Consider the following 55653-nt stretch of genomic DNA (forward strand, 5'->3'; position numbering starts at 1 on the left):
CCTTCGCCGTCACCAAGCTCGGCGGCAAGGAAGTGGTCGCCCGACTGCGCGCCGATGCCGGCATCGCACCCGGCCAGCACACACGCCTCGCCTTCAATCTCGACAAGGCTGTGTTCTTCGACCCGGACAGCCAGGCCCGCATCGCGTGATTGGCAAGGTGTTGACATGAGCGGTTCACCAGACATCGTCATCATCGGCTCGGGCGTCGGCGGCGCCACCGTCGCTGCCGGCCTGGCTGTATCTGGTGCGCAGATATTGGTCCTCGAAGCCGGCGAGCATATCGCCGATCTTCCAGTCAATCGCGACCAGCGCGCCATCTTCCAGCGTGGGCATTTCCGGCCGAAGGAAACCTGGTACGAGGCGGACGGCAGGGGCTTCAACCCCGGCAACTATTACAATGTCGGCGGCAATTCGAAATTCTACGGCGCCGTCTTGTCGCGCTATCGCAAGGAAGATTTCGGGGTCATCGAACATCGGGAAGGCGTTTCGCCCGCCTGGCCCTTTCCCTATGAAGAGCTGGAGCCATGGTATTCGCAGGCGGAGCTGATGTATCAGGTCCGCGGCACTCTTGGCGAAGATCCGACCGAACCGCATCACTCGGTTGCCTACGGATTCCCGCCCGTGCCCGACGAGGCGCCGATCGCCGAAGTCAGGGCACGCCTCAAGGCGAAAGGCCTGCACCCGTTTTCGCTGCCGCTCGGTCTGGATCTCCAAGCCTGGCTCTCCAAGGCACGTACGCCCTGGGATGCACATCCGCATTCACGAGACGGCAAGATGGATGCCGAGACCGCAGCCCTCGCGGTGGCGCTGAAACACGAGAACGTGCGGCTTGAGACCAATGCGCGGGTGATACGGCTCGACACAGGGGCGGGGAACCGGATCGACCGGGTCACCTATGTCAAGGACGGACAGACGCTGACCGTCTCGCCCAGGATCGTCATCCTTTCCGCCGGTGCGGTGCAGTCATCCGTGCTTTTGCTGCGTTCGAAAAACGACCGCTTCCCGAGGGGGCTCGCCAATTCTTCCGATCAGGTGGGCCGCAACTTCATGAACCACAACGCCTCGGCTGTGATAGCAGTCTCGCCGCGCTTCAGGAACACCGCCGTCTACCAGAAGACCTTCGCCTTCAACGACTTCTATCTCTCGGACGGGGAGGGCGGACCGCCGCTCGGCAATGTGCAGTTGCTGGGGCGTATTTCCGAAAAGGTCCTTAAGGGCTCTTTGCCGCAGGCGCCGGAATGGCTTCTGCGTTTCATGACGGACCATGCCATCGACTTCTATGCGATGAGCGAGGACGTTCCGAATCCCGAAAGCCGCGTGATGGTCGATGGCGATCGGATCGTCCTCAAATGGCAGAGGACCAACTGGGACGCGCATCTTGCGCTGGTCGCCAAGCTGAAGGCGATCCTGCGGTCGATCGGTTTTCCGATCGTGTTGTCCAGACCCTTCGACAAACGCACGCCGTCCCATCAGTGCGGAACGATCCGCATCGGAAACGACCCGGCAACGGCGCCACTGGATCCATACTGCCGGTCCTACGATCACGGCAATCTTTTCGTCGTCGACGCCGGTTTTCTGCCCACATCGGCTGCGGTCAATCCGGCGCTCACCGTCGCCAGCCAAGCGCTCAGAGTTGCCCATCACATCGCGTCGACAGACTTGCAGACACAGGCAGATCCGTTGGCGCGCGCCGGCTTCAAATAGGACAGTAAAATGGGATTCGACTATATCATCACCGGTGCCGGCCCTGCGGGCTGTGTTCTTGCGAGCCGCCTCAGCGAAGATCCCGATGTCAAGGTACTGCTTCTGGAGGCGGGCGGAGGTGACTGGAATCCTCTTTTCCACATGCCCGCCGGCTTTGCCAAGATGACCAAGGGCGTCGCCAGCTGGGGATGGGAAACCGTTCCCCAGAGGCACATGAAGGGCAGGGTGCTCCGCTATACCCAGGCAAAGATCATCGGCGGCGGCTCGTCGATCAATGCGCAGCTCTACACCCGCGGCAACGCGGCCGATTATGATCTCTGGGCCAGTGAAGATGGCTGCGCGGGCTGGGACTACCGTTCGATCCTGCCCTATTTCAAACGTGCGGAGGACAATCAGCGTTTCGCCGACGATTACCACGCCTATGGCGGTCCGCTGGGTGTCTCGATGCCGGCTGCACCCTTGCCGATCTGCGACGCCTATATCCGCGCGGGACAGGAGCTTGGAATACCCTACAATCACGACTTCAACGGCCGCCAGCAGGCCGGCGTCGGATTTTACCAGCTCACCCAGCGCAATCGCCGCCGGTCGTCGGCGTCGTTTGCCTATCTCTCGCCGATCAGGAACCGGAAGAATCTGACGATCCGCACGGGCGCGCGTGTCGTCCGTATCCTGCTGGAGGCAGGCCGCGCGGTCGGCGTTGAGATCGCCACCGGACACGGCCTGGAGGTCGTGCGCGCTGAACGCGAAGTCCTGGTCTCGTCAGGCGCGATCGGATCGCCGAAGCTCCTGTTGCAGTCCGGCATAGGGCCGGCCGATCATTTGACTGCGGTGGGCGTCAAGCCCCTCCATGATCTGCCTGGCGTTGGCGGCAATCTTCAGGACCATCTCGATCTGTTCGTTATCGCCGAATGCACCGGCGATCACACCTATGACGGCGTCGCGAAGCTGCACCGTACGCTTTGGGCGGGGATACAATATGTCCTGTTCCGCACCGGTCCGGTCGCCTCGTCGCTCTTCGAGACCGGCGGCTTCTGGTATGCCGATCCTAACGCACGGTCTCCCGATATTCAGTTCCACCTCGGCCTGGGTTCCGGCATCGAAGCAGGCGTGGAGCGGCTCAAAAATGCCGGGGTCACGCTCAACTCGGCCTATCTGCATCCGCGCTCGCGAGGGACGGTGCGTCTCTCATCCGCCGATCCCGCTGTGGCTCCTTTGATCGATCCCAATTACTGGTCTGATCCCCATGACAGGAAGATGTCACTGGAGGGGCTCAAGATCGCCCGCGAAATCATGCAGCAGGCGGCGCTGAAACCCTATGTCATGGCCGAAAGGCTGCCGGGACCGAAGGTCATGACCGACGAGCAGCTTTTCGACTATGGCTGCGCCAGTGCCAAGACCGACCATCATCCGGTGGGCACCTGCAAGATGGGAACAGGGCCTGACGCTGTTGTCGGGCTCGATCTCAAGGTGCACGGCCTCGAAGGCCTGAGGGTCTGCGATTCCTCCGTCATGCCGCGCGTGCCGTCCTGCAACACCAACGCGCCGACGATCATGGTCGGCGAAAAGGGATCGGACCTCATCCGGGGCCTGCCTGCGCTGCCGTCGGCGATCTTTGCCTATGAACGCAATGATACCAGGCCGCGGGCCCGCGCCGAAATACGCTAAGGAGTAACGACAATGTCTGTAGTGAAAGTTGCAGTGCTTGGCGCCTCTGGCTGGATGGGGAAGGTCCACACGATGGCCTATCAGACCTTTCCGCATTTCTTCGGCGTGTCGGATGGAACGGCGCGGATCGTTGCGCTTGTCGACAGCAACCCTGACGTAGCGCAGGATATTGGCAACAGGGCGCCGGGGGCCAGGATCTACCAGGATTGGAAGCTGGCGGTTGCCGATCCCGAAGTCGATCTCGTCGATATCTGCCTGCCCGACCATCTGCACTATCCGGTGGCCAAGGCGGCCCTGCTGGCCGGCAAACATGTCTATTGCGAGAAGCCGCTGGCGAATACCGCTAACGAAGCGCTGGAGCTGGCCGAGATCGCCAGAGAAAAGGGTGTCATTACCCGTGTCGGACACGCCTTTCCCCGAAACCCCGTTCATGATCTGGCGAAAGAGATCATCGAATCCGGTGAAATCGGCGAGGTCAAGCTGTTTCGCGGCTGCCAGCACGTCGACATGTATGGGGATCCCACAGCACCGTTCATGTGGCGCGCCGATGGCAAGCTCGCGCCGACCGGGATCGTCGGCGATACCGGTTCGCACATCTTCAGCTTTATGGATTTCCTTGTCGGCCGCGTCAGCTCTCTGATCGCCGACAATCTCATCGTCACCCCGCGCCGGCCGATCGTCGAGGGGCTTGCCTATGGGGAGCAGGTGAAACTGTCGGGCAACGAGGCCTGGGCCGATATCACCAATCCCGACGCGACGAACCTGCTGTGCCGGTTCGAAAACGGCGCCGCCGGCATCGTCGACTTCAGCCGCGTCGCCACCGGCCGCAAATTCATGCAGACCTACGAAGTCTACGGAACGAAAGGCAGCATCGCCTATACCTATGACGAGATAAACCGGTTGCGTTTTTACTCTAACGACGACAGCACCGGACGCCGGGGCTTTCGCGAGATCGACGTCGGGCCTGAGAACCCCACCTTCAGGGCCCTCCTTCCGCTGCCGAATTTCGGCATAGGCTACAATGAAAGCAAGATCATCGAGGTGGCCGAAGTCATAAGATCGATCGTCGCAAACAAGCCGATGTGGCCGACATTCGGTACCGGCCACCACATCTGCCAGATCGTCGACGCCTGCATGGAGTCCTCCCGGCAGAGACGCTGGGTGGATATCCCGCTCAATTGATTGTGACGCGCCGATGACCATAGATGTTCCGCAGGAAATTCTTGACGCACTGACCGATGTCGATATGCCGCGGCTTCCGCCGGAGCCGCCTGCTTCCGGTCGAGCCCGCCTGGCTGGCATCGACGTACCGATCTACCGAGCCGGCTGCGTCGTCGTCGGATCTGGCGCTGCGGGTTTGCGTGCGGCGGTGGAAATGAAGCGGCGCGGCGTCGATGTCGTCATTATCAGCCAAAGCGCATGGGGCGGAACCTCGGCCTGCTCTGGCTCCGACAAGCAAACCCTCCACACCGCGAACACGGCCGACCAGGGCGACAATTACCGGGCGATGGCCCGCGCCATCGGCAGCGGCGGCGCGATGGACGAGGACACGGCCTATGTCGAAGCGGTCGGCTCGTCACGGATGATGGCATCGCTGCAGTTCTTGGGGCTGCCGCTGCCCCAGGATCCGCTCGGCGGAACGCTGAGATATCAGACCGACCATGACGAGGTCGGCCGCGCCACCAGCTGCGGCCCGCGCACCTCGCGCTTGATGGTCAAGGTGCTGGCGGAGGAGGCGATCCGACTGGGCGTGCCGGTCTACAACCAGACCACCGCGGTCAAAATCCTCATCGAAGGCGAGGGGGCTGAGCGTAACGTCGTCGGCACGCTCGTTATGCGCGCCGGCGACCGTAGGCAGGAAAACCCGCTCGGCATCGCTTTGTTCGTGAGTGACGTGATCGTGCTCGCAGCCGGCGGCCCAGGCGAACTTTATCGTGACAGCGTTTATCCCAACGGCTGCTTCGGCTCCCTCGGACTGGCGCTGGAAGCGGGCGTGGAACTCGTCAACCTGACCGAAAGCCAGTTCGGCATTGGAACGCGCAGGGAGGGATTCCCGTGGAATCTGTCCGGAACATATGTCCAGGCGATTCCGCACATTTATTCGGTCGACGGCGAAGGCGCCGAACACCATTTCCTGGCGGGATATTATCGAAGTACCCAGGAGCTGGCGTCAAACATCTTCCGTAAGGGCTATCAATGGCCGTTCCACGCGACCCGCCTGCTTGATTTCGGCTCGAGCCTGGTCGATCTCGCCATTTACCGTGAGACCGCAGCGGGTCGGCGCGTCTTTATGGATTTCAATCGTAATCCTCTGCCCGTTCCCGGCGACCTGCCATTCAGCCTGGAACGGCTGGACGAGGACGTCCGTCTCTATCTCGGCAAGGCTGGCGCCGATCAGGAAATGCCGATCGATCGGTTGAAGCACATGAACCCGCTCGCGATCGAGCTCTATCGCCGCTACAAGATCGATATTGCCGCAGAGCCGCTGGAGTTCGCGGTCAACAACCAGCACATGAACGGCGGGATCATGGTCGATAGCTGGGGCCGCACCAATCTTAGGGGCTGCTACGCGGTCGGGGAAGCGGCAGGGACACATGGGGTAACACGGCCCGGTGGAGCGGCGCTGAATGCCGGACAGGTCTTCGGCACCAGGGTGGCCGAACACATCGGCGCCGGCGGCGGGGCGAAGCGGGCTGCCGCAGGACCGGTACCGGAAGCCGCGGAGGCGGGCATCGCCGATCTCCTCTCCGCGCTGCGGACTGAAAGCCCGCTCACCGTCAAAGCGGTCCGCTCGGCGGTGCAGGCGCGCATGAGCGAGAAGGCGGGCATCATCTGCGATCAAAGGAGCGTCCGCCAGGCCTTGGTCGAAGCGCGGGCGCTGAACGCCAAAGTCCGCGCCAACGGCCTCGCCTACGACCGCGCGGCCGAAGCGGTCCGAGGTGTGCAATGGCGGCACATGGCGCTCGCCTCGGAAGCGGTGCTGAGCGCGCTCGACTTCTTCATTGGCAGGGGCGGCGGCAGTCGGGGTGCACGCGCGATCTGCGATGCGGAGGGCGAATTCCTTCCGCAGGCGAGCGCCGGTCCACTGGAGGACTATCGTTTCCGCAAGGAAAGCGAAGCGCATCGCCAGGAGCAGATCGTCGTTAGGCTCGACGGCGATGAGATCAGGCTTTCAACCCGTCCGAACCGCAATTTGGACGAAGGCGCCAGATCCTTTTTCGAACGCGACTGGCCCGCCTGGTTGACGGGCCGCATCTATGATCTGGACGGCGGCGAATGAGGCGATGTTGTAATCGGTTTCGGCGACAATTGATCGTCGGCCCGGATTTCATCGGTATTGAGATAGTTCTTGCTCTCGCCCATAACGATCACTTCCGGTTGGAGAATTGCGGGGCAGGAATGCCGACCCTTCAGGGTCGGAGCCGGGGACGCCGTCGCCCGCCTCGCGGCAGATGCCCATGCTGACGGGAGGCTTGCGCTGGTCGTCGATATTGGCTTCGGGCAACTCGCCGTCCCGAGTATCCTCGTTCAACGATTTCGGCGGAAGCTTGACGGAATCGGCAATGGGCTTCGTGCGCATCGGACAATCTCCTTTGCAGGCAAACTCCGGCAGGCATCGCAGGTTCCCCGATATTCTGCGATCGATGGCATTGCCGCTCACCCGGCTTCAGCTGCGGCAATATCGAGCTCGATCATGACGGGTGCGTGGTCGCTCGTATGCTCCCACCCCCGCGGCTTGCGCCGGACGGTCGCAGATCGAAGCCACGGCGCCACCGTCGGGCTGAGCAGAAAGTGGTCGATCCGAAGCCCCGCGTCACGCTCAAAACTGTTCCGCCAGTATTTCCAGAAGGTGTAGATGCGCTCGTCCGGATGCAGATGCCTGATGGCATCCGTCCAACCCTGGGAGACGAGCCGGGCATAGGCTTTGCGGACTTCGGGCCTGAAAAGCGCATCGTCTCGCCAGCGCTCCGGCTTGTAGACGTCGATCTCCGTCGGCATGACGTTGAAATCGCCGGCAAGGATGGAAGGCACCTCGATTTCGAGCAGTTCGGCGGCATAGGCGTGCAGGCGACGGAACCAGCGAAGCTTGTATTCGAACTTGGCGCTCGGAAAGGGGTTGCCGTTCGGCAGATACAGGCATCCGATCAGCATGCCCTCGATGACGGCTTCGATATACCGGCTGTGGGTGTCATCAGGATCGCCCGGAAGACCGCGCCGTGTCAGGATCGGTGTCGTGTCCTTTGCCAGGATCGCGACACCGTTCCAGGATCGCTGCCCGTGCCAGACCGCGCCGTAGCCGGCCCGTTCGAGCTCTTTTCGCGGAAACCTGGCGTCGTCGGTTTTCAGTTCCTGAAGGCAGGCGACATCGGGACTATCCTCCTTCAGCCAGCGCAGCAGGTTGGTCAGTCGCCCGTTGATCCCGTTGACATTGTAGGTTGCGATTTTCATGAGAGCTCATGCGAAGCGGTGCTGGCAAGATCGGGAAGCTGGCGCAATCTAACAGGTTCACTTGTCGCGCGTCACCGGTCTACTTCAAACGCATGTCAGCGCTGCAAAGCCGCAGCATGATTTTGCGCGGCATGCTTCAGAAGCGCTCCTGAGTTTCCTCCTCCGGTAGTCCGCGCCCGCAGTTGGCCCAGTCAAGCCGGCTCTCCACGCCGTAATGACCTGCCGGGCGAATCCTGTCGGGGCGATCGAGCGAGCCGACCGTCACGCGGATCAGTTCGTCGCCGTCATACTGAAGGAAGAGCGGCGTTCCGCATTTGCCGCAAAAGCCGCGTGTCGCAATGGGTGAGGATCGGTATACGGCAGGGGAAGCTTTTATCCAGACGAGATCTTCAACCTTGGCCTGGACAAGAACCGCGAAAGGACCTCCGGTCGCTTTCTTGCACATGTCGCAATGGCAGTATCCCGAATGCGGCGGATCGCCGGCGAATTCGTAACGGCAGGATCCGCACAGGCAGCCGCCGGTCCATTGGCTCGCCATCGTGGTCCTCTCAGCGCGTCGCGCCGAAGACGAAGGCGATGCCGGCGACGATCGCTGCAGCCGTCAGGGGCTGCCGGCGGATCCGATCCTCGATGTCCTGGACGAAACTCCTAGCTTCCGCCTTTGCCAGACGGGCTGTTCCGGACGCCAGCTCCGAGGCGGACTCCGCCATCCGACCGGCTTCTTTCTGAAGCGCGCGCAGTTCCTCGCGGTCGGCATCGAATCTGTCCGAGGCGCGGGCAATTTGTCCGGTGGAGCGTAGGGCTTGATCGACCAGCGGATAGTCTTGGTCAAGCGCGGTCGGATCAGGCTCCCGCTTCACCCGCTCAGCCGCCTCGACATCGCTGCGACCGGCGGGGATGGAGGTATGAGTGGCGGAAACAGGATCAGACGCGGGAAACGTGTCTTCGATCGCTTTGTCCAGTTCGCCCTTTCGGGACTGTTTTCGCTGCTCTGCCTGCTCTTTTCGCAGGGACTGGACGGCGGGTGAATCATTCGGGTTCGGCATCGCGGTGTCCTCTGTTGCACTTTGATAATCAAAGCGATGACGAGGAAAGAAGTTCCAGAAAAATGCGTCTGCGCCTCATCCAGCAACACCACGGCGACAATGTCGACAATATACGCGCCGAGTCAGTATTTGTGATGACATCGCTTGGGGGCGCATCCACTGCATGCCGGACCAAAGTCCTGCCTTTTCTTAGTACCTAGGTCCGGTTGCATTTAGGCTTCGGAAAAGCGAAAATCCTCAAGGCCTTCCATAAGCGTAGGAACGGCGAAAAACGGATGAACAAGGGAATGGCGTTGACTATCTCGAAACGGGATTTTCTGAGATTGGGCGGCAGCGCGGCTGTCGCCTTGGTGGTTGCCGCATCGCCTGTGACAATCAATCTCGATGGCTCGCTTCGCGTTCTGGCGGTGAAACACGCAGAGGCAAAAGACGGCAATAACGGGAACGGCAACGGTGGCGGAAGCGGCAACGGCGGAGGGAATGGCAACGGCGGAGGCAGTGGCAACGGGGGAGGCAGTGGCAACGGGGGAGGCAGTGGCAATGGGGGCGGAAACGGCGGTTCCGGCAGCAGCGCAGGTGGAAGCTCCAACAGCAACGCCCGATCCTCTTCCTCATCAGCCTCGTCGCCGACAGGATCGAAGGCCAGAGCGACCGAAGGCACCGATGGGTCGATCAACGTTCGCCACGCGAACGGCATCACCGAAAGCCTTCGCAGTGGCCGCTATATCATGAAGGACTCGAAGGGCAGGACGATCATAAGCAGGCAGGCGACGGCTGGCGACGCAAACCGGCTGAGCAATTTCCTTCGCTGAGGCAGAATGCGGAAAACGGCGCCGTAGGGATCGCAGATCGACCAGGCGCTATCGCCGTTCGCGCCATTGCAGGGCCGCTTCGGTCCTGTTCGAAGCGCCGAGCTTGCTCAGGATCTGTGTCATATGGTGCTTCACGGTCTTTTCCTGCAGGTTGAGGCGCAGGCCGATATGCTTGTTTGACAGACCCTGGGCGACGAGATCCATCACCTCGCGCTCCCTTGGCGTCAGACTGTTCTTGTCGGAGTTTCCGTTTTGCAGCGAATTTTCCATCGCCTTCGCCGACATCGTCGGCGAGACATATCGCGATCCGCTGAGGACGGTTTTAATCGCTTCGGCGAGACCGCGGGAGCCGACACCTTTGAGAACGTAGCCCATCGCGCCCTGCTGCAGGGCTCCGAGCAGCGTGTCCACCTCCTCCGACACCGTCAACATCAGCACTTTCGTCGACGGGCTCAGCGCCAGGACATCGCCGATCGCAGCCAATCCGCCGCCGGGCATCGAAACATCGAGAAGCATCACATCGGGGCGGTTGTTCGAGGCGATCATGGCGGCGTCTTCGCTGCTGGCGCCTTCGCCAATGACCACGAAGTCGCTCATCTCCGACAAGCTGCGCGTTACGCCCTCGCGAAAAAGCGGGTGGTCGTCCACGACCCCGACGGTGATTGGTGTCATCTCTAGTCTCCTGCTTCCATAGGCTCGAAGGTCATGGTCACGGTCGTTCCCCCTTCGCCCGTCTCGATATCGAAAGATCCCCCCAGGCTGTCGATGCGTTCGCGCAGCCCCACCAGGCCGAGGCTTGTCGGCCTCACCTCCGTCGGGTCGAAACCATCGCCACGATCACTGACCGCCACACAAACATGACCATTGTGCGACACGGCTTTCACGGTCTGCTGAACGCCACCGCCATGGCGATAGGCGTTGTTCAAGGCTTCCTGAACGAAGCGATAGATACAGATCTTTACGGCAGCGGCGAGTTCGGGTCCATCCTCGTCGATGATCGTTTCGACAACGGTTTCCGTCTTGTGCCGATGCGCTTCGACGACCCGCAGCACGATCTCGGTGATCGACGACTTTTCGATCTGCGGGAGCACCAGGCCACTGCAGATATTGCGGATTTCCGTCATGGCTTCGGCGAGGCTCGAGCGTATCCAGGCAAGTTCTTTTTCCCGTGCTTCGGGTTCGGTGGATGCGTTGATCAATAAGTCGCTGTCCAGCCGCAGCGAAGCATAGGCAATGTGCTGTGCCGGACCGTCGTGAAGATCGGCGCCGATGCTGCGCAGATATGTTTCGTTCAGCGCCGCCACGCGCTGCGAGGCGCGCTGCAGCCGCCGCTGCAGCCCGCGATTTTCCGCCAGCAGCGCAGACAATTCCTTGACCCGTTCCTTGAGATCCCTGCGCTGTGCTTCTATCGTGCGGCTTCCCCGAAACACCAGGGCGGAGAGAACGAGGAAAAAGATCCCTGTGAGAGCGGCGACGGCCCCCCAACTCTGCAGCCTCGCGTGCGCCAGACTGTCGCCGAGGCCTTCTGCCGTCTCGTAGAATTCGAGCACAGCGACCGCCTGGCCGGACCACGGCTGGAGAACCGGATTGTAGATTTCCATCAGCGGCTTGCCGATCGCGCGCTCGGTACCGCTTTCCGGGTCATCGGCAATCTCGTAGCGCGCAACGAGCGAGCCGGCGAATGCCTTCTGCAGCTTGGCGTTCAGGGGAAACTTCTGGCCCACCAGTTCCTTGTTGTTCGAGTAGAGGATGGTGCCGTCGTTTCGCCACAGCCTGAAAGAGACAAGGCGCCTGCCAAGCGCCCCCTGGCCGAGCGTTTCGTCGAGAGCCTGAGCGCTGCCTTCGTCCAGCAGAGATTCCGTTTGCATGTCGGGAAGCAGCGGCGCCACCACACTGTCGACGTAAAGCGCCGTCGCCGCGCCGGAATTATGAATGACGGCTTCCTCGATCAGATGGGTAACAAGAATGCCCACCAGAAACATGGCGGCGACCGAGACCAAACCACCCGCGATGAAAAATTGCGAGGCGAGTGAGCGGGCATTCCAGCGGCGAAGCCAATTCATTTTGATACCGGCATGAGACTTTGCCGACTAACCTACCGCGTCTTTAGAGTTTTTCCAGACGGGATCAGGGCAGATTCCTGGTATCGAAGACCTCTGCGCCTCTGATGCTCTCGGTCAATTGGAGGCTATCGCCTGACATGGCTGCGCCGAAGACATAGAGAAGGCCGGCCAGAACGATGACGAGGGCGATGACGGAGATGTTCCAAGCGTCATTGGCATGGGATCTGTTCCTCTGGGGCATGTGCGGATCTCCTTACGTATCGTTCAAACGACGCGGTCAGGCGGTCGTTCCTCTACGGGGACTTCGGTCGAAGGGGCCTGGGACCAAGGTCCGTCCCCGTGGACAACAGCGGGTTCAGCCATATTTCAGTTCTGATGGAGTTGGGTTTGGAGGCTTATGGTGACAACTTCTGCGAACATCGAAGGCGGCGCAGACGCCGCATTTGTCGCGTCACCCACACCGTTCGGGGCAGGCGTCGCCGACCTTTACCAGGCCCTTCTCGTACCGATTCTTTTCGAGCCCTACGCGTCGGAGATGGCAATCGTCGCCGAACGGTCGAAGCCGGTCAGCGTGCTCGAAGTCGCGGCGGGGACTGGCGCTTTGACCCGCGCTCTGCGGGCGAAGCTCGATCCGACGGCCGAGATCGTTGCCACCGATTTCAGCCAGGCGATGATCGATGTCGGCGCACCATCTCTGACGATGTCGCGAACGCATTGGATGCACGCGGATGCGCAGGATCTGCCGTTCGCCCATTTGATGTTCGATCTCGTCGCGTGCCAGTTCGGTGTGATGTTCTTTCCTGACAAGCCGAAGGCTTATCGCGAGGCGAAGAGAGTGTTGCGGAGCGGAGGCCATTTCCTGTTTTCGACGTGGGATTCGCTTGCTGCCAACGATTTCGCACGATGTGTGGACGAATGTCTGGCAGGCATCTTCCCGCCGGATCCTCCAGATTTCCTGAGGCGCCTGCCATATTCGTATTTCGACCCTGGCTCGATCAAGGCTGAAGTGTCATCGGCGGGCTTCGAGGCCGTTTCCTGCGAACGGCTCGAACTGACCTCTGCCGCGGCCACAGCACATGATGTCGCGACCGCTTTCTGCCGGGGCACGCCGCTCAGCGGAGAAATTGAATCGCGGGCACCGGAGCGCATGTCGGAGATTGTTGATGAGGTGGCCGAGCGGGTGGCGTCCCGCCATGGCGCCCGCCCTTGCGGCAGCATGAGCGCCCTGGTCGTCTCCGGCCGGACCCCTTAACCCCTTCCGGCATCCTCTTGCGCGCGGATAGCCGGTGCCGGGGCTCGTACGGACAACATTGCCCTGCCGCCTGGATTGAACTGACGGTCGCCGATTAGGGGATGAGGCTGTCGTTGGGGTGGGGAGGGGCATGGATCGCGCCGATGACGTGCTGTTCGATCTCGACACAGGTTTCGTCATATTCCCGCACCAGCTTCAAATTGAACCGTCGTCTTCTAAGCCGATCACGCGCTTCGACTGCCATCTGATAGGCCTCGAAAAGCTCGAGCTGCCACGGGTCCCGTGCCTGCATGATCAGCGTCCGCATTTGCGGCAGACGCATGGCCAGGCGCCTGCGTCCAGCTTCCCGGCGGTTGGATCGTGTCATCTCCTTCGGCCTCCTGCCCAAGCCGGCGATGCGATGGCGTTCGTGTCGAGAATAGCGCCGCCAACGAATATTGAAATCCAGACCAAGGGCCGGGATGCCTCAGACCGAGGTCCGGGGCGTGGAACGACCTCGTTGCCAGCAAGTTGGTTTGGCAGCGGCAAGCAGGCCGCATTGAAAGGCAAGGAGGAAAAGATGCTCTTCAAGCTTATTGCAGGCGCGGCAACTGCCATGACCCTGATGTCAGGTGTCGCATTCGCCCAGTCCTCGACCGTGAATGGTGCGGCTGGTGGCGCAATCACCGGAGCCATCGTCGGTGGTCCCGCCGGTGCTGCCATCGGCGGCGTTGCCGGCGCAGTCGTCGGCACGGCGATCGATCCGCCGCCTGAGAAGGTCGTCACCTATGTCCGCGAGGCTCCGGCACCGTCGGCACGCGTCGTTGTGAAGGAAAAGGTGGTCGTCGGCCAGCCACTGCCGGAAACGGTCGTGGTGACCCCCGTTCCGGACGATCCGACATATGCCTACGCGGTGGTCAATGACGAGCGTGTCATTGTCGAACCCTCGTCCCGCAAGGTGATTCAGGTGATCAAGTGACGTGATTGTTCACGTGGCCCTGCCGCGTCTTCCTTTCGCACATCAGCTTTGAGGTTGGCCGCACGATGGACGGCAGCGTCGTCGTGCGGCCGCACGGATCGAGGAGAGGGAACATGATCTATTCCGAAGAGAAATCCGCTGGTCTCGCCGTGCCGCTGATCGCCATCCTCTTGGCGATCGCCGGCATTATCGCCGTGCTGGTCGCCACCGGCGGTCACAGCAGCGCCGGGCCGCGTGTCTGGGTCCCCCAGGCACAACAGCAGGGAGCGAGCTGATGAATGCCATTGCGACCGTCGCCTTCGGCATCGTCAGCTCGGTTGGCGCCTGCATGGCAGCGGCCTCCGTTGCCTCGCATGTGGTGGCGGATTCCGGACCGCCCGCGCTCACGGACCTTGCCGCCCCCGATCTATGGACGACGAGTCCGGTGAAGGTCGATCCACGTCGGCAGCATTATGAGCGAATTCCGCCGGTCTATTCCAGCTATGTCACCGAGGCTCCGGCGACCGTCGCGCCAAGTATGGCTTCGCAACCCGCTCGTCCGTCGACAGAACTGCAGGCACCGCAGCCAAAATTCGCCGCCGAGCACCTTGCCTGGTGCGCCAAGCGCTACCGTTCCTTCGATCCTGTGGCCAACAGCTACCGATCCTATAAGGGCGAGATCCGCGAATGCTCCTCACCGTTCCAGCAGAATATCGCCGCAAGCCCTGAAGACGGCCGCACGAAAGTCAATGCGCAGGCGGCAGCCCGATGTGCCGCCCGATACAGATCGTATCGGCCGGAAGACAACACCTATCAGCCATGGGATGGTCCACGCCGCAATTGCGACATGTCGGATCTGGTCGCGACGAGCAATTAACCATGGAGGGGCAGCGCGTACAAAATGGAACCGTGCCGCCTAGCCAGACTAAAGTCCGTGTTGTAATCGCACCGGTTGTGATATCCGGTTGCATTTGAGGGGGCGGAGAGCGGGGATGGCGACGACGCTGATAGCAGAAATCCACCAAGCGCAGACAAGGCTTCCGTTCTTGAGCAGGGCGGAGCGCGGAGCCCTTATCGTTCGCATTCTTCGCGAGTTGAAGATACTTCGTCGCGATATTCTCGGAAATGTGCCGGCCGATCGCTGCGTTTGGATCGATAAACTGATCGCGTCGGTTTCTTCGACGGTATCGGAAATCGTCACGATGCCGGACGCCGAGTTCAACCGTGTCTTGAACGAGTTCGAAAAGCTCATGGCGACGCTGCATAACATTTCGCACCCGCAGAAGCCGTCGAAGACGGTTCACTAGCGTCGTTAAGGCGACGCACGGCCCGAGGAAACCGATCCTGGCGCGGGAGCGTTCTCCCCCTATGATCGAAACAAAATCGCCCGCTGACCGGGACGAGAAGTCGCTCGGTGACCATGAGCCGAAGCCAGGTGCAGAGGTTTCCTTTCCTTACGACAGGATAACGGTCGACCAGTTCCGGAACCGTTTCCCTCGTGCCCGCTGGAACGACGTGCGAAAAGCCTGGTTCGTTCCCGGCCGAACCGCGTCCCGTCGCATCGGTCGATGGCTTGCCGAGCTGGAGGCCGAAGCCGACGCGCATGCGGATGCGAAGGGGCGCGATGCCTTCGCCTTCGATCCCATCGACAGTCCATATCTGGAACTCGGCAAGGCCGGCTTTCGAATCCGCACGCCTTATTCAAAAACTGTCGTCGATGAGCTGCGCGAGGTGCCGTTCTCGTTATGGGACGGCGATCTTCGAATATGGCACGTGCCCTTTCGATCCTATGAGGAACTGCGACGCAGATGGCCCGACATCGAAGCGGCGGCTCGCAGAAACGAACCGGAGGAGAGGCGACGGCGTGCCGAGGAGCGGAAGGGAACCGAAGGGGAGGTGCGCAGCAGGCTTCGCGCAGCGGAACGCAAGCGACGCCGTTACCCCCTTGCGGCCGACGACCTGCCGCCGACAGGACGTCCGGTGGCGACCGCGTATGGGATCGTTGTTTTTACTTATATCACCGGCGAACTGGTCGATCCGGCTCTGGTCGCGGACTTCTATCCCGGTGTCACCGAGGATCATCTCTGGGGAGTTTGGCGGGTGCCGACATTCGACGAACTTGTCCGTACCTGGCCTGCGAAAACGTCTCCCCGTCGAAATGCCGAATGGTGGCAGCCGACGATCGAAGAACTGAGGCCCGCCCGGCACGCCGCAAGATCACGCGAAGCCAGGAAGCAAGCGAAGGCGCAGTGACCGGAGTCTCGCGGACTTGTAGATGCTGCGTCGACAACGCCGGCCCGACGTGGGAACAAATTCCCACGTCGGCCATTTGTTGTCCATGAAAACAGCCCTGCCGATGTCGCTGCTCGCTCTGGCCCTCTCCGTTGGCGGCGCCGTCGCGCGGGAGCTTCGTCCCGAAGCGATCAATGCCGCTTCCCTTGCCGACATCGGGAAAGGAAAGCTGTCGCCGTCAGATCCGGATCCGGCGATCGTCCGCCTCCAGGTCCTGCTCGACCGTGCCGGCTCCTCTCCCGGCGTGATCGATGGTCTCTCCGGCGAGAACGTCGACAAGGCTGTGGCCGGGTTCGAGGCGATGAACAAGCTTCCTGTCGACGGCAGGCCGGATCCGGATGTCGCCTCCCGCTTGGAAGACAATTCGGCCATCATCGAAAGCTATGTCGTCTCGCCGGAGGACGCCACGGGGCTCGTTGACAGAATTCCTGAGGATTACGGCGAGAAGGCAAAGATGCAGAGCCTCGGCTATACCAGCGTTGCGGAGAAGCTGTCCGAGCGCTTCCACATGGATCTCGATCTCTTGAACGCGCTCAACCCGGGTTCGCAGTTCGCGCCCGGCGACAAGGTGTGGGTCGTTAATCCGGGCCCTCCCAGGCAAGGCAAGGTCAAAAGCATCGAGGCTGACAAGAAGGCAGGGCAGGTGCTGGCCTATGGCGAGGATGGATCGCTGCTTGCCGTCTATCCCGCGACCATCGGCAGCGAGGACAATCCGGCGCCCTCAGGAAAGCACAAGGTCAAGGGTGTCGCGCGAATGCCAGTGTACCGATATGATCCGAAGCGCAACTTCAAGCAGGGGAAGAACGACAAGGTTCTAACAATCCCGAAGGGACCGAACGGTCCGGTCGGCAGCGTTTGGATCGATTTGACGGAGCCGACCTATGGCATACACGGGACGCCGGAGCCGAAGCTCATCGACAAGATCGGCTCGCATGGCTGCGTACGGCTGACGAATTGGGACGCCGAAGAGCTGGCCGGCATGGTCAAGCCGGGCGTCCGCGTCGAATTCGTCAATCGCAGCTCCGCCGATCCGAAGTGAAACGCAGGATCTGACGACTACTCACACGCTACCGCCGCGTCAGGATTACGAAGCCTTGGCTTCGAAAGCCGGGGCGAAATCTCCCAGCGATTTCGCCTTGAGGATCGCGCCGCCGATATCCTGCTCCACGATCGACTCGAGATCGGCAAAGCTGTCGATGACATAGTAGATCGGCTGGAGGATATCGATGCGGTAGGGCGTCCGGAGCACGCTCATCAAATCGAACGGCCGGAATTCGCACGCCGTGCCTTCCGTTGCCGCCTTCGCTTCGCTCGGCGAGGAGACGATACCGGCGCCGAAGCATCGGCGTCCTTGCGGTGTGTTGATCAGGCCGAATTCGACGGTGAACCAGAAAATCCGGAACAGATGCCATGAATAGCCCTTGCCGAGGTGCATGGCAGTTTCGCCAAAATGCCGGACGAAATTGGCATAGCTCTGGTTGGTCAGCAGCGGGCAATGGCCGAACACTTCGTGGAACAGATCCGGTTCCTCAATATAATCGATATGCTCGCGGCGGCGCAGGAAGGTCGCCAGCGGGAACTTGCCCTGCGACAGAAGTTCATAGAAGCGCGAAGGCGGAATGAGCGCCGGCACGCCTTCGACGCCGAAACCGGTGGTCTCATTCAGGCGTCTGTTCACATCGAGGAGCTGAGGCACTTTCTCCGGTCTGAGCCCCAGCAATTTGACGCCGTCCAGATATTCCTGGCAAGCCTTGTCGGCCAAGAGCTTCATCTGACGCCGGTAGAGTTCGCCCCAGATTGCATCTTCTTCGGGGGTGTAGTCATAGAGGCCGTCCGGGCCGGGCAGTTTGGCGGTGTAGCTGCTTTCCTTGGTCATTGGCTGATCCTCCCGGGAATGGCGATATTTCTGCCATTATGCTCCGTGTTGGACGGATTTTCTTTTCTTTCATGCCGGTTATCGCCATAGTGGTGGGCGATACTTTCGAATGCGACGGCTAAAATGAAAGAAACTGGGAATTTCCGCCGCAAGCTTCTGCAGCTGATCCAGGCCGACGGCACCCTGTCGCTGGCGGACCTGGCTGAAAAGGCCGGCATGTCGCAGAGTTCGGCCTGGCGGAAGATCCAGGAACTCGAAGCCGACGGCGTCATCCGTAAGCGCGTGACGTTGCTCGATCCCGGCAAACTCGATCTCAAGCTCTGCGTGATTGCCCACGTCACGCTGGAGGATCACCATGAGGAGGCGGTGGCTTCTTTCGCTTCAGTGGTGCTGGAGCGGCCGGAGATCATGGAGTGCTACGCCTTGTCGGGCGCCTTCGATTACATGCTGAAGATAAGGGCGAGGGACGTCGAAAGCTACGAAGCCTTCATGACCCGCTATCTCATGCGCAATCCGCATGTGCGAACCGTCGTATCGAGCTTCGTGTTGCGCGAGCTGAAATTCTCCACCGAACTGCCGCTCTGAGCACGGCGACGAAATCATCGCGCGCTGTCGCCATGCCGGCTGCCCGGCGTCATCACCGGATAGCCTTCGAACGTTTTCAGCGTGTCGAGCACGATTGAGGTTTTCACGTGCTGCACGGATTCGTGCGGCAGCAGAACGTCGTTGACGAACTTCGACAGATCGGCGAGCCCACGGGTCGCCACCTTGAGGTGATAGTCCATTTCGCCGGTCAGCGCATAGGCTTCGAGAACCTCGGGCAGGCCGTTGATCAGTTGCGAAAATCGGCGGGCATTGTCTCGGTTGTGGGTCGCAAGCGTGACGGAAATGACCACCAGCATATCGAGCCCCAGCTTCTCCCGATCGAGGTGGGCACGGTAGCTGCGAATATATCCCTCGGCTTCCAGTCTGGTGCGCCGGCGTGAGCATTGCGACGGTGAAAGCGCGATCCGCTCACCTAGCTCGTTATTCGTGAGCCTGCCATCCTTTTGAAGTTCCAAGAGGAGGCGCATATCCAATTTGTCGAGGGGCTCATTCATTGCGCAAAATCTCCATAATGCTCACAGGTCGTGCATAATTTGTTCCTCCTGCATCAAGAACGCAAGAACTTTGCGCGTGTTTTGAGCCATAGTTTGCATAGAAAATGCAGTCTCCTCTGGAGGAAAAGAAAATGGGTCCGTTCCCGCATGATGCACCTCCGTCGGAAATCACCGCCGACAATCCGGCCGGCACCGACGGCTTCGAATTCGTCGAATTCGCCCACCCCGAGCCTGAGAAGCTCAGCGAGCTCTTCACGCGCATGGGTTATGTAGCGGTTGCCAGGCATAAGACGAAAAACATTACCGTCTGGCGCCAGGGCGACATCAATTATGTCCTCAATGCCGAGCCCGGCAGCCATGCGGCCCGTTTCGTCGCAAAGCATGGTCCCTGCGCTCCATCGATGGCCTGGCGCGTGGTCGATGCCAGGCACGCCTTCGATCACGCCGTGTCGAATGGCGCCGTTCCCTATGAAGGAAATGACAAAGTGCTCGACGTTCCCGCGATTGTCGGCATTGGCGGCTCGCTGCTCTATTTCGTCGAGACCTATGGGGCAAAGGGATCGGCTTACGAGGCTGAGTTCGATTGGCTTGGCGAGCCCAATCCGAATCCCACCGGGATTGGCTTTTATTATCTCGACCATCTCACCCACAACGTCGTCCGCGGCAACATGGACAAGTGGTGGGATTTCTACCGCAATCTGTTCAACTTCAAGCAGATCCACTTCTTCGATATTGATGGGCGCATCACCGGCCTCGTCAGCCGCGCCATCACCTCGCCCTGCGGCAAGATCCGCATACCGTTGAATGAATCGAAGGACGACACCAGCCAGATCGAGGAATATCTGAAGAAGTACCGGGGCGAGGGCATTCAGCACATCGCCGTCGGAACGGAGGATATATACGAAGCGACCGACCGGCTTGCTGATAACGGCCTGCGCTTCATGCCGGGGCCTCCCGAGACCTATTACGATATGTCCTATGAGCGTGTGAACGGCCATAGGGAGCCGATCGACCGCATGAAGAAGCACGGCATTCTGATCGACGGCGAAGGTGTGGTGAACGGCGGCATGACGAAAATCCTGCTGCAGATCTTTTCCAAGACGGTGATCGGCCCGATCTTCTTCGAATTCATCCAGCGCAAGGGTGATGAGGGCTTCGGCGAAGGCAACTTCCGTGCGCTTTTCGAGTCGATCGAAGCCGATCAGATCAAGCGTGGTGTCATCGGCACGGCAGCGGAGTAAACTCTACGGCGCAGTAGAGTTTTCGGGGAGGAGTTGAGCATGGACCAGACATCGATCCAGGCCGCCGATGCGGAAGCGGCGACGGCAAACAGGCTGAAATATATGCCGGGTTTCGGCAACGACTTCGAGACGGAGTCGCTGCCCGGCGCTTTGCCGCAGGGCCAGAACAGCCCGCAGAAATGCAATTACGGCCTTTATGCCGAACAGCTTTCCGGCTCGCCCTTCACCGCGCCGCGCGGGACGAATGAACGGTCCTGGCTGTACCGCATTCGCCCGAGCGTGCGTCACAGCCGCCGCTTCTCGAACGCCTCCTATCCGCTCTGGAAAACCGCGCCTTGCCTGGACGAACATTCGCTGCCGCTCGGCCAGCTTCGCTGGGATCCCATCCCCGCGCCTGAGGAGAAGCTGACCTTTCTGGAGGGAGTGCGGACGATGACTACGGCAGGCGATGCCGTGACTCAGGTCGGCATGTCGGCGCATGCCTATGTTTTCAACGAAGACATGGTCGACGATTATTTCTTCAACGCTGACGGCGAACTGATGATCGTGCCGCAGCTCGGCGCCATCAGAGTGTTCACCGAAATGGGCATCATGGACGTCGAGCCGCTGGAGATATGCCTCGTCCCCCGCGGCATGATGTTCAAGGTCACGACAGTCGGCGAGCAGACGGTCTGGCGTGGCTATATCTGCGAGAACTACGGCGCGAAATTCACATTGCCGGACCGCGGGCCGATCGGCGCCAATTGTCTGGCAAACCCGCGCGACTTCAAGACGCCGGTCGCCGCCTTTGAGGACAAGGAAACACCCTGCCGCGTCCATGTGAAATGGTGCGGCAAATTCTATGTCACCGAGATCGGCCACTCGCCGCTTGATGTGGTCGCCTGGCACGGCAATTACGCACCTTACAAATATGACTTGCGAACGTTTTCGCCGGTGGGCGCGATCAGCTTCGATCATCCCGATCCGTCGATCTTTTCGGTGCTGACTGCGCCGACCGAAGATGCGGGTACGGCGAATGTCGATTTCGTGATATTTCCGCCGCGTTGGCTGGTCGCCGAGCACACCTTCCGGCCGCCCTGGTACCACCGCAACATCATGAGCGAGTTCATGGGCCTGATCCATGGTCAGTATGACGCCAAGGAGGAGGGCTTCGTGCCGGGCGGCATCAGCCTGCACAACATGATGCTGCCCCATGGGCCGGATGCGCTCGCCTTCGACAAGGCGTCCAACAGCGAACTCAAACCGGTGAAGCTCGATCACACAATGGCCTTCATGTTCGAGACCCGCTACCCGCAGCAGCTGACGAAATACGCAGCCGAGCTCGAAACGCTGCAGGAGGATTACCTCGAATGCTGGGATGGCCTGGAACGCAAGTTCGATGGGACCCCGGGCATCAAATGAAGATCCGCCCCTCCGGCACTGGAACTGCGACATGAAACTTGCGACCTTGAAGGACTCCACCAGGGACGGCCGCCTCGTCGTCGTTTCCCGCGATCTGACCCGCTGTTCAGAGGTCGGCCACATCGCCCGCACCCTGCAGGCGGCGCTCGACGACTGGGAGCATGTCGCTCCGAGACTTCGGCTGGTTGCCGAAGGCATCGAGACGGGGGCTCAGCCGACCATCCGCTTTCACGAACACGACGCCGCATCGCCTTTGCCGCGCGCCTATCAATGGGCCGACGGCTCGGCCTACGTCAACCACGTCGAACTGGTGCGCAAGGCGCGCGGCGCCGAAATGCCGGCAAGCTTCTGGACCGATCCGCTGATGTATCAAGGCGGCTCGGATGGTTTCCTCGCGCCGCGCGATCCGATCCTCGTGGCGGATGAGGCCTACGGGATCGACATGGAGGGCGAGGTTGCCGTTATCACCGGCGATGTTGCCATGGGAGCCAGCCCCGAGGCTGCGCGCGGCGCCATCCAGCTGCTGATGCTCGTCAACGACGTGTCGCTGCGCGGCCTGATCCCGGAGGAGCTTGCCAAGGGCTTCGGTTTCTTCCAGTCCAAGCCCGCTTCGGCATTTTCTCCGGTTGCGGTGACGCCGGACGAGCTTGGGGACGTCTGGGATGGCGGCAAGCTGCATCTGCCGCTGCTCGTAAGCTTGAATGGCAAGCCGTTCGGCAAGGCGAATGCCGGCGTCGACATGACATTCGACTTCGGCCAGCTGATTGCCCATGCCGCCAAAACCCGCCACCTCGTGGCCGGTACGATCATCGGCTCCGGCACGATCTCCAACAAGCTCGACGGCGGCCCCGGCAAGCCGGTGGGCGTGGGAGGAGATGGATACTCCTGCATTGCCGAATTGAGAATGATCGAGGCCATCGAGAGCGGATCGCCGAAGACCCCCTTCATGAGGTTCGGCGACCAGGTCCGCATCGAGATGAAGGATCATGCCGGCCATTCGATCTTCGGGGCAATCGAGCAGATGGTGGGAAGATACGAGGGAGCTGCCGGGGGATGAACGAGATCATTCTCTACGACTACTGGCGATCATCGGCGAGTTATCGCGTGCGGATCGCGCTCAATCTTCTGGGCCTCGACTATCAGACGGTGCCGATCAACTTGCTCGACGGTGCGCACAAGATGCCGGACTACCTCGCGCTCAACCCGCAGGGGCTCGTGCCGACACTGGTGATCGATGGGAAAACGCTGACACAGTCGCTGGCCATCATCGAATATCTGGCCGAGTCTCGGCCGGAATACGGATTGCTGCCATCAGATAGCTTCGATCGCCACAGAGTGCGCGCCCTCGCATATGCGATGGCCATGGACATCCATCCGATCTGCAACCTCCATGTCGTCTCGCATCTTCTGACGCTGACCGACAAGGGCGAGGCTCGCGAGGAATGGATGAAGCATTTCATCGGCGATGGACTTCGCAAGCTGGAGATCATGCTCGGCGAATCCGATGGCGCGTTCAGCTTTGGCGGCAGGCCGTCGATCGCCGATCTCTGCCTTGTTCCCCAAGTCTACAATGCCCGCCGCTGGGGCGTTGATATGACTGCTTTCAGACGCATCAGCGATATCGACGCCAGATGCGTTGAACTCCCCGCCTTTCAGGCAGCGCATCCGGACCGCGTGAAACCGTAGGAACTACGCGTCCCGCCACGATGAAAATATCGCAGCCTGGCCCAACCGCTTGCCCGTCTCATCGATAAGCTGCCAGACAGTGAAATTTTCGACCCAGAAACGGCGGCCCGATTTCGCGACCCTGAGGCCGCGGCCGTTATTGACGAAACCATCGCGCGTGACGGCATCGAGCAGCCGCTGGCGCTCGGCGCGATCAGGCTGCTCGGCCGATAGTCGCGACGGCAGCATGATGAATTCGTCCCAGTTATATTCGAAGCAGTTCTGCGCAGTCCTGTTTGCATAGATGAAGCGCGGGTCGGGCAGCGTATTATGCGCGAGGACCACGAAAGGCACTTGGCTGTAAAGCCAGTCCGGCCCTTGCCCATCCTCCACAAGACGGCGGCCGACAATGCGCTGGTAGCTGCCGGCAAGAAGGGCGAAGAAATCGGGATCATTCCTCAGGTCAAGGGCGTGGTTGTCATAGGAAGAAGTCACGAACTGCCTCGCTGGTCAAATGCCTCGGTCCAGGCGACATAGCCGATATCAATTGCACGCGTCTATGATGTCTGGTGAACTGCGATCCTTTTCGGCGAGGGCCGGCATTTACCTTGTCTCATCACTTCTGATTGTGCCGCTTGCCAGAAGATCGCCCTTGTGCATTGATCTGAGCTGCTGGGGCAGCTGTCAACATTCTCTGCGAAGCTATTGTTCTTCGGACCGTTATCGGTTTTGGCCGGTCGCGGATGAGGCTGGGGTGGAGCAGGTAATTTTCATCGTCCGGCTATACAGACATGCGCAAGCAATGCTGCGAATGACGACAGGAGAAGTACGGGTGCTCGAGGGCTGGGGAAGAATGCGGAAATTCGTCTCGTTGATATCGATGCTGCTGGCGTTCGTCGCCATAGCCGAGGAGGGGCATGCGGCCATTTCCTACCAACGTCTGGAGACCGCGCCGGGAGAGCGCGCCCTGACGATAAAAGGCGTGTTCGAGGGTTCTGACGATGCGATGACGCTTGTCGACGAATATACGCAGTACCAGCCGAGCTATGTCACCTTTGACTCGCCCGGCGGAAACGTGGTCGCAGCGATCAGGTTCGGCCGGGCCCTCCGCCTCCTGAATGCAAAAACGATACAGATCAGAGCCGCCGAGTGCGCGTCGGCTTGCGCCTTCGCCTTCGTCGGTGGCGTTGAAAGATTTGCCGAGCCGGGCTCTATCGGCGTGCATCGGGTTTCCCTGTCCGACGATGTTGCGATCGACAACAAATTGGCCGTCTCGACTGTTCAAGCACTGACCGGCGAGATCATCGGCTATCTCACCGAGATGGGGGTAAGCCCCAATCTGCTGCAGCTCAGCCTGTCGATCGACAGCACCGATATACGGTATCTCACCGCTGCGGAAATGCGGGACTGGAACATCAACACGCCCGAGGATATGCCCTCGGCACAGGAAAGCGCGCCGCCCCCGCCGGGCGCCGCACCGCAGGAGAGCGCAACACCCGCCGACATGCCGTCAGACCCGAGCGATTCCGAGGAAATGACCGCCTCCGAACCCGGCGACCTGACCACGGAGGCGGTTGATTTCGTCAACCGATACAATGACGAATGGTCGAAAGACAGTGCTTCGGCGTTGGCCTTTATGAAGGGCGTCTATGCCGACGAGGTTTCCTTCTTCGGAAACTCGGTCGACAAAGATGCCGTCCTGGAGGAAAAGGCAGCCTTCGCCCAACGCTGGCCGGAGCGCATCTACAGCGTCAAGCCGGGCTCCGTGACGGCCAGCTGTGCCGGAAAATGCGAAATGTCGGGAATTGTCGAGTGGTTTGCCGGAAACAGAGACACGGGTAAGACGTCCTCCGGGATGGCCGAATTCTCTTTCGTGTGGAACACTGCCTCTCTGCAGATCGAGGCCGAGACCGGAAAGGTGCTCGCCACGGACAAGGGGGCAAAGGCGCCGGATCGGTTGATCCATCAGTGGACAGGACTGGACGACATCTGCCGCACGAGTGTCGATCGCAAGGGACCCGATACGCTGCGGGCATGCAAACGGCGCGACGAACTCGGTTCGCTGCTCAATCGCGCCGACTGGTGCTATGGCTATAAGGATGAAGCCGAAATAAACTGGGAGTGGCACAAATGCGATGCCAACTCCCGGAGGTATACGAGTAAGTAGCGCGCAGGCCCAAAGACGAGCGACCGCTGGTTCGCCCGGAGGAGGAAATGTTGGGAAACTCAGATTCCTGAGTGAGGCTGAGCATGTCGGAAGACGCGCATGCCCCATCGAATGCCGTCTTGTCGGGATCCGTTGACCCCGAGAAGCCCGCTGAGCGTTATAAACTCGGCCTCTGCCTTTCGGGCGGCGGCTATCGGGCCGTGCTTTTCCATGCGGGTTCGCTTGCGAGGCTCAACGAGGCCGGTCTTCTGGCGAAGCTCGGTATGATCTCGTCGGTGTCGGGCGGATCCATCGCTTCCGGCCTGCTCGCCTACATCTGGCCCCGGCTGATCTTCGAGAACGACATCGCCGTCAACTTCAGGACCGAATATCTGGATCACGTTCTGGCCTTCAGTCAGCTATTCGCTGATGGGCCGAGCTTCCTGAAGGGCGTGTTCAATCCCTTTTCGAGCGCGGCGGACGAAGCCGCGAAACTCTACGAGCGACATCTGTTCCATGGAAAATCGCCAAGCCTGCGCGAGCTTCCAAGCTCGCCCTGGTTCGTATTTTGCGCCAGCAATCTCAGCACCGGTTCGCTTTTCCGGATGTCGAACCGCTATATCGCGGATTACAGGATCGGCTTGTCGTTCCACCCGACACTTTCGCTCGCAACCGCGGTTGCCGCTTCAGCTGCATTTCCGCCCGTGTTGTCACCGCTGCGATTGGACCTGTCGCAATTTTCGTGGGAGAGGGAAAAACTCGACGACACCGTCGGCGAACCGGTTGCTCCGGGCCGGGCAATATTGAGCGACGGCGGCGTCTACGACAATCACGGCATCGAACCGGCGCTGAAACGCTGCGACTGCCTGCTTGTCAGCGACGCCGGCGCGCCTTGGCGTTCCTCGAGCCGCGGTTACTGGAACTATCTCTCCCAGCTGAAACGCGTTCTCGATACGACGGACAATCAGGTGAGGTCGTTGCGGCGACGAGACTTGATCGGCGGCTTCAAGGCCGCAACACAGGCCGATAGGCTTGGCCTCGATGATCTCGCGAAATCGGCGCTGCGTGCAAGAACCCATGGCGTTTATTGGTCGATCGACAGCAAGGACGCCGAACTCAAGCCATACGCCTCTTACACACTGCCGCCGTCCTCGGTCGTTCCCTCCGAGGTTGGCACCTACCTCCATTTCCTCGGCGCCAGAGAGACGGAGCATCTGACGAATTGGGGGCACTACGTGTGTGACGCGATGCTCAACCGGTTCTACCAATCGCCACCGACTCCATCGTCCGGCCCTCCATTGGCAGCCGGGACCGTGACGCCGACTTGGGCGGCGAGGGCGAGCAAGCGCCTGTTCAACATTCTGCCCTTTTGACAATGGCCTGAGGTACCGGCCAAGGAGAGCCCGAAGGCGGAACTCTGACCGGGTGAGGGAAGCGGCTGCCCGGCGTGTAGCATCCGCCATATACGGAAGAGATACCCGCAATGGATTACATTGTGGAATCGATCCCAATTGGTTGACGAGAACGGCTTCTCCGGCCAGGTCGGCGCTGTCGAACCATTCTGCCGTGGACGGCCCGTTCGGACCGGCGCGGGCAGAATCGGAACCGTGCACCATGTCCACTAAATTCAAATCGGAAAGTGGCCTTGTTATCCCAAGGATCTCGGCGTTACGAACCGCTCGAGATAACCGGTGCCCGCCGCAATCTCGTCCCATCCGTCGAGATCGAGGTCAATGACGGCGAGTCCTGCCGTCGGGAACTTCTCCCGCATGCATCTCACGGCATCGGCATCGCCGTCCGGCGCGATCAGCGAGGCCGCATTCTCCATGCCGGGATTGTGGCCGACGATGAGCAGCGTGCGGATGCCAGGTTCGACGGCCCGGATCACATCGAGCATGCGCTCGGCCGGCACCTCGTAGATATCCGCCGCCTCGTGTTCGACCTTTTTCAAAATGGCCCCGCGGACGAGCTTCCAGGTTTCCTGCGCCCGGCGGGCCGGCGAGACGAGGGCGAGATCGGGGATCAGTTTTTCGCGCACCATATAGGCGCCGATGACGGATGCCGCCTTGCGCCCGCGATCCGCCAATGGCCGTTCACGGTCGGCCACACCGTCGGGCCAGGCGGATTTGGCATGGCGCAGAAGGATGAGGCGGTGTTTCGGCAGCATGGGGTTCAGCTTCATTTTATCGCGAGGCCGATGTCGTAGGTTAGAGCTTCGTTGCGTGTTGACTCCTGGAGCATGAAGGGCCTCCGATACAACAGGGAGGTCAGTCGTTTCGTCCCACCTTTGCGAAACTTGAGCATCCCGCGGGTTTCGGCGTGACGGTGTGCGATCGAGCCTGGAACGCGTCTTGTCCGAAATCGAATTAAGCTCGACCTCGCTGACGAAACTCTGGACGTCGCCCTGAGTTCCGATGCCAGGAGAACCGCAGCAGGTCTTCGAGCAGGCGTCAACCCTTTTCGAAACCCCAGACTGCAGGCTTATGCAGGCAGGCTATTCGCTGCGAATTCGCAAAACGGGCCACCGTCCGGGCACTTTAAGTGCCCAGACGGGCTGGCCATTGCTTCTGTCGGAAATGGCCAATTTCAGAGGCTTTTGGCCAGAACTAGCTTCGATTTCTCAACAGACACTGAAGAACTGCAAGCCTGCTCAGCTGCACCCGCTCGTCGCGCCGCACGTGTCGCACTTCTCGCACGTCCCATTCCGCACCATCGTGAAGTTCTGGCACTCCGAGCACATGTTGCCGGTATAGCCCTGCATAATTGAGCGCTGGCGGCGTTCGGCTTCCACCTTCTTGGCTTCGGTCTTCGCCGTCGCTGCGTCAGCTGCCGCCTTGTCGGAGAAGAGGGCGGTGGCGTCGCTGGTGATTTCCTCGCTTATCTCTTCGGCGATCTCCTCGGCCAATTCCTTGGCGCGTTCCTCGTAGTCGCGCTTGAAGGCGACGATTTCGGAGGTGGAGACGGCAACTGTCGGCTCCAGCTTGCGGGCCGCGGCACCTGCAAAGGCGGTCACGGTGCCGGTGGAGGCGGCGCGGGCAGGGGCTGCGGTGGCAGCACCCTTGGGTTCGCCCGCCTGGCGTTCGCCGCCGGTGCCGGAGACCAGCGTCGGCTTGTAGCCGCGGGTCCAGCCGGTGGAGAGCAGGTTGGTCTTGCCTTCCTGGATGCCCTTGCCAAGCGCCGTGTTCGAGAAGTCGGACGTGTCGACATGGGCGAGATCATGGCGGCCGAGATAGGAGACGGCGAGTTCGCGGAACACATAGTCGAGGATCGAGGTGGCGTTCTTGATCGCATCGTTACCGATGACCATCCCGGCCGGCTCGAACTTGGTGAAGGTGAAGGCCTCGACATATTCCTCGAGCGGCACGCCATATTGCAGACCGAGCGAGATGGCGATGGCGAAGTTGTTCATCATCGCACGGAAAGCAGCCCCTTCCTTGTGCATGTCGATGAAGATCTCGCCGAGGCGGCCGTCGCCGAATTCGCCGGTTCTGAGATAGACCTTGTGTCCGCCGACGGCGGCCTTCTGGGTATAGCCCTGGCGGCGGTTCGGCAGCTTCTCGCGTTCGCGCGAAACCCGTTCGATCACTCGCTCGATGATCTTCTCGGTGACCGTCACAGCCTGGGCGGCGACGGGCGCCTGCAGCAGTTCCTCCAGCGCATCCTCGTCGTCCTCGTCTTCGATCAGCGAGGCATTGAGCGGCTGCGACAGCTTGGAGCCGTCGCGATAGAGGGCGTTTGCCTTGAGGCCTAGCTTCCAGGACAGCATATAGGCGTTCTTGCAATCCTCGACGGTCGCCTCGTTCGGCATGTTGATCGTCTTGGAAATCGCGCCGGAGATGAAGGGCTGGGCAGCCGCCATCATGCGGATATGGCTTTCGACGGAGAGATAGCGTTTGCCGATCTTGCCGCAGGGATTGGCGCAATCGAAGACCGGCAAATGCTCGGCCTTGAGGAAGGGCGCGCCTTCCAGCGTCATCGCGCCGCAGACATGGATGTTGGCGGCTTCGATGTCCTTCTTCGAGAAGCCCATATGGTCGAGCAGGTTGAAGCTCATGTCGGCGAGCTGCTCGTCGGAAACCTTCAACGTCTCCTTGAGGAAGTCGGCGCCGAGCGTCCACTGGTTGAAGACGAACTTGATGTCAAAGGCGCTCTTCAGCGCGGCATTGACGGCTTCCACCTTCTCGTCGGTCAGGCCCTTGGCCTTCAGCGTCGACGGGTTGATCGCCGGCGCCTGGTTCAGGTTGCCGTGGCCGACGGCATAGGCTTCGATCTCGGCGATCTGGCTTTCGGAATAACCGAGCGTGCGAAGCGCTTCCGGCACGGCGCGGTTGATGATCTTGAAGTAGCCGCCGCCGGCGAGCTTCTTGAACTTGACGAGGGCGAAGTCAGGCTCGATGCCGGTGGTGTCGCAATCCATGACGAGGCCGATCGTGCCTGTCGGCGCAATGACCGAGACCTGTGCATTGCGGTAGCCATGCTTTTCGCCGAGTTCGAGCGCCTTGTCCCAGGCCGATTTGGCATGGACTACAAGATCCTGGTCGGGGTTTTCCGAATGGATCAGCGCGACCGGATCGATCGATAGCGCCTCATAGCCGGAGGTTTCGCCATAAGCGGCGCGGCGATGATTGCGAATGACCCTGAGCATGCTCTCGCGGTTCGGCGCGAAATTCGGAAAGGGGCCGAGCTCGCCGGCGATTTCGGCCGAGGTCGCATAGCAGATGCCGGTCATGATTGCGGTCAGCGAACCGGCGATGGCACGGGCTTCAGCGGAGTCGTAGGGAATGCCCGACGACATCAGCAGGCCGCCGATATTGGCGTAGCCGAGGCCGAGCGTGCGGTATTCGTAGGAGAGTTCGGCAATGCGCTTCGACGGGAACTGCGCCATCATCACCGAGATTTCGAGCACGACGGTCCACAGGCGAACTGCATGTTCATAGTCGCCGATATTGATGCGCTTGGTGGCCTTGTCCTTGAACTGCAAGAGGTTCAGCGAGGCGAGGTTGCAGGCCGTGTCGTCGAGGAACATGTATTCCGAGCACGGGTTCGAGCCGCGGATCGGGCCGCCGGCCGGCGAGGTGTGCCAGTCGTTCATGGTCGTGTTAAAGTGGATGCCCGGATCGGCCGAAGCCCAGGCGGCATAGGAAATCGTTTCCCAGAGGTCGCGCGCCTTCAGCGTCTTCATCACCCGGCCGTCCTTACGGGCGGTCAGCTTCCATTCGCCGTCATCCTCGACCGCACGCAGGAAGTCGTCCTTGATCGAAACGGAGTTGTTGGAGTTCTGGCCGGATACCGTGAGGTAGGCTTCCGAATCCCAATCCGTGTCGTAGGTCTTGAATTCGAGATCCTTGTAGCCCTGGCGGGCGAACTGGATGACGCGCTGGACGTAGTTTTCCGGAACCTGGTCCTTCTTGGCGGCGCGGATTTCGCGCTTGAGGGCAGGGTTCTTGGCCGGATCGAAGCAATCGCCATTATCGCCGCCTTCGCAGTTGAAGCAGGCCTTCATGATCGCCTTCAGGTGCCTGGCGACGATCTTCGAGCCAGTGACGAGAGCGGCGACCTTCTGCTCTTCCTTGACCTTCCAGTTGATGTATTCCTCGATATCGGGATGGTCGATGTCGACGACCACCATCTTGGCGGCGCGGCGCGTCGTGCCGCCCGATTTGATGGCGCCGGCGGCGCGGTCGCCGATCTTCAGGAAGCTCATCAGGCCGGAGGAGCGGCCGCCGCCGGAAAGCTTTTCGCCTTCGCCGCGCAGCATCGAGAAGTTGGAGCCGGTGCCGGAGCCGTATTTGAAGAGGCGGGCTTCACGCACCCAAAGGTCCATGATGCCGCCTTCGTTGACGAGGTCGTCTTCGACCGACTGGATGAAGCAGGCATGCGGCTGCGGATGTTCGTAGGCCGACTTGGACTTGGTCAGCTTGCCGGTGAAGGGGTCGACGTAGAAGTGACCCTGGCCAGGGCCGTCGATGCCATAGGCCCAGTGCAGGCCGGTGTTGAACCACTGCGGCGAGTTCGGGGCGACGCGCTGGGTGGCGAGCATATAGGCGAGCTCGTCCTTGAAGGCGGCAGCATCTTCTTCCGAAGAGAAATAGCCGCCCTTCCAGCCCCAATAGGTCCAGGTGCCGGCGAGACGGTCGAAGACCTGGCGCGCATCGATTTCGGAACCGGTTTGCTCCTCCTTGGGCAGGGTCTTCAGCGCGGCATCATCGGGAACGGAGCGCCACAGGAAGGAAGGAACGTCGTTTTCCTCGACCTTCTTCAGACGAGTGGGAACGCCGGCCTTGCGGAAATATTTCTGCGCCAGAACATCGGTCGCGACCTGGGAGAACTGCGCGGGAACGTCGATATTCTCGAGGCGGAAGACGATCGACCCATCCGGGTTCTTGATCTCGCTCGTCGCCTTGCGGAATTCGATATCCGCATAGGCGCCTTGGCCGGCCTTCGTGAAACGACGTTCGATGCGCATAGTCTTGACCTCGCGTTGGCGCCCGTCCCCTGGGCGCAAATTTCCTATCCGGCGGCACATTGTCGTCGTGCAGCCAGTCTCGTTTCCGTATTGTCACAGGGGTGTCATCCGGAGATGGCTTTCCTGTATCTTGTGGTGATGGTGGCTGCAAACACTAAATATAGTATTAACAACTTATTATCGCCAGTCCCGATGTCACTTTTTTTGGAGGCTGAAAACTGCGCAGAGATTCCCTCGGGCCTGAACCGGTTCCGGCGCATGCCCTCAATCTGCGTCTTGTTTTTCAAAGGGAACCGGGCTCGTAACCTCCGGTCCTGTCGCCGCCGCAACATCACGAACAATAAAGTTTGAAACAGCTGATTCCGTCAAGGGCTGGTTTTTAATTGAATGGTAACCACAACATCTTGTGGATGCGCCTGTGGAGATTGGGGAAAGTCGGGGAGTGCTGAAAATACAAGGACTTGCGGGTGTCGCCGGCTAAGGAAAATCTCGTAGCGGCAAAAAAGCGTCCTGCGGCAAATCTTGTGATGGCATTTCCGGCACAAATGCGCATGCCGATTCGCTGAGCCGGCGAGCGCTGTCGAAGTGCGCCGAGAATGCCGGCGCACTCCGGATAGCGGCGGTTAGCGCGCGCCCTTGGCGATCGGTTCCTGATAAGTGAAGCCCATGTCCCAGGGGAAATAGATCCAGGTGTCCTGGCTGACCTCGGTGATGAAGGTGTCGACGGTCGGCACGCCCTTCGGCTTGGCATAGACGCAGGCGAAATGCGCCTTCGGCAGCATGGTGCGCACCTGTGCGGCTGTTTTGCCGGTATCCGTCAGATCGTCGACCACGAGCACGCCTTCGCCGCCGTTTTCGGTAAGCTCCGGCGCAATTCCCTTGAGGAGCACCATGTCGCCCTGGTTCACATAGTCGTGGTAGGAGGCGATGCAGACGGTCTCGATCAGCCGGATGTTCAGTTCGCGCGAGATGATTGCGGCCGGAACGAGGCCGCCGCGGGTGATGCAGACGATCGCCTTGAAGGCCTGATCGAGGCCGGCAAGCCGCCAGGCAAGTGCGCGCGCATCGCGGTGGAACTGATCCCAGGAAACGGGAAAGGCTTTATCGGGAAGGGACATAGGGCTGCTCCGCGGCATGATTGAGAGGACACGCCGTTTGTCGGCGACCGGACGGCTTCAGCGGCAAAACGCAAATCGCGCAGCCGGAACTGCGCGAGATCGCGAGCTGCCGCGCGAGATCGCACGTGCTACTGCGCGAGGCGTGGCCGGGGCTGGAAGCCTTCATCGGTGGCAGCAATTAGCGGGATTTGCCGGTAAAACGCAAGAGCAGCCGCTCATCGCGACAACAGCGTCAGCGCCGTCATCGATTGCAGCAGGCTCTTCGTCGTGCCGCCGAAGATCGCCTGCCAGAGCCGGGAATGGGTATAGGCGCCCATGACGAGAAGGTCGATGCTGCTGTCCGACAGCCGGTTTTCGATGACATTCGAGGCATTCCTGTCGACGCTGTGGCCCGTCGCAAGCGTCGTCTTCACGCCATGGCGGGCAAGTGCAGCGGCGATCTCGGCGCCTGATGTGAGCGGCGACTGCAGGGCGGTATCGGCCGGGTCGACCGAAAAAATCTCCACCTCCTCGGCCGCTTTCAGGAAGGGCAGCGCATCGAAGGTCGCGCGCGCCGCCTCCTTCGAGCCATTCCAGGCGATCAGCACGCGCTTGATCGGCCTCGGCTGGCGGATAACGTAAGGGATCATCAGCACCGGTCGCCCGGTTTCGAAGAGGAAGCTGTCGACGTCGACATGGCTGTCGGAGGGATTGTCCGGGTCGGCCTGCGATGCGATCAGAAGATCGGCGCTGCGGGCGCTTTCGATCAGCGGTGCGGAACCGTAACCGGTGGAGGTGGCAAAGCTGCGCCATTCCGAGGAGGCGCCGGCGGCCTGCGCTTTCGCCTGAAAGATGCGCTCGACGGCGACCGTTTCACCATGCGCCATATCCTGCAGCGCCTGCACCGCGACGGGATCGGGAATTTCCATCGGCGCCACCAGCGGCACGGCCGAGATGGTTTCGGCATGCAGGCCGATCACGTGAGCACCGCTTTCTGCGGCAATCGCAAAGGCGAAATCGGCAACGACGGCGCTATTGTCTGCCGTATCGAGAATGGCGAGGATGGTTTTGTAGGACATATCAATTCTCCTTGCGCTGAAATGACGTGCGCGAGGGACGGAATGCACCGGACCGTTCTCCCGTTCCATGACGGGAATCAAGTCCAGTCCCTCAAGCCTCGGCAGAATGGTTTTTTGCGATCGCCTTGTTCCGGCCGATGGCGTCGATCATCGCATGCACCTCGGCGCCGGCTGCATCGATTGCCGGTTGCGAGCGGCCGCGCACGACGATCTCGGTCGAGAATTTCTGGCCGAGATAACGTGGGTAGGAACCGATGCTGGTGTCCGGATGCGCTTTCTGGACCGCGGCAAGCGGGGTGCCGATATCACCCTCGCCGTAAGGGCAGGCGATGGCGAGCGAGAGCAGCGGCGTGCCGGTGCGAAGCGTCGGCAGCACATTGTCGACCATGGCCTGAAAGACCTGCGGCACGCCGGCCATGACATAGACATTGCCGATGATGAAGCCCGGCGCCGTCGACACCGGATTGGGGATATGAACGGCACCCCGCGGCATGCGCGCCATGCGCTGGCGCGCCTCGGTGAAGTCCATCTCGCGGCGACGGTACATATCGGCCAGCAGGGTCATTGCCGCTTCGTCATATTCGCAGGGCAGGCCGAAAGCCTTGGCGATTGCATCGGCGGTGATGTCGTCATGCGTCGGCCCGATCCCGCCCGAGGTGAAGACGTAATCATATCGAGGGCGAAGCGCATTCAGCGCCTCGACGATCGCCTCCTCGTCGTCGGCGACGATGCGCACTTCCTTGAGATCGATGCCTGACAGGGTGAGCAGATCGGCGAGGTGGCCGATATTCTTGTCCTTGGTGCGGCCGGAAAGGAGTTCGTCGCCGATGGCGAGCATGGCGGCGGTGACGACGGTGTCATGGCTCATGGGATGTTCCGTGATGTGAGGCTGGTCAATAGGTAGCGCCCTCGGGCCGCTTTGCAAACACTCGCGCGTGATGCGGAAAAGTGTGAGCGGTTTTCCGACGATATCATGCTCTTTGGCACCGACCGATGCGTCTCTTTCGCGCTGAAATGCCTGCTCATTCATTCCGGGGCGCTGCCGGCAGAGCTGATCTTATTTTTACGCCCCACGGCTCTTCCCATAGTCGGTGACGCGAGATATTGAAAACGCCGCAAGCGGGCGTGGCGAAACTGGTAGACGCAAGGGACTTAAAATCCCTCGGCCTTAGGCTATACGGGTTCGATCCCCGTCGCCCGCACCAGCCTACGCTCTGTGAGCTTCGGCTCGGCGAGCCGAAGAGAGCAGCCAAGCGAAGGCTGTCGCGCCGTAGTTCCGTCGGGAACGAAGGCGGACTGGTTCGATAATGCCCCGGTTCGCTGCAACAATCTTTATAATCCTGTTTGAATATGCCTGTATATTGCGCGCAAAAAAGCGCGTTGTTGCTTGACAATGACATTTTCGGTGCAAGGATTGCGCCGCGGCGAGTAAGTGTTGTCTTGTGGGAGTAAGACGATGGTTTACGATTGGAGCGGGACCAGGGTTCGGCGCGTCCGGATCTTCAAGACGAGCGTCGCATTTGTTCTTGCAACTGCTGTGGCTGCGATACCGCTGTTTTTCTGGGCAATGGATTTGCCGGGTTTCTGATTCGCAATAATCAGCGTTCTGTGAAAGGCAGGCCGCTTGGAGCTCTGCTCTCGCGCCATCTGTTGATCACCCAGCCGGCAACGAGGCCGAGGGCGGCGCCCATGGCCTTGATGCCCGCGTCATGCAGGCGCGGATGGCGGGTCGGCGCGAAATACTGCAGATATTCGATGGCGACCGCCCCAACGATCAGCAGCACGGCCACCAGTTTCCACTGCTTCGGATAGGCGAGAGCAAAGGAGAGGCCGAGCAGAACATAGGCGGTGCCGCGGTCCGCATCGACCGTCGTCACCGTATTCGGTCTCAGCCCGATCGGCGAAACCGTGACAAACAGGATGAGGGCGAGCAGCAGCCAGGCGAGCGGTCTTGCGAATTTGAAGATCATCATCGCTCCATATAAGTGGCAGGCCTTTTCATTGACAGTTAAAATCAGTTCATCTGCCGCCGATTTTGCGATTGGCTTAAGAAAGGCTCTATGGGCTGGGCCGGCCGATCAGTGAACCCTTTCCTTTGGCCGCCGGCCTGTGCCATAGCGGCGGTGACCAATCATGAGAACGGACCACGCCCGTGACGAGACTTGAAGTCGAAAGCGCCGAAGAGGCAATGCGCAGCCTCTTTCCGGCAACGCCGCTGCAGCTCAATGACCATCTCTCGGCCCGCTACGGCGCCGACATATGGCTGAAGCGCGAGGATCTGTCGCCGGTGCGCTCCTACAAGATCCGCGGCGCCTTCAACTTCTTCCGCAAGGCGATCGGGCAGGGGGCGGCCGGCAAGACCTTCGTCTGCGCCTCGGCCGGCAACCACGCCCAGGGCTTTGCCTATGTCTGCCGTCATTTCGGCGTGCCGGGCGTCGTCTTCATGCCGGTGACGACGCCGCAGCAGAAAATCGACAAGACTCGCATGTTCGGCGCTGAATTCATCACCATCCGGCTGTTCGGCGACTTTTTCGACCAGTGCTATCAGGCGGCGCGCGAGCATGTCGAGGCGGTCGGCGGCGTCATGGTGCCGCCCTTCGACCATGCCGATATCATCGAGGGGCAGGCGACGGTCGCTGCCGAGATCATGCAGCAGCTGCCCGAGGGAACGGTGCCTGACATGGTGATTCTGCCGGTCGGCGGCGGCGGACTGGCCGCCGGCATCACCGGTTATCTCGACGGCATCGTGCAGAAATCGGCCTTCGTCTTCGCCGAACCGGCCGGCGCGCCGAGCCTCAGGCGCAGCATTGAGGCAGGCAAGGTGACGACGCTTGCCAAGGTCGACAACTTTGTCGACGGCGCAGCGGTCGCCCGCATCGGCGACCTGAATTTCGCCGCCCTTCGTGATTTCCCGGCAAGCCAAGTGCAACTGATGTCGGAAAACGCCATCTGCGTCACCATCCAGGAGATGCTGAACGTGGAGGGCGTCGTACTGGAGCCGGCCGGCGCCCTGTCGCTGACGGCGGTCGCTGCGATGGACGCCCAGGCAATCCGCGGCAAGAGCATCGTCGCCGTTGTCTCCGGCGGCAATTTCGATTTCGAGCGCCTGCCTGACGTAAAGGAAAGAGCCATGCGTTACGCAGGGCTGAAGAAATACTTCATCCTGCGGCTCGCCCAGCGCCCCGGGGCGCTCAGGGATTTTCTCAATCTGCTCGGCCCCGACGACGATATCGCCCGCTTCGAATATCTGAAAAAATCGGCGCGCAACTTCGGCTCGATCCTGATCGGCATCGAAACCAAGGCGCCTGAGAACTTCGCCCGGCTGATTGCGAATTTCGAAGCTTCCGGCATGGGTTACGAGGATATCACCGAGAACGAGATCCTCGCTAACTTGATCATTTGACTTGGCGATCGCAAGGCCGCCGTGCTAGAGACGCGTCATGGCTTCATTCTTTTCAAATCTCTTTTCGATGTTCTCCGGCGGGGCTAAACCAGCCTCGCAGGCGGCAGGCCCGTCCGGCGAGCCGCAGCTTTACGGCGATTGCACGATTTATGCGGAGCCGCGCAAGGAAGGCAGCCAGTATCGTCTGGCCGGCCGCATCGAAAAGAAGGTCGGCGACGAGGTGCTGGTGCGCAATTTCATCCGTGCCGATATGTTTTCCTCCTCCGACGATGCGATCGAATGCACGGTGCGCAAGGCGCAGCAGATTATCGATCAGCATGGTTCGTCACTCTTCAGCGATGGCGAGAAGATCCGTCAGGTCTGAAACCCGAATCCCGGCCGGGGGAGTTTTCTTGCTTTTCAAGTTCTGGTTCTGATCCCGGTCATGTGATCTTGCACACGCAATCTTAAAGGATTGCGGCGAAAGCTATCGCTTGCAGGATTTGCAGGGCCGCTCTTGTGCTTCAATTTTTCAGACGATCGATCAAGGGATCCGCTGCCGTTATCGCAGCGCCCGCCCGGCCGCGAAGGCGCCTCCCGGACGCCGCGGTGCCGTGATGGAGACTATCAACCTCGCGCTCTTCGTCGTCGAAGCCATTGCCTATTTCGTGCTGATGGTGACGCTTCTGCATTTCCGCCATCGGCTCGGCCTCGGGGTTTTTTTGACGGCGCTCGGCGTCATGCATTTCATGGAGACCTACCTAGCGGCGGTCTTTTACGTCTCGCTGCCGTTCGGCGACGTGTCCCCGGGGTCTTCGGTCTTCTTCTCCGGCAAGCTGATGATGATCCTGATGCTGTATCTGTGGGAGGATGCCGCGACGGTGCGCCAGCCGATCTACGGCTTGTTTCTCGGCAATCTGCTGACCGTCGGCATCGCCTGGGTGCTGCAGTTGCACCAGCCGCTGCAGCTGTCGTCGAACCACACGCCCGATGTCGATTTCCTGAAGGAGATGGGTTGGCTGATGATCTGGGGCACGGCGCTGCTCTACGTCGATTCGCTCGGCATCATTCTGCTCTATGAAAAACTCGGCGATTTCTTCCGCAGGCGTGTCGTTCTGCGTTTCATGATCTCCGGCTTTGTGCTGCTGACTTTCGACCAGGTTGGCTTCTTTGCCGCGCTTCACTATTTCCTCGACGTTCCGGTCGCCGTATTCTGGGGTGGCTGGAAGGCGAAAATGCTCTCCGTCTGCCTCTATGGGGCGATGTTTGCCGTCTATGAATATCGAATCCGCCGCCTTGGCGCCGACGCCGCCGCGCGCTCCATCAGCGACGTCTTTGGTGATCTCACCTTTCGCGAGCGCTATAACGATCTTCTGGAGCGCACCGGCCGCGATATGCTCACCGGCGTTTATGACCGCACGCGCATGGAACTCGAAGCGCCGCTGATGCTGCGGGAGGCCCTGAGGCAGGGGCTGTTTGCCACCGTCCTCATTATCGACGCCGATCACTTCAAGGATGTCAACGACGGTCATGGCCATCTTCAGGGCGACGAGGTGCTGAAGGCGATCGCCGCCCGGCTCGGCACGACACTGCGATCAAGCGACCGCATCTTCCGCTTCGGCGGCGAGGAATTCGTCGCCGTCTGCCCCGGCACAAGCCACGAAGAAGGGCTGCTCCTTGCCGACCGCCTGCGCTGGACGATCGAGACCAGCGTCAAAACACCGGATAACAAGCCGGTGACGGTCAGCATCGGCGTTGCCACAGCTGACGAGGACGGCATCAGCTTTACGACGGTGCTCACCGCCGCCGACGGCAGGCTCTACGCGGCAAAGAAAAGCGGCCGCAACTGCGTCGTCGGCCGCCCCGGTATGATGCAACCGAGTTAGAGCCTTTCCTGATTAGATTGAATCATTCTGTTGATCCAAACGGAGTGGGATGGTCGACCGGCCGGCGCGCGTCGTAGCCAGGCTCTACGGCCAGGCCGGCCGGTCGATCAGTTGGTCCGTTTCGGCCAACAATCCCGCAGATGCGCAGGGAGCGGGGGATGGGCAGGTGTTGCCAACCCCCACTTCAGTCAGGCGGCGCGGAAGATCTTGGCCCCGGAGGGTGCGCTCGTCATGCCGCCGTCGACGGTGATCTCGATGCCGGTGACATTGGCGGAATCGTCCGATGCCAGATAGAGCGCCGCCTTGGCGATTTCGTCGGCTTCGCTCATGCGGCCGAGCGGGCTCAGGCCGCCCATGCGAGCCTCGAGCGCCGACATCGCATCTTCTGTGGGTGCCATCGGCGACCAGATCGGTGTCTTCGTGCCGCCAGGAGTCACCTGGTTGACACGGATGCCGTGCGGCGCGAGTTCCGACGCCATATTGCGCGTCATCGCGCGCACCGCAGCCTTGGTGGCCGCATAGGCCGACCAGCCGGGAGCGCCGAGCACGGCATGCACCGAGCCGTTGAGAATGACCGAGCCGCTGTCGTTGAGATGCGGCAGGGCCGATTGCACGGTGAAGAACACTGCCGTCAGATTGGTGCTGATGATCCGATTGAACTGCTCCGGCGAGGTGTCACCGAGCGGTGTTGCGCCGCCGATGCCGGCATTGGCGAAGACGATGTCGAACTTGCCGACCTTTGCGGCAGCCTCCGCAAAAGCCTTCTCGGTGGCGGCGGCATCGGTGACATCGACCTTCAGCGCCAGCACGCCGGCCCCAAGCGCCTTTTCGGCGGCGGCAAGCGTTTCCGGGTTGCGGCCGGTGATCACCACCTTGGCACCCTCATCGATGAACACCTTGGCGGTTGCAAGACCGATACCGCTGTTGCCCCCGGTGATGAGGGCGACCTTGTTTCTTAGACGCATGATGCATGCTCCTCTTGGAAATGACAACGATCTGGATTATGATCGTTAGCTACAAGGATTATGATTGTAATCCATGTAAGTCAAGACGTAATACGGGGAGAATCCGATGGGACGTTCGCAACTGGAAAAACAGAAGACGCACGAGAAGATCGTCGAGACCGCTTCGAAGCGGCTGCGCGAGGAGGGGCTTGACGGTATCGGCGTCGCCGACCTGATGAAGGAAGCCGGGCTGACTGTCGGCGGCTTCTACAAGCACTTCGCCTCCCGCGACGATCTCGTCGCCGAGGCAGTCCAGTTCGCCTTCGATTCATGGAAACGCGGGCTTGAGGCCGAAGGAGTGAACCCGGCAGAGATGACCGCGGCGGATATCGCCGATCGTTATGTCAGCGCCTATCATCGCGACAACCCCGGCGATGGCTGCCCTTTTGCCGCACTGACCTCGGATCTGTCCCGCAGCGGCGAGAAGGCGCGGCGCATTGCGACGGAGCGGCTCGAACGCAATTTCGAGGCTTTGGCGAGCAAGGCCACGGGAGCAAATGAAGCGGAAAGACGGAGAAAGGCAATCATGGCTTTCGCGATGATGGCAGGCGGCGTCGGCCTTGCCAGGGTTTCCTCGGATGAGGCTCTTTCGGGCGAAATCCTGGAGACGATCCGGGATTTCGTCGCCGATATCGACAAATGACGAACGGCCGGCAGGTGCCGGCCGTTCGATGGAGGCTTCGAAAGCCGATCATGCGGCGAGTGCGATTTCCTCGACGCGCGACTTGGCGGCGCCGATGGCCTTTTCAGCGGCTTCCGGGCCAAAAGCCAGGCCTTCGACATAGATGGTTTCGATATCGGTGATACCGAGGAAGCCGAGAACCGATTTCAGGTAAGGCACGGCATGGTTCAGGGGAGCAGCCGGTCCCTGCGAATAGACGCCGCCGGAAGCAAGTACCACATAGACCTTCTTACCGGTTACGAGGCCGACCGGGCCGCTTTCCGTATACTTGAAGGTCACGCCGGCGCGGGCGACATTGTCGATCCAGGTCTTCAGCGACGAATAGATGTTGAAGTTGATCAGGCCGGTGCTGATGACGATCGTGTCGGCGGCAAACAGTTCGGCGACCAGTTCGTCGGAGGTCTTGATGGCTGCGATCTCTTCGGCGGTGCGGGCTTCCGCCGGCTTGCGGATCGCGCCGGTGAAGAGGTCGTCGATATGCGGCAGCGGGGTGGCGGCAAGGTCGCGGCGGACGACGACGCTGCCCGGTTTCTGGTTTTTCAGCTTCTCGGCGAGATCGGCGGCGATCGGCGTCGAGAGCGATTCGGCACGCGGGCTGGACGTCAGAAGAAGAATGGACGACATGGATCATTTCCTTTCGAATTGAACGGAACGGCTCGTTGCTGGGAGGTGAGCCGCGGTGTCGAACAGGAAAATAAGTCTGGCCTGCTATCGAAAAAACGGAGATAATGTCGATCGAAACTATCGATGGAATGGATGGAAGATGCTTCCGAACCCGACTCTGGACCAATTGCAGGTGTTTCTGACCGTTGCCGAGACCGGCAGCTTTTCGGCCGCTTCGCGCGCGCTGAATCGCGCACAGTCGGTCGTCAGCTATACGATCGCCAATCTCGAGGCACAGCTCGAGATGCCGCTTTTCGAGCGCTCCGGGGCGCGCCAGCCGAAGCTGACGGAAGCGGGCAAGGCGATGCTGGAGGATGCGCGACGAATTCTCGGCGACCTGCAGGTCATGCGGGCGCGCGTCAAGAGCCTGAAGGAAGGACTCGAAGCGGAGGTATCCGTGGCCATCAGCGTCATGGTGCCGTCGAAGGCTGTGGTGGATGTCCTCCACGAATTCCGTGAGATGTTCCCGTCCGTTTCCATGAACCTCAACGTCGGCGAACTCGGAATGGTCATGGATCTCGTTCTGAGCGGCAAGGCGACGATCGGAATTGGCGGAGCAGTCCTGAAGCAGGACGATTCGGTCGTCACGGAGCGGATCGGTCACTCCTTCATGATGCCCGTCGCCGCGCGCAACCACCCGCTGGCCGAACTCGATCGGCCGCTGACCCTCGGTGATGTCCGCGAGGAGGTGCAACTCGTCGTCACCGATGCGTCGGGTCGGACGAAGGGGCGCGATTTCAACGTCCTGTCCTACAAGACATGGCGCGTCAGCGATATCGCCACGAAGCATCAGCTCATCAAGAGCGGCCTCGGCTGGGGCGGCCTTCCAGCGTCCCTGATCCATGACGATCTCCTGAGCGGCACGCTCGTCCATCTCGATCTGGATGCTTATGAGCAGGGGGAGTACGCCATCTATTCGATGCGCCGGCTCGCCAATCCGCCGGGGCCGGCGGCCACCTGGATGATCGATGCCTTCCGCTCGCGGCTTACGCGTTGCCCGAGCCAGGCGGACTTGCACGCCCGGATTGCCGAATTGCGGGAACCTGTCGTGCCGCTCGCGGCCGAATGAGGAAGGCGCGGTTCCCGCGCCTTCCTCCAGATTCTGCCCTTAGAGAACCAGCCGGAACTTCGAGAAGCCGTCGGCACCGTCGCCGGCATCCTCGATCTTGACGCTCTTGACCGCGGCGAGGAACTGTTTTGCCTTGGGACCGCTTTCGAAGGTGACGGTCGTTCCCGGTAGCGGCTTGAAGGTCCAGTTCGCATCGGCCGACGGATTGATCGTACCCTGGTCGTGGACATAGCGGACGATGACGTCGCGATTGGTATCAGGTGCCTGGAAGATCACCTTGTCCGCTGCAATCTCGGGGAAACTGCCGCCGCCGCCGGCGCGGTAATTGTTGGTGACGACGACGAACTTCTGAGCCGGATCGATCGGCTTGCCATCGAAGGCGAGATTCTGGATGCGATTGGAGTCCGGATTGATCGTCTTGCCGGATGAATCATACTTCGGCGGCTGCGACAGGTCGATCTGGTAGGTCACCCCGTCGATGACGTCGAAATTATAGGACGGGAAGTCGTTGTTGAGCAGAGCCGCATCCTTCGAGCCGGCTTCGATGTGATTGAACATGCCGGCAGACATTTCGAGCCAGTTCTTCACCTGCGCGCCGGTGATGGCGACAGCCTGCACCGTGTTCGGATAGAGGTAGAGGTCGGCGACGTTCTTGATGGCGATATCGCCGGCCGGAACGTCGGTATAATAATCCGCGCCGCCTCGACCGCCGGCCTTGAAGGGAGCCGCGGCCGAAAGCACCGGCAGATCCTTGAATTCAGTGTCGGCGAGCATCTGCTTGATGTACCAGGTCTGGGCCTGGCTGACGACCTGCACGGAAGGATCGTCGGCGACGAGCGCGAAATAGGAATAGAGCGGCGCGGAGGTCTTGCCGACGGGCGTGCGGACGTAGGCGAGCGTCGCCGCATGCTCTGATTTGGCCGCCTCGACCACCTCTTTCTTGTCGGCGTAATCGGCGACGACTTTCTTCTTGTCGTCGCGATGATAGATCGGCCGTGCTTCCGAGGTGAAATCGACGATCTTCCAGCTGTTGCCGTCCTTTTCGAGCAGCAGGTCGATAAGGCCGAGATGCGAGCCCCAGAAGCCTGCCATCACGGCGGGCTTGCCATGCAGTGTGCCCTTGACCGGGTCGGCATTGGCGACGCCGTCCCAGCTCTTCGGGCCGGGGAAGACGAGATGCTGGTGACCGGTGAAGATCGCGTCGATCCCGTCGACGGCGGCCAGATGCAGTGAGGCGTTTTCCATCTTTTCGGACGGCGCGCTGCCGTCGATGCCGGAATGGGAAAGCGCGATGACGATATCGGCGCCGGCTTCCTTCATCGCGGGGACCCAGGCCTTGGCGGCCTCGACGATGTCGCGCGTCTGCGCCTTGCCTTCAAGGTTCTTGATGTCCCAGAGCATGATCTGCGGCGGTACGAAACCGATGAAGCCGATCTTGACCGGGCTTTCCTTGCCGGCACCGTCCTTGATCTGCTTTTCCACGATGACGTAAGGCTTGAAGAAGAGGTCGTCCCGCTTGGGGTCCGAGGCGAGCTGGCCTTTGGTCAGGTTGGCGCAGACGAAGGGGAAGTTGGCGCCCGACAGCACCTTGAACATGAAGTCGAGGCCGTAGTTGAACTCGTGATTCCCGAGCGTGCCGACGGTATAGCCGAGCGTGTTCATCGCCTTGATCACGGGATGGACGTCGCCGTCCTTCATGCCGTGCTGATAGGCCATGTAGTCGCCCATCGGATTGCCCTGCAGCACATCGCCATTGTCGATCAGCAGCGAGTTGACGGCTTCCGCACGGATATTGTCGATGATCGTCCCGGTGCGCGCCAGACCCATCGTGTCGTTCGGCTTGTCGGCATAATAGTCATAGGGGAAGACGTTGACGTGAATGTCCGTCGTTTCCATCAGCCGGAGATGCGCCTGGTTGGCGCTGGCACGCGCACTGAATGGGTGCAGCAGCACCAGGGCGGAGGTGGCGGCAAGGCCGCCAAGCAGGGAACGGCGGCTCATCAGGCCGACATCGAAAATGGAAGACATGGAAGCTCTCCTTTAAAGATCATGCATCGTCCGGCCCCTCAGCATTAGGACGATTTGGCGAGGAGTACACTGCGAAAATGACAGGACGGAAACAATCCGTGGCAAAGGCGAAATGGTTTTAAAACGCAACCTATAGCGAGATCTTCCGACTGAATCCCTCGGGCGCGGCGCGAGCAGCGTCGTCACTGCAAAGGGTCAAAGATTTCGGGCGCACCGCGGCCGGTGTGGTCGACAAAACGCAGGCGACTTACGGCGGCGATGTGCCTCGGCGCAAAGACGGTGCGGCCTTACGATTTCAGCGTCGACGTCGCCAAATGAGGTGGGCGGTCGCCGCTGGTCGCGGCTCTAAGCTGACGAACCGCCAGCACCGGCCGTATTTCCTTATGGAAAAAGCGGAAATAGGAAGAGACCTGTGCCCGCGAATTCGAATTCACATCGAACTGCACGCCGATGCGGCCATTGTGCTTCCAGCGGATGATGCCTTCGAGCAGTCCGATATTTTCGGCTTCGATGCGCACCTTGCTGCCGGAAGCGGCATGGAGTGGCGTCTTCGTCTCCAGGGCGGCGCCGGTCACCGACAGGTTGAGAATGCGGACATCCACTTCGCTGTTCAGATATTTGACGCTGCCGAAGACACGGCAGTTTTGCCGGTCCGCCTTTCGCGCGGTGATTTTCAAGTTTCGGGTCATGCTGTCTCCCTCGGATACAGTCGGAGAGCATAGCGCCCGAAAATTGAAATGGTTTTAGTGGCTTGGCTAAAATTGCAATGAAACGGTTGGCGTTACTGCAGGTCGCCAAGATGCGTGCAGCGATTCTGGAAAGCCAATGGTGTAAGACCCGCTAGCGCAGGTCGCCTGACTCCAATGCGACGCCGCGGGCGGTGGCCGTTCTGCGCGCCACCACATGTTCGCGCCAGACCGTGAAGATGCCGGCTCCAACCACGATTGCCGAGCCGACGATCGTGTTGAGACTGAGCGTCTCGCCATAGATCGTCACGCCGATGATCGAAGCGTAGACGAGGGACAGATAGGTCAGCGGCTGAACGGCGGCGGCATCGAGACTATCGTAGGCGCGGATCAGGAAATAATGGCTTGAAATGCTGGTCATACAGACCAGCGCCATCCAGCCCCAGTCGCCCGATGACATCCAGCTCCAGTAGAACGGCCCGATCAGCGTCATCGCGACGGCGCCGACGACACCGGTATAGAAAAAGCTGGTCGTCGAAGAATCGTCGCGGCTGACGAGGCGTGTGGCGATGACGTAGAAGGCGAAATTGAAACAGGAGGCGACGGCGAGAAGCAGCTTCACGTCGAAAAAATCGCCTTCCGGTTTCAGGATCAGCAGCACTCCAAAAAGCCCGGCGCCGATTGCCGCCCATCGCCGCCATCCGACTCGCTCGCCGAGGATCGGCATTGCCAGCAGTGCGATGAGGATCGGCGTCGCCGAAAAGATCGCCTGTGAACGGGCAAGGCCGATCACGGCAAAACAGGTGATGGCCAGAACCACCTGGACCGCGAGCAGCACACCGCGCGCCACCTGCAGGACGGGGCGTTTGGTACGGGCCGTCGCCTTGAGACCGCCGCGCATCTTCGAAGCGAGAATGACTGTGAAAAGCCCGAAGGCCCAGTAGCGGATCATCGTCACGAAGATCGGGGGATAGGTGGAAGCCAGGTGTTTGGAGATGGCGTCCTGCAGCGAAAAGATGGTCAGCGCCAGCAGGGCGAAAATGTAACCGTGTGTCTTCGATTTCATGACAGGCCAATAAGCGGGAGACGCCCGCGCGTGGCGAAAGTCTGGTCAGGCATTCGGGAAATAAGCAAGGCCTCAAAACCCTACATTCGGCCTGTCGATGATTTCTCTGAGCGCGAAACTCGAATTGATCTTGACCACATGGGGGAGGGCCGACAGCCAGTCGCGATGGATACGCTCATAGTCTTCGAGGTCGCGGGCAGCGACCCTGAGGATGTAGTCATATTCGCCCGACATCAGGTAGCAGACGAGCACGTTGGGACAGAGCTTCACCGCCGACTCGAACTCCGCCAACGTCTTGGCGAACTGGCCTGAGAGTGAAATATGCACGATGGCGATCATCTTGTAGTCGAGCGCCTTGTGCGAAAGCCGCGCATGGTAGCCGTCAATGACGCCGCTTCTTTCAAGAATGTCGAGCCGGCGCGAACAGGCCGAGGGGGAAAGTCCGATCCGCTCGGCGAGCTCGGCATTGGTGATGCGGGCATTGGCCTGCAAAACCTTCAGAATCGCAAGATCGATGGTGTCAAGGTTGACCATTCGAAGAACCTTCGAAAACAAGAGTTAGTGACGCAATAATCACCGAAAAATCGCATCTGCGCAAACCGTCTTTGCAAGGACATTTCGCAGCCTTGATGGTTGGATCGGTTGCAGAGGAGATCCGCGACCGCGGAGACAGAAGGAGAGGAACGCGAAATGCGTGTCGGTTGCCCGAAGGAAATCAAGAATCATGAATATCGCGTCGGCCTGACGCCTGCTTCGGTGCGCGAATATGTGGCTCATGGCCACGAGGTCTGGGTGGAAACCAAGGCGGGTGCCGGCATCGGTGCAGATGATGCCGCCTATGCCGCGGCCGGCGCGAAGATTGCCGCCTCCGCCAAGGATATTTTCGAAAAGTGCGACATGATCGTCAAAGTCAAGGAGCCGCAGCCCTCCGAATGGGAGCAGCTTCGCGATGGTCAGCTGCTCTACACCTATCTGCATCTGGCGCCCGATCCCGATCAGACCAAAGGTCTTCTCGCCTCCGGCGTCACCGCCATCGCCTATGAGACGGTGACCGACGAGCGCGGCGGCCTGCCGCTGCTGGCGCCGATGTCCGAAGTCGCCGGGCGCCTGTCTATCCAGGCGGGAGCGACAGCCTTGCAGAAGGCCAATGGCGGTCTCGGTGTCCTGCTCGGCGGCGTGCCCGGCGTGCTGCCGGCCAAGGTCGCAGTCATCGGCGGCGGCGTAGTCGGCCTGCATGCCGCCAGAATGGCCGCCGGACTCGGCGCCGATGTCAGCATCCTCGATAAATCCCTGCCGCGCCTGCGTCAGCTCGATGACATTTTCGCCGGCCGTGTCCACACCCGTTATTCCAGCATTCAGGCGCTCGAGGAGGAGGTCTTCTCGGCCGATCTCATCATCGGCGCTGTGCTGATCCCGGGTGCTGCCGCTCCGAAGCTCGTTACCCGTGAGATGCTGTCCGGCATGAAGAAGGGCGCCGTCATTGTCGACGTCGCCATCGACCAGGGCGGCTGCTTCGAAACCTCGCATGCGACGACGCATTCCGATCCGACTTATGAGGTCGAGGGCGTGGTGCATTATTGCGTCGCCAACATGCCCGGCGCAGTACCGGTCACGTCGGCGCATGCGCTGAACAACGCCACGCTGGTCCACGGGCTTGCGCTTGCCGACCGCGGCCTGCGCGCCATCACCGAAGATAAGCACCTGAGGAACGGCCTCAACGTGCACAAGGGCCGCATCACCAACAAGCCGGTCGCCGAGGCGCTCGGTTACGAAGCCTTCGCGCCGGAAAGCGTGCTCAACGTCGCGTAAGCTATCTGGCCCAAGGTCACGTAAAGGCGCCGGTCTCTATCAGGGCCGGCGCCTTTACCTTGTCGATCCGACACTGGAAGCAATTGTTTCGTGCCGAACGCACATGGACATAGGCGATGTCGGCTCGTGCCAGCAGTGTCTCGGCATAGGCCGGAATTTGGTCGAAATCGGTCACCGCGCCGGTGCCGTAGACGATGCGATCATTCGTACTGTAGCCGCGGACGATGAAATTGGGGCTCATCGTCAGCATCGGCGGTTGGACCTCCTCGGCGGCGTAGCGTCGGCAGACTTGTTTATGCAGGAAGACCGGCCCGGTTTCGGCATAGGGCTGCAGCGCCGGAAAGGGCCGGTAGGCGAAAACCAGCAGTTCCTCGCCTTCTTCGATATTCTGCAGGCAATGGCGGCAGGGGTTGCCGTCACCGTCTGATATCATCGTCTCGGGCAGGTTGTCATAGGCATCACGGCCACCGTTCCAGAGGGCATCGGCATCGGCGGTCGGCATAGCGGCAAAACGAATGACGGTCATGACAAATCTCCTTTGTGATTGCCATGAAATTGCACCTGGACGAGCGTGCAAACCACCCGTTTCTTGCACGCAGACAGCCCTTGGACGAGCAAATCAAACCTTCAGCTTTTCCGCGCAAGCTCCAGCAGTTCCTTGTCACTCAGCGGCCGCACAATGCCGGTGCCTGTGGACACAGGGGAGAAGCCGTACATCTGATAGAGCTGCAGTGCGCGCGGATGGTCGAGATTATTGGTGGTCGTGGTGACGCGCTTCGGATCGAGCGCCCAGATCGCATAGAGCGCCTGCAGCAGAAACCATTTGCCGATGCCAAGCCCGAGCGCATGTTCGATCAGGCCGAAATGGCTAAGTTCGATCGTCTCCTCGTCCTCGCAGAAATACTCGTAGAATCCAGCCGGCGCGCCATTCACGTAGAGGACGCTGATATTGTTGCGCTTGTCGTTCAGCGTTTCGGTGAGTTGCTCGTCGCTCATGCGCAGCCGGTCCACCCATTGCCAGCGCGCCCCCACCTGTCGGTAGAGATAGCGGTAGAAGGGCAGTGGTATGCCTGGCGCACGCATGATCGCCGTCTGGATATTGACGGGCACCGGCATGCTGGCCTTCGGCGCCGCTGTCATTTCAAGACGGGTGATATGAGCTTTGAGCGAAGCGGGTGTCTTTCCCATGGCGGTTCAGGCTTTGACCGGCGTCGGTGGACCGGTGACAACAGGGGTATCGTCACGGCTGCCCCATTCGCTCCATGAACCATCATAAAGCTTGTTGTCGTGATGGCCGAGGGATTCCAGCGCCAGCGTGATGATCGCGGCCGTTATTCCCGAGCCGCAGGAGGTGACGACCGGCTTAGAGAGATCAATCCCGGCCTTTTCGATCGTCTGCCTGAGTTCGGGTAGCGACTTGAACCGACCCTGGTTGGCGAAGACACCGGAGGGCAGGCTTCGGGCGCCGGGCATATGGCCGGAGCGCATGCCGGCACGCGGCTCGGGTTCGGTAGCGGCGAAGCGGCCGGCGCTACGGGCGTCGGCGATCTGCATCGCACCGCTCGAGACGATGTCACGCATGGTATCCAGCGTCACGACGCGGCTCTCGTCGAAGTCAGGCGTAAACGTCGTCGGGGCATAGCTGGGGGCCGCTGTTTCGAGCGGACGGCCCTCGGCCTTCCAGCCGTCGAGACCGCCGTCGAGGACGAAGACGTTCTTGGTGCCCATCACCCGGAACAGCCACCAGACGCGGGGCGAGGCAAACACGCCGATACCGTCATAGACGACGATGCGATGATTCTCGCTGATGCCGAGCTTGCCGACTTCGGCGGCGAAGTAATCGGGCGAGGGGATGGTGTGGGGCAAAGACGTCGAGTGGTCGGCGATCTTGTCCTGATCGAAGCGGATGGCCCCGGGAATATGGCCGGCCGCATATTCGGCATCGGCGTCGCGCTTCTGCGCCGGCAGGTAGAAGGAGGCGTCCAGCACGCGCAGATCCGGCTTGCCGAGCTCGGCCTGCAGCCAGTCGGCCGAGACGACGAAACGGCTCTTGCTCTCAGTCATTATGGTCTCCCCTTGTCAGGCTTCTTCGCCGGGCGTGCCGAATCGGATTCGGAAGCGCCGGTTCTCCTTGCCCTTCTTTTCGATCTTGGCGATATGGATCTGACCGACTTCCTGCGTCTCCGAGACATGTGTGCCGCCGCAGGGCTGGCTGTCAATCGAGGAGTTCTCGCCGATACAGACGAGACTGACCCGGCCGAGCCCCATCGGCGGGCGCACGTTCTTTGATTTGACGATGTCTGGGTTGGCCGCAAGCTCGTCGTCGGTAATCCATTGCAAGTAGACCGGATGGTTCTGGCCGACGAGTTCCATCAGCTTGGCCGTGACCTCGTCCTTGTCGATCGTCTCGCTCATGTCGAAGTCGACGCGGCTTTCTTCCTCGCCGACCGCGGCCCCGGTGATCGGATAGGAGCAGATGACCGACAGCAGGTGGCAGGCCGTGTGCATGCGCATCAGCCGGTAGCGGCGCGGCCAGTCGACATGCAGCACCAGCGTCTCGCCAACCTCCGGCCGCGGCTCGTTCTCGAGCGGCACGTGGATGATGACGTCCTTGCCGGCGCCGTGTTTCGTCTGGCCGAGTGCGATCTTGGTGCCGTCGGCGCGTTCAAGCTGGCCAGTGTCACCGGGCTGGCCACCCGAAGTGGCATAAAAGCAGGTCTGGTTGAGCTCGATGCCCCCGTCGTCGTGAACGGCGGTGACGACCGCCTCGCATGTCGAGAGATAGAAGTCGTCACGATAAAGGGCATTGACGGGCATCGGTCTCACACGGGTTCGTAGGGAACGTGTATGTCGGAAGACCGAGCCATCCAGCCCGGAACGGGCAGTCCTTTCGACCTCAGGAAATCCGGATTGAAAAGCTTCGACTGGTAGCGGTTGCCGTAGTCGCAGAGGATTGTCACCACCGTGTGACCGGGGCCGAGGTCCCGGGCGAGATTGACGGCGCCGGCAACATTGATCGCCGTCGAGCCGCCGAGGCACAGGCCCTCGTTTTCGACGAGATCGAAAAGATAGGGAAGTGCTTCGGCATCGGAGACCCGATAGGAAAAGTCCGGCATGAAGCCCTCGAGATTGGCGGTGATGCGGCCCTGGCCGATGCCCTCGGTGATCGATGAACCTTCGGATTTCAGCGTGCCGTTCTTGTAGAATTCGTAGAGAGCGGCGCCATCGGGATCGGCGATGCCGATCTTGACGTCGGCCTTGAAGGCCTTGAGGCCGGCAGCGACACCTGCCAGCGTGCCGCCGGAACCGACGGAGCAGATAAAGCCGTCGATTTTGCCGTCGGTATCCTTCCAGATTTCCGGCGCGGTCGTTTCGACATGCGCCTGCCGGTTGGCGACGTTGTCGAACTGGTTCGCCCAGATCGCGCCGTTCGGTTCGCTCTTTGCCATTTGCTCGGCAAGGCGCCCGGACACTCTCACGTAGTTGTTCGGGTTCTTGTAGGGAACGGCCGGCACTTCGACGAGTTCGGCGCCGAGCAGCTTCAGCGCGTCCTTCTTTTCCTGGCTCTGCGTTTCCGGGATGACGATGACGGTGCGGTAGCCGAGCGCCTTGGCGACCAGCGTCAGCCCGATGCCGGTATTGCCGGCCGTGCCTTCGACGATGACGCCGCCGGGCCGAAGCAGCCCCTTCCGCTCCGCATCGCGGATAATGTAGAGCGCGGCACGGTCCTTCACCGACTGGCCGGGGTTCAGGAACTCCGCCTTGCCGAGAATGGTGCAGCCGGTTGCCGCGGAGGCACCCTTGAGTTTGATCAGCGGCGTGCTGCCGATGGCTTCGAGGACGGAGGGATGGAAGGTCATGGAATCTGCCTCTTTCGAACTCTTACTTTAGGAACGGTCTTTTCCCTTCACAAGGCTGTGTTGGCAAGAAATGCTATTCCATGGCCCTGACGGCCACGATAAAATTTAGCTTTCTTGCCCGAAATGGCCCGCGAGCGCGATCCCACCGTGTCGCGGTGATCCGAAGATTGACTTTCCCCGTACGGATGAGGACAAAGCGACAACGGAACACGGGCAGCGGGGCGTGGCCGAAAACCGAATGGATTACAAGCAGATCGACACGATCGACGCATTGATGGCGCATTATGTCGCCGGCTCCTTGCCCGAGCCGGCACGCGTGCTCGTACACTCCCACCTGGAAATGAAACCTGACAATCGCAACTTGGTGAAGGCACTCGAGCTGCTGGCCGGAGAGGCGCTGGAAAACACGACGGAAGCCGCCATTGCCGACCGCAAGCAGCGCCTTGCGGCAATCTTCTCCACCGCTTCTTCCGATTCTGAGCCAGAGGCAGCCAGGAGACCGGCGACTGCGCTGTTTCCCCGTGGGCTGCGCGACCTTGTCGGCTTCGAAGTCGAGGAGGTCGCCTGGCGCAGGCGGCTGCCCGGATTTAAAGAATACTCGCTCAACATGGACGGCTGCGAGGTCCGTCTGATGTGGATTCGCCCTGGACGCGCCTTTCCGGCGCACACGCATAAAGGCGTGGAACTGATCCTCGTTCTCGACGGGGCTTTCAACGATGAGCGCGGCCATTTCGGCCCCGGCGACATCTCGATTGCCGATGAAACTGTCGATCACCGGCCGGTTGCCGAAAGGGACAGGCCTTGCATTGCCTTGGCTGTTTCGGATGGACCGATCCGGCTGACCGGGTCCTTTCGTCAGATGATCGGCGACCTGATCGGCTGAAAGCAGCCACAATGGTGTGATAAAGCCGTAAATCCGGGAGGCGCAAAGAACTTCCGGGCCTGTTTTCGTGCTGGTCAGGCAGAGCCGGAGGAGCATGTCATGCGTGATTTCATCGCCCGTCCCGAACATGGAATCGTCTGGATCTCGGGCGCGAGCTCGGGTATCGGCCGGGCGCTTGCGCTGAAGCTTGCCGGCGAAGGATACAAGGTCGCGGTCACCGCCAGAAGCCACGAAAAGCTGGTCGAGCTACAGGCCGAAGCCAGCGGCCTTTCCGGCAACATTATCGTCCTCGACGGTGATGTCACCGATGCTGAGGACATGGAACATGTCCTGGCCTCCATCGAATATGAGCATGGCACGCTGGCCATGGCCATCCTCAATGCCGGTATCCATCTGCCTGTTCACGCCGAGGACCTGAACCGCGCCGATTTCGAAATGAGCTTTGCGGTCAATCTTTGCGGCGTCGTCAACTGTCTGTTGCCGACGATCCGCCATATGAAAGCGAAAGGGCAGGGACAGATCGCCATCGTCTCTTCCGCCACAGGCTATGGGGGCCTGCCGACGGGGGCTGCCTATGGCGCCACCAAGGCGGCGTTGATCAACATGGCCGAAAGCCTGAAATTCGATCTCGACAAGATGGGCATCCGCATCCAGCTCATCAGCCCTGGCTTCGTTGACACGCCGTCGGTGGGGAAGAGCGCATTTCCCATGTCAGCGGCGCTGGTGTCGCCCGAGGAGGCTGCCCGCCAGATTGCTGCCGGGCTGAAATCGGAGGCTTTCGAGATCGCTTTCCCCAGGCGCTTCACGACGATGCTGAAGCTGGCGCGTCTGCTGCCTTATGGCGCTTATTTCCCGCTGATGAACCATCTGACTGGCTGGCGGCAGCGGCCACCGCTCGATGATCACCATCCGGTGATGCCGCACCCTGCGGAATGATCAATGGCGCAATAAGACGGGTGGTCGGAACGCGCGGATCAAAAGGTCTGATGCGGAAGAAGTCTTTATCCGCCGCGACATGAAAAGGCCGGCATAAACCGGCCTTTTCCGATGTGGTGCGCTTTTGCGCGACATGTTTCAAAACGGGCGATTGCCTGCTCAGTTGTCGTATTCGCGGCAGGCTTCGCTGATTGATGCGCCGCTCTCACCGCCGCGCGTATCGACACCGGTCCGCTGCTGCGGCATGCCGGCGCATTCCATCGCCTGCGGCGGTTGGATGCTCTGGGTCGTGGTCGGATCGACGGGCGCGACCTGGACAGGGTGCATGCCATTGTCGCTGTTGGTGTAATCGGACGAATAGTTACCCGAACCCGGATCGGTCGAGCCGCCATTTGTCGGTCCGATGGGATCCGGATTCGACTGAGCAAAGGCTGACGATGCCATGCCGATCGCGAGCAGCGAAGCGGCAATAAGGGATTTGGTCATGAGGATATCCTCCTTTGATTTTCATCACGGATGACCTCTGAGTAACCACCTGCAGGAGTCATTGTTCCGATCTTTTTGAAAAACCTGCACGCGGAGTTTGCATCGTGCGCAAACCTTAACGGCCCAAGTTGCTGGAAAGGCTCCAAACCACGCAGCGTCGCTGTCCTGCGCAGGCTTGCAAAACGCAGCGATTTGCCGTTTCATCGGCACCACCACCGTCCGACACTCCTCCTTATCGAGCTACGCCCTTGTACCCGCCGATGCCCCGTGGCTTCGAAAAGCCTTATGCCGCCTTCCTCTTCGACATGGACGGCACCATCCTCAATTCGATCCTCGCGGCCGAGCGTGTTTGGAGCGACTGGGCAAGAGGCCATGGGCTCGATGTCGGCGCCTTCTTGCCGAAGATGCATGGATCGCGTGGCATTGACACAATCACCCGGCTTAACCTGCCGGGCGTCGATCCCGAACACGAGGCAAGGCTGGTGACCGAGGCTGAAATTGCCGATGTCGGCGATGTCGTTGCCATTTCCGGTGCCGCGGCGTTCCTCAGTTCGCTGCCGCTGGATCGCTGGGCGATCGTCACCTCTTCGCCCTCGCGTCTTGCCCACCGCCGGATGGAAGCGGCTGGCCTGCCTCTGCCGAAATTCATGGTGACGGCGGAGGATGTGACGGTCGGAAAGCCCGATCCGCAATGTTATATTCTCGGCGCCGAACGCCTCGGCGTCAGCACGCGGGATTGTCTGGTGTTTGAGGATGTTGCAGCTGGCATCAAGGCCGCCGAGGCGGCGGGCGCTGATGTCATGGTCGTTACGGCAACCCATCACCATAAGATGGAGACGCCGCATCCGACCATCTCTTCCTATGACGAGATCGCCGTCCGCATCTCAGCCGACCGTCAAATGCTTGTCGTTCCGAGCGCAAC

General features: G+C 60.8%; 57 protein-coding genes, 1 tRNA gene and 1 pseudogene (1 of these 59 only partly in view). 30 read left to right on the plus strand and 29 right to left on the minus strand.

Translation table 11 applies throughout. The features are described 5' to 3' along the window. The 5 genes and pseudogenes from HJB91_RS12680 to HJB91_RS12700 form a co-directional block, all read left to right on the plus strand. Positions 1-149 (plus strand): annotated as a pseudogene (locus HJB91_RS12680) (sugar ABC transporter ATP-binding protein); the annotation flags it as partial. Positions 150-165: 16 nt separating this feature from the next. Continuing rightward, positions 166-1704: a GMC oxidoreductase gene (locus tag HJB91_RS12685; RefSeq protein WP_210628218.1), complete on the plus strand. Its 1539-nt coding sequence runs from the start codon at positions 166-168 to the stop codon at positions 1702-1704. Positions 1705-1713: 9 nt separating this feature from the next. Beyond that, positions 1714-3369: a GMC family oxidoreductase gene (locus tag HJB91_RS12690; RefSeq protein WP_221154887.1), complete on the plus strand. Its 1656-nt coding sequence runs from the start codon at positions 1714-1716 to the stop codon at positions 3367-3369. 12 nt (positions 3370-3381) lie between these two features. Further along, the gene (locus HJB91_RS12695) at positions 3382-4551 is read left to right on the plus strand and encodes a Gfo/Idh/MocA family protein (RefSeq protein WP_221154889.1); all 1170 of its coding nucleotides are present in this window, start codon (positions 3382-3384) and stop codon (positions 4549-4551) included. Between the two features lie 13 nt (positions 4552-4564). Continuing rightward, entirely contained in the window at positions 4565-6649 is a 2085-nt protein-coding gene (locus tag HJB91_RS12700) for an FAD-binding protein (RefSeq protein WP_221154892.1), read from the plus strand. 48 nt (positions 6650-6697) lie between these two features. Here the strand turns inward: HJB91_RS12700 and HJB91_RS12705 are convergent, their stop codons facing one another. From HJB91_RS12705 to HJB91_RS12720, 4 genes are all read right to left on the minus strand, one after another. Then, positions 6698-6949, minus strand: a complete 252-nt coding sequence (locus HJB91_RS12705; protein ID WP_259669953.1) for a hypothetical protein — start codon at positions 6947-6949, stop codon at positions 6698-6700. A 77-nt stretch (positions 6950-7026) separates the two neighbouring features. Beyond that, complete coding sequence (gene xth / locus HJB91_RS12710) at positions 7027-7818, minus strand: exodeoxyribonuclease III (RefSeq protein WP_221146510.1); 792 nt, start codon at positions 7816-7818, stop codon at positions 7027-7029. Positions 7819-7954: 136 nt separating this feature from the next. Then, complete coding sequence (locus tag HJB91_RS12715) at positions 7955-8356, minus strand: GFA family protein (RefSeq protein WP_210628211.1); 402 nt, start codon at positions 8354-8356, stop codon at positions 7955-7957. 10 nt (positions 8357-8366) lie between these two features. Then, the gene (locus HJB91_RS12720; protein ID WP_210628210.1) at positions 8367-8864 is read right to left on the minus strand and encodes a hypothetical protein; all 498 of its coding nucleotides are present in this window, start codon (positions 8862-8864) and stop codon (positions 8367-8369) included. Positions 8865-9157: 293 nt separating this feature from the next. Here HJB91_RS12720 and HJB91_RS12725 point away from each other — a divergent pair, with 293 nt between their 5' ends. Continuing rightward, entirely contained in the window at positions 9158-9676 is a 519-nt protein-coding gene (locus tag HJB91_RS12725) for a hypothetical protein (protein WP_221123912.1), read from the plus strand. Between the two features lie 48 nt (positions 9677-9724). On the opposite strand, the gene HJB91_RS12730 is transcribed toward HJB91_RS12725, so the two are convergent. The 3 genes from HJB91_RS12730 to HJB91_RS12740 all read right to left on the minus strand — a co-directional run bounded on the left by HJB91_RS12730 (position 9725) and on the right by HJB91_RS12740 (position 11980). Beyond that, positions 9725-10348 carry a response regulator transcription factor gene (locus tag HJB91_RS12730; protein WP_210628209.1) on the minus strand — a complete coding sequence of 208 codons (624 nt, stop codon included), beginning with the start codon at positions 10346-10348 and terminating at the stop codon, positions 9725-9727. Between the two features lie 2 nt (positions 10349-10350). After that, the gene (locus tag HJB91_RS12735) at positions 10351-11739 is read right to left on the minus strand and encodes a sensor histidine kinase (protein ID WP_210628208.1); all 1389 of its coding nucleotides are present in this window, start codon (positions 11737-11739) and stop codon (positions 10351-10353) included. 64 nt (positions 11740-11803) lie between these two features. Beyond that, a complete protein-coding gene (locus tag HJB91_RS12740) occupies positions 11804-11980 on the minus strand; it encodes a hypothetical protein (protein WP_210628207.1) in 177 nt (58 codons plus the stop codon). A 156-nt stretch (positions 11981-12136) separates the two neighbouring features. Between HJB91_RS12740 and HJB91_RS12745 the strand changes: the two genes are divergently transcribed. Then, complete coding sequence (locus HJB91_RS12745) at positions 12137-12991, plus strand: methyltransferase domain-containing protein (protein WP_210628206.1); 855 nt, start codon at positions 12137-12139, stop codon at positions 12989-12991. Positions 12992-13085: 94 nt separating this feature from the next. On the opposite strand, the gene HJB91_RS12750 is transcribed toward HJB91_RS12745, so the two are convergent. Then, entirely contained in the window at positions 13086-13358 is a 273-nt protein-coding gene (locus HJB91_RS12750; protein ID WP_210628205.1) for a hypothetical protein, read from the minus strand. 192 nt (positions 13359-13550) lie between these two features. Between HJB91_RS12750 and HJB91_RS12755 the strand changes: the two genes are divergently transcribed. The 6 genes from HJB91_RS12755 (at position 13551) to HJB91_RS12780 (ending at position 17259) form a co-directional block, all read left to right on the plus strand. Beyond that, positions 13551-13949 (plus strand): DUF1236 domain-containing protein, encoded by a 399-nt coding sequence (locus tag HJB91_RS12755; RefSeq protein WP_210628204.1) that lies wholly within the window; start codon positions 13551-13553, stop codon positions 13947-13949. 113 nt (positions 13950-14062) lie between these two features. Then, complete coding sequence (locus tag HJB91_RS12760; RefSeq protein WP_210628203.1) at positions 14063-14224, plus strand: hypothetical protein; 162 nt, start codon at positions 14063-14065, stop codon at positions 14222-14224. Next, entirely contained in the window at positions 14224-14805 is a 582-nt protein-coding gene (locus HJB91_RS12765; RefSeq protein WP_221154893.1) for a BA14K family protein, read from the plus strand. The genes HJB91_RS12760 and HJB91_RS12765 overlap by 1 nt, the downstream gene beginning before the upstream one ends. 115 nt (positions 14806-14920) lie before the next feature. Beyond that, positions 14921-15235 (plus strand): hypothetical protein, encoded by a 315-nt coding sequence (locus tag HJB91_RS12770; RefSeq protein ID WP_210628201.1) that lies wholly within the window; start codon positions 14921-14923, stop codon positions 15233-15235. Positions 15236-15296: 61 nt separating this feature from the next. Then, a complete protein-coding gene (locus tag HJB91_RS12775) occupies positions 15297-16181 on the plus strand; it encodes a hypothetical protein (protein WP_210628200.1) in 885 nt (294 codons plus the stop codon). An 85-nt stretch (positions 16182-16266) separates the two neighbouring features. Then, positions 16267-17259, plus strand: a complete 993-nt coding sequence (locus tag HJB91_RS12780; protein WP_210628199.1) for a L,D-transpeptidase — start codon at positions 16267-16269, stop codon at positions 17257-17259. Positions 17260-17304: 45 nt separating this feature from the next. Here the strand turns inward: HJB91_RS12780 and HJB91_RS12785 are convergent, their stop codons facing one another. After that, positions 17305-18096: a phenylalanine 4-monooxygenase gene (locus HJB91_RS12785; RefSeq protein WP_210628198.1), complete on the minus strand. Its 792-nt coding sequence runs from the start codon at positions 18094-18096 to the stop codon at positions 17305-17307. A 123-nt stretch (positions 18097-18219) separates the two neighbouring features. On the opposite strand from HJB91_RS12785, the gene HJB91_RS12790 reads away from it, so the two are divergent. Then, on the plus strand, positions 18220-18681 hold the full coding sequence (locus HJB91_RS12790; RefSeq protein WP_064801990.1) for an Lrp/AsnC family transcriptional regulator: 462 nt from the start codon (positions 18220-18222) through the stop codon (positions 18679-18681). A 14-nt stretch (positions 18682-18695) separates the two neighbouring features. On the opposite strand, the gene HJB91_RS12795 is transcribed toward HJB91_RS12790, so the two are convergent. Beyond that, a complete protein-coding gene (locus HJB91_RS12795; protein WP_221154895.1) occupies positions 18696-19196 on the minus strand; it encodes an Lrp/AsnC family transcriptional regulator in 501 nt (166 codons plus the stop codon). A 131-nt stretch (positions 19197-19327) separates the two neighbouring features. On the opposite strand from HJB91_RS12795, the gene hppD reads away from it, so the two are divergent. Genes hppD through maiA form a run of 4 tightly spaced genes read left to right on the plus strand, consistent with a single transcriptional unit; the run spans position 19328 to position 23524 of the window. After that, positions 19328-20437, plus strand: a complete 1110-nt coding sequence (gene hppD / locus HJB91_RS12800; protein ID WP_221154896.1) for a 4-hydroxyphenylpyruvate dioxygenase — start codon at positions 19328-19330, stop codon at positions 20435-20437. A 39-nt stretch (positions 20438-20476) separates the two neighbouring features. Continuing rightward, positions 20477-21838 (plus strand): homogentisate 1,2-dioxygenase, encoded by a 1362-nt coding sequence (hmgA, locus tag HJB91_RS12805; protein WP_210628194.1) that lies wholly within the window; start codon positions 20477-20479, stop codon positions 21836-21838. A gap of 31 nt (positions 21839-21869) precedes the next feature. Then, on the plus strand, positions 21870-22895 hold the full coding sequence (locus HJB91_RS12810; RefSeq protein WP_221154897.1) for a fumarylacetoacetate hydrolase family protein: 1026 nt from the start codon (positions 21870-21872) through the stop codon (positions 22893-22895). After that, entirely contained in the window at positions 22892-23524 is a 633-nt protein-coding gene (gene maiA, locus HJB91_RS12815) for a maleylacetoacetate isomerase (protein WP_221154901.1), read from the plus strand. Before HJB91_RS12810 ends, maiA begins: the two co-directional genes overlap by 4 nt. A gap of 3 nt (positions 23525-23527) precedes the next feature. Here the strand turns inward: maiA and HJB91_RS12820 are convergent, their stop codons facing one another. Further along, entirely contained in the window at positions 23528-23998 is a 471-nt protein-coding gene (locus tag HJB91_RS12820) for an MEKHLA domain-containing protein (RefSeq protein ID WP_221154903.1), read from the minus strand. A gap of 337 nt (positions 23999-24335) precedes the next feature. Between HJB91_RS12820 and HJB91_RS12825 the strand changes: the two genes are divergently transcribed. Both HJB91_RS12825 and HJB91_RS12830 read left to right on the plus strand, forming a co-directional pair. Further along, complete coding sequence (locus HJB91_RS12825) at positions 24336-25670, plus strand: hypothetical protein (RefSeq protein ID WP_221155099.1); 1335 nt, start codon at positions 24336-24338, stop codon at positions 25668-25670. Between the two features lie 83 nt (positions 25671-25753). After that, positions 25754-27022: a patatin-like phospholipase family protein gene (locus HJB91_RS12830; protein ID WP_221146518.1), complete on the plus strand. Its 1269-nt coding sequence runs from the start codon at positions 25754-25756 to the stop codon at positions 27020-27022. A 275-nt stretch (positions 27023-27297) separates the two neighbouring features. Here HJB91_RS12830 and HJB91_RS12835 read toward each other — a convergent pair whose 3' ends face one another. The 5 genes from HJB91_RS12835 to HJB91_RS12855 all read right to left on the minus strand — a co-directional run bounded on the left by HJB91_RS12835 (position 27298) and on the right by HJB91_RS12855 (position 35159). After that, positions 27298-27831, minus strand: coding sequence for a histidine phosphatase family protein (locus HJB91_RS12835; protein ID WP_210628189.1), 534 nt, complete (start codon positions 27829-27831; stop codon positions 27298-27300). 468 nt (positions 27832-28299) lie between these two features. Further along, on the minus strand, positions 28300-32115 hold the full coding sequence (locus HJB91_RS12840) for a vitamin B12-dependent ribonucleotide reductase (protein ID WP_210628188.1): 3816 nt from the start codon (positions 32113-32115) through the stop codon (positions 28300-28302). Positions 32116-32738: 623 nt separating this feature from the next. Continuing rightward, positions 32739-33233 carry a xanthine phosphoribosyltransferase gene (gene gpt / locus HJB91_RS12845; RefSeq protein ID WP_210628187.1) on the minus strand — a complete coding sequence of 165 codons (495 nt, stop codon included), beginning with the start codon at positions 33231-33233 and terminating at the stop codon, positions 32739-32741. Positions 33234-33448: 215 nt separating this feature from the next. After that, complete coding sequence (locus HJB91_RS12850) at positions 33449-34291, minus strand: universal stress protein (RefSeq protein WP_210628186.1); 843 nt, start codon at positions 34289-34291, stop codon at positions 33449-33451. Between the two features lie 91 nt (positions 34292-34382). After that, on the minus strand, positions 34383-35159 hold the full coding sequence (locus HJB91_RS12855) for a competence/damage-inducible protein A (RefSeq protein ID WP_221154904.1): 777 nt from the start codon (positions 35157-35159) through the stop codon (positions 34383-34385). Between the two features lie 251 nt (positions 35160-35410). Between HJB91_RS12855 and HJB91_RS12860 the strand changes: the two genes are divergently transcribed. Then, positions 35411-35496, plus strand: a tRNA-Leu gene (locus HJB91_RS12860). 393 nt (positions 35497-35889) lie between these two features. Here the strand turns inward: HJB91_RS12860 and HJB91_RS12865 are convergent. Further along, positions 35890-36264, minus strand: a complete 375-nt coding sequence (locus HJB91_RS12865) for a VanZ family protein (RefSeq protein ID WP_210628184.1) — start codon at positions 36262-36264, stop codon at positions 35890-35892. Between the two features lie 179 nt (positions 36265-36443). Between HJB91_RS12865 and ilvA the strand changes: the two genes are divergently transcribed. The 3 genes from ilvA (at position 36444) to HJB91_RS12880 (ending at position 39559) form a co-directional block, all read left to right on the plus strand. After that, entirely contained in the window at positions 36444-37694 is a 1251-nt protein-coding gene (ilvA, locus tag HJB91_RS12870; protein ID WP_210628183.1) for a threonine ammonia-lyase, read from the plus strand. 37 nt (positions 37695-37731) lie between these two features. Then, entirely contained in the window at positions 37732-38058 is a 327-nt protein-coding gene (locus HJB91_RS12875) for an HlyU family transcriptional regulator (RefSeq protein ID WP_210628182.1), read from the plus strand. Positions 38059-38287: 229 nt separating this feature from the next. Then, entirely contained in the window at positions 38288-39559 is a 1272-nt protein-coding gene (locus HJB91_RS12880) for a diguanylate cyclase (RefSeq protein ID WP_221154906.1), read from the plus strand. A gap of 188 nt (positions 39560-39747) precedes the next feature. Here HJB91_RS12880 and HJB91_RS12885 read toward each other — a convergent pair whose 3' ends face one another. After that, positions 39748-40524, minus strand: a complete 777-nt coding sequence (locus HJB91_RS12885) for an SDR family oxidoreductase (protein WP_221154907.1) — start codon at positions 40522-40524, stop codon at positions 39748-39750. Positions 40525-40630: 106 nt separating this feature from the next. Here HJB91_RS12885 and HJB91_RS12890 point away from each other — a divergent pair, with 106 nt between their 5' ends. Then, positions 40631-41206, plus strand: coding sequence for a TetR/AcrR family transcriptional regulator (locus HJB91_RS12890; protein WP_221154908.1), 576 nt, complete (start codon positions 40631-40633; stop codon positions 41204-41206). Between the two features lie 48 nt (positions 41207-41254). On the opposite strand, the gene HJB91_RS12895 is transcribed toward HJB91_RS12890, so the two are convergent. Then, positions 41255-41869: an FMN-dependent NADH-azoreductase gene (locus tag HJB91_RS12895; RefSeq protein WP_064802027.1), complete on the minus strand. Its 615-nt coding sequence runs from the start codon at positions 41867-41869 to the stop codon at positions 41255-41257. Between the two features lie 139 nt (positions 41870-42008). Here HJB91_RS12895 and HJB91_RS12900 point away from each other — a divergent pair, with 139 nt between their 5' ends. Beyond that, the gene (locus HJB91_RS12900; RefSeq protein ID WP_210628178.1) at positions 42009-42977 is read left to right on the plus strand and encodes a LysR family transcriptional regulator; all 969 of its coding nucleotides are present in this window, start codon (positions 42009-42011) and stop codon (positions 42975-42977) included. A gap of 39 nt (positions 42978-43016) precedes the next feature. Here the strand turns inward: HJB91_RS12900 and HJB91_RS12905 are convergent, their stop codons facing one another. The 4 genes from HJB91_RS12905 to HJB91_RS12920 form a co-directional block, all read right to left on the minus strand. Next, positions 43017-45005 carry a bifunctional 2',3'-cyclic-nucleotide 2'-phosphodiesterase/3'-nucleotidase gene (locus tag HJB91_RS12905; protein ID WP_221146520.1) on the minus strand — a complete coding sequence of 663 codons (1989 nt, stop codon included), beginning with the start codon at positions 45003-45005 and terminating at the stop codon, positions 43017-43019. 287 nt (positions 45006-45292) lie between these two features. Then, positions 45293-45694 (minus strand): PilZ domain-containing protein, encoded by a 402-nt coding sequence (locus tag HJB91_RS12910; protein ID WP_221122766.1) that lies wholly within the window; start codon positions 45692-45694, stop codon positions 45293-45295. A gap of 151 nt (positions 45695-45845) precedes the next feature. After that, complete coding sequence (locus tag HJB91_RS12915; protein WP_221122767.1) at positions 45846-46757, minus strand: DMT family transporter; 912 nt, start codon at positions 46755-46757, stop codon at positions 45846-45848. Between the two features lie 72 nt (positions 46758-46829). After that, complete coding sequence (locus HJB91_RS12920; RefSeq protein WP_210628174.1) at positions 46830-47291, minus strand: Lrp/AsnC family transcriptional regulator; 462 nt, start codon at positions 47289-47291, stop codon at positions 46830-46832. A 156-nt stretch (positions 47292-47447) separates the two neighbouring features. Between HJB91_RS12920 and ald the strand changes: the two genes are divergently transcribed. Further along, a complete protein-coding gene (gene ald, locus HJB91_RS12925; RefSeq protein WP_210628173.1) occupies positions 47448-48566 on the plus strand; it encodes an alanine dehydrogenase in 1119 nt (372 codons plus the stop codon). A 16-nt stretch (positions 48567-48582) separates the two neighbouring features. Here ald and HJB91_RS12930 read toward each other — a convergent pair whose 3' ends face one another. The 5 genes from HJB91_RS12930 to HJB91_RS12950 form a co-directional block, all read right to left on the minus strand. Then, positions 48583-49092, minus strand: coding sequence for a DUF1203 domain-containing protein (locus tag HJB91_RS12930; RefSeq protein WP_210628172.1), 510 nt, complete (start codon positions 49090-49092; stop codon positions 48583-48585). Positions 49093-49193: 101 nt separating this feature from the next. Then, a complete protein-coding gene (locus tag HJB91_RS12935; protein WP_210628171.1) occupies positions 49194-49754 on the minus strand; it encodes a GNAT family N-acetyltransferase in 561 nt (186 codons plus the stop codon). Between the two features lie 6 nt (positions 49755-49760). After that, positions 49761-50630 (minus strand): 3-mercaptopyruvate sulfurtransferase, encoded by an 870-nt coding sequence (gene sseA / locus HJB91_RS12940; RefSeq protein WP_221122768.1) that lies wholly within the window; start codon positions 50628-50630, stop codon positions 49761-49763. Positions 50631-50645: 15 nt separating this feature from the next. Next, positions 50646-51383: an alanyl-tRNA editing protein gene (locus HJB91_RS12945; protein WP_138396748.1), complete on the minus strand. Its 738-nt coding sequence runs from the start codon at positions 51381-51383 to the stop codon at positions 50646-50648. A gap of 5 nt (positions 51384-51388) precedes the next feature. Next, a complete protein-coding gene (locus HJB91_RS12950) occupies positions 51389-52426 on the minus strand; it encodes a cysteine synthase A (RefSeq protein WP_210628169.1) in 1038 nt (345 codons plus the stop codon). 238 nt (positions 52427-52664) lie between these two features. Between HJB91_RS12950 and HJB91_RS12955 the strand changes: the two genes are divergently transcribed. Both HJB91_RS12955 and HJB91_RS12960 read left to right on the plus strand, forming a co-directional pair. Beyond that, positions 52665-53309: a ChrR family anti-sigma-E factor gene (locus tag HJB91_RS12955; protein ID WP_210628168.1), complete on the plus strand. Its 645-nt coding sequence runs from the start codon at positions 52665-52667 to the stop codon at positions 53307-53309. A gap of 99 nt (positions 53310-53408) precedes the next feature. Continuing rightward, positions 53409-54245, plus strand: coding sequence for an SDR family oxidoreductase (locus HJB91_RS12960; protein ID WP_221154909.1), 837 nt, complete (start codon positions 53409-53411; stop codon positions 54243-54245). 159 nt (positions 54246-54404) lie between these two features. On the opposite strand, the gene HJB91_RS12965 is transcribed toward HJB91_RS12960, so the two are convergent. Further along, positions 54405-54731, minus strand: a complete 327-nt coding sequence (locus HJB91_RS12965; RefSeq protein ID WP_210628166.1) for a hypothetical protein — start codon at positions 54729-54731, stop codon at positions 54405-54407. 260 nt (positions 54732-54991) lie between these two features. On the opposite strand from HJB91_RS12965, the gene HJB91_RS12970 reads away from it, so the two are divergent. After that, on the plus strand, positions 54992-55653 hold the 5' portion of the coding sequence (locus tag HJB91_RS12970) for an HAD-IA family hydrolase (RefSeq protein WP_409079589.1). It continues 4 nt past the right edge of the window; only the first 662 of its 666 coding nucleotides appear in the window; the start codon lies at positions 54992-54994; its stop codon lies beyond the right edge, outside the window.

The sequence above is a fragment of the Rhizobium sp. NLR10b genome, from assembly GCF_019685435.1.
GTDB lineage: Bacteria > Pseudomonadota > Alphaproteobacteria > Rhizobiales > Rhizobiaceae > Rhizobium.

Coding starts and splice junctions, on each gene's coding strand:
- HJB91_RS12685 (WP_210628218.1), top strand. CDS start 166: ATGAGCGGTTCACCAGACATCGTCATCATCGGCTCGGGCGTCGGCGGC.
- HJB91_RS12690 (WP_221154887.1), top strand. CDS start 1,714: ATGGGATTCGACTATATCATCACCGGTGCCGGCCCTGCGGGCTGTGTT.
- HJB91_RS12695 (WP_221154889.1), top strand. CDS start 3,382: ATGTCTGTAGTGAAAGTTGCAGTGCTTGGCGCCTCTGGCTGGATGGGG.
- HJB91_RS12700 (WP_221154892.1), top strand. CDS start 4,565: ATGACCATAGATGTTCCGCAGGAAATTCTTGACGCACTGACCGATGTC.
- HJB91_RS12705 (WP_259669953.1), bottom strand. CDS start 6,949: ATGCGCACGAAGCCCATTGCCGATTCCGTCAAGCTTCCGCCGAAATCG.
- xth (WP_221146510.1), bottom strand. CDS start 7,818: ATGAAAATCGCAACCTACAATGTCAACGGGATCAACGGGCGACTGACC.
- HJB91_RS12715 (WP_210628211.1), bottom strand. CDS start 8,356: ATGGCGAGCCAATGGACCGGCGGCTGCCTGTGCGGATCCTGCCGTTAC.
- HJB91_RS12720 (WP_210628210.1), bottom strand. CDS start 8,864: ATGCCGAACCCGAATGATTCACCCGCCGTCCAGTCCCTGCGAAAAGAG.
- HJB91_RS12730 (WP_210628209.1), bottom strand. CDS start 10,348: ATGACACCAATCACCGTCGGGGTCGTGGACGACCACCCGCTTTTTCGC.
- HJB91_RS12735 (WP_210628208.1), bottom strand. CDS start 11,739: ATGAATTGGCTTCGCCGCTGGAATGCCCGCTCACTCGCCTCGCAATTT.
- HJB91_RS12740 (WP_210628207.1), bottom strand. CDS start 11,980: ATGCCCCAGAGGAACAGATCCCATGCCAATGACGCTTGGAACATCTCC.
- HJB91_RS12745 (WP_210628206.1), top strand. CDS start 12,137: ATGGTGACAACTTCTGCGAACATCGAAGGCGGCGCAGACGCCGCATTT.
- HJB91_RS12750 (WP_210628205.1), bottom strand. CDS start 13,358: ATGACACGATCCAACCGCCGGGAAGCTGGACGCAGGCGCCTGGCCATG.
- HJB91_RS12755 (WP_210628204.1), top strand. CDS start 13,551: ATGCTCTTCAAGCTTATTGCAGGCGCGGCAACTGCCATGACCCTGATG.
- HJB91_RS12760 (WP_210628203.1), top strand. CDS start 14,063: ATGATCTATTCCGAAGAGAAATCCGCTGGTCTCGCCGTGCCGCTGATC.
- HJB91_RS12765 (WP_221154893.1), top strand. CDS start 14,224: ATGAATGCCATTGCGACCGTCGCCTTCGGCATCGTCAGCTCGGTTGGC.
- HJB91_RS12770 (WP_210628201.1), top strand. CDS start 14,921: ATGGCGACGACGCTGATAGCAGAAATCCACCAAGCGCAGACAAGGCTT.
- HJB91_RS12775 (WP_210628200.1), top strand. CDS start 15,297: ATGATCGAAACAAAATCGCCCGCTGACCGGGACGAGAAGTCGCTCGGT.
- HJB91_RS12780 (WP_210628199.1), top strand. CDS start 16,267: ATGAAAACAGCCCTGCCGATGTCGCTGCTCGCTCTGGCCCTCTCCGTT.
- HJB91_RS12785 (WP_210628198.1), bottom strand. CDS start 18,096: ATGACCAAGGAAAGCAGCTACACCGCCAAACTGCCCGGCCCGGACGGC.
- HJB91_RS12790 (WP_064801990.1), top strand. CDS start 18,220: ATGAAAGAAACTGGGAATTTCCGCCGCAAGCTTCTGCAGCTGATCCAG.
- HJB91_RS12795 (WP_221154895.1), bottom strand. CDS start 19,196: ATGAATGAGCCCCTCGACAAATTGGATATGCGCCTCCTCTTGGAACTT.
- hppD (WP_221154896.1), top strand. CDS start 19,328: ATGGGTCCGTTCCCGCATGATGCACCTCCGTCGGAAATCACCGCCGAC.
- hmgA (WP_210628194.1), top strand. CDS start 20,477: ATGGACCAGACATCGATCCAGGCCGCCGATGCGGAAGCGGCGACGGCA.
- HJB91_RS12810 (WP_221154897.1), top strand. CDS start 21,870: ATGAAACTTGCGACCTTGAAGGACTCCACCAGGGACGGCCGCCTCGTC.
- maiA (WP_221154901.1), top strand. CDS start 22,892: ATGAACGAGATCATTCTCTACGACTACTGGCGATCATCGGCGAGTTAT.
- HJB91_RS12830 (WP_221146518.1), top strand. CDS start 25,754: ATGTCGGAAGACGCGCATGCCCCATCGAATGCCGTCTTGTCGGGATCC.
- HJB91_RS12835 (WP_210628189.1), bottom strand. CDS start 27,831: ATGAAGCTGAACCCCATGCTGCCGAAACACCGCCTCATCCTTCTGCGC.
- HJB91_RS12840 (WP_210628188.1), bottom strand. CDS start 32,115: ATGCGCATCGAACGTCGTTTCACGAAGGCCGGCCAAGGCGCCTATGCG.
- gpt (WP_210628187.1), bottom strand. CDS start 33,233: ATGTCCCTTCCCGATAAAGCCTTTCCCGTTTCCTGGGATCAGTTCCAC.
- HJB91_RS12850 (WP_210628186.1), bottom strand. CDS start 34,291: ATGTCCTACAAAACCATCCTCGCCATTCTCGATACGGCAGACAATAGC.
- HJB91_RS12855 (WP_221154904.1), bottom strand. CDS start 35,159: ATGAGCCATGACACCGTCGTCACCGCCGCCATGCTCGCCATCGGCGAC.
- HJB91_RS12865 (WP_210628184.1), bottom strand. CDS start 36,264: ATGATGATCTTCAAATTCGCAAGACCGCTCGCCTGGCTGCTGCTCGCC.
- HJB91_RS12875 (WP_210628182.1), top strand. CDS start 37,732: ATGGCTTCATTCTTTTCAAATCTCTTTTCGATGTTCTCCGGCGGGGCT.
- HJB91_RS12885 (WP_221154907.1), bottom strand. CDS start 40,524: ATGCGTCTAAGAAACAAGGTCGCCCTCATCACCGGGGGCAACAGCGGT.
- HJB91_RS12890 (WP_221154908.1), top strand. CDS start 40,631: ATGGGACGTTCGCAACTGGAAAAACAGAAGACGCACGAGAAGATCGTC.
- HJB91_RS12895 (WP_064802027.1), bottom strand. CDS start 41,869: ATGTCGTCCATTCTTCTTCTGACGTCCAGCCCGCGTGCCGAATCGCTC.
- HJB91_RS12900 (WP_210628178.1), top strand. CDS start 42,009: ATGCTTCCGAACCCGACTCTGGACCAATTGCAGGTGTTTCTGACCGTT.
- HJB91_RS12905 (WP_221146520.1), bottom strand. CDS start 45,005: ATGTCTTCCATTTTCGATGTCGGCCTGATGAGCCGCCGTTCCCTGCTT.
- HJB91_RS12910 (WP_221122766.1), bottom strand. CDS start 45,694: ATGACCCGAAACTTGAAAATCACCGCGCGAAAGGCGGACCGGCAAAAC.
- HJB91_RS12915 (WP_221122767.1), bottom strand. CDS start 46,757: ATGAAATCGAAGACACACGGTTACATTTTCGCCCTGCTGGCGCTGACC.
- HJB91_RS12920 (WP_210628174.1), bottom strand. CDS start 47,291: ATGGTCAACCTTGACACCATCGATCTTGCGATTCTGAAGGTTTTGCAG.
- ald (WP_210628173.1), top strand. CDS start 47,448: ATGCGTGTCGGTTGCCCGAAGGAAATCAAGAATCATGAATATCGCGTC.
- HJB91_RS12930 (WP_210628172.1), bottom strand. CDS start 49,092: ATGACCGTCATTCGTTTTGCCGCTATGCCGACCGCCGATGCCGATGCC.
- HJB91_RS12935 (WP_210628171.1), bottom strand. CDS start 49,754: ATGGGAAAGACACCCGCTTCGCTCAAAGCTCATATCACCCGTCTTGAA.
- sseA (WP_221122768.1), bottom strand. CDS start 50,630: ATGACTGAGAGCAAGAGCCGTTTCGTCGTCTCGGCCGACTGGCTGCAG.
- HJB91_RS12945 (WP_138396748.1), bottom strand. CDS start 51,383: ATGCCCGTCAATGCCCTTTATCGTGACGACTTCTATCTCTCGACATGC.
- HJB91_RS12950 (WP_210628169.1), bottom strand. CDS start 52,426: ATGACCTTCCATCCCTCCGTCCTCGAAGCCATCGGCAGCACGCCGCTG.
- HJB91_RS12955 (WP_210628168.1), top strand. CDS start 52,665: ATGGATTACAAGCAGATCGACACGATCGACGCATTGATGGCGCATTAT.
- HJB91_RS12960 (WP_221154909.1), top strand. CDS start 53,409: ATGCGTGATTTCATCGCCCGTCCCGAACATGGAATCGTCTGGATCTCG.
- HJB91_RS12965 (WP_210628166.1), bottom strand. CDS start 54,731: ATGACCAAATCCCTTATTGCCGCTTCGCTGCTCGCGATCGGCATGGCA.